The organism is Nocardia sp. NPDC055029 (assembly GCF_053608525.1).
In genome coordinates, this window is the sequence record NZ_JBSGVQ010000015.1 from 80,164 (window position 1) to 136,083 (window position 55,920).

The following is a 55,920-nucleotide window of genomic DNA, read 5'->3' on the forward strand; positions in this document are numbered from 1 at the left end:
GCCCGCCAGCGCCGGGGGCGCCGCTAGAACCGCGGTGCCGCCGGCGGGGTCGGTGGGGCCCCCCCCCCCCGCGCCAATTACTGCCCCCCCGGCCCGCACGGCGGTCACCTCGGAATGCGACAGGATCAGAGTCAACGCAGGAGCTCCTCGAAAGCGGGGGCGGGTCAGGACGTTCGGGCGAAGGCGACGGTGAGGTCGCGCGGTGAGCGGCTGTTGCCGACCAGGCCGCTGACGGCGACGATCGCGATCAGATAGGGCAGCATCACCAGCAGCGCGAACGGCACGTCGACACCCAGCGCGGGCAGCGCGAACTGCAGTGCCTGGGCGATACCGAAGAACACCGACGCCCAGATCACGCCGAGCGCGCGCCAGCGGCCCGCGATCACCGCGACCACGGCGAGATAGCCGATGCCGCCGGTCATGTTGTCGCTGAACGAATGCACCTCCGACAGCGCCAGTTGCGCACCGCCAAGGCCCGCGGCGAACGCGGCGAGCAGCACACAGCCGTAGCGGACGATCCGCACGGACAGCCCGGTGCGGTCGGCGGCGACGGCGTCCTCGCCGATCGCGTCGATCACCAGGCCCAGCTTGGTTCGCCGGGAGAACGCGACGGCCAGGACGGCCACGACGACGATGCACAGGTAGCCGAGCGCGGTCTGCCCGAACAGAGCGGGCCCGACGACCGGGATGCGGTGCAGCAGGGGAATGCTCAACGCGTCGAAACCGGGGGCACCGTGGCCCTTGCCGTCGGCCAGCAGCAGCCGCGCGCCATAGGTGGTGGCACCGAGGGCCAGCGCATTGCTCGCGATGCCGACGACGATCTGGTCGGCCCGCAAGCTGACACTCCAGATCGCTTGCAGCGCACCGAAGATCAGCGCGGCGCCCACAGCGGCGATCGCGCCGAGGACCGGTGAACCGGTGGTGACAGCCCCGAGCACGCCCGCGAAAGCGCCGGTCAGCATCATCGCCTCGAGGCTCAGATTGAGCACACCCGCGCGTTCGCTGACCAGTTCGCCGCTCGCGGCGACGAGGATGGGCAGGGTGAAACCGATACCGCTGGTGGCGATGTCGGTGACCGTGTCGAGGCTCATCGCGGTGCTCCTGCCAGGTCGGCAGTATCGATCGGGGAAACAGCCTGCGGGGCAGCGGGTTCGGGCTTGCGCGCCGACCGGGTCCACAGGGCGGCGCCCGCGATGAACACGATCATCAGCGACTCGACGACGCTGACGGTCGACGCGGGCACATTCGCGGCCAGCTGCAGGTTGATCCCGCCGGAGACGAGGAATCCGAGCAGCAGCGAGACCGCGACGACCGCGGCCAGCGAGCCACGGGCAAGCAGCCCGACGACCAGGCCGGAGAACCCGTATCCGGAGGAGAAGCCCTCCGCGAGGACGAAAGGCGCGGTGGCGACGAGCAATCCGCCCGCCATGCCGGAGAACGCGCCCGCACCCGACAGGCTGAGGAATCGCAGCCGCTGCACGGGCAGGCCGAGCCGGGCCGCCGCGTCGGGATTGAGGCCGACCGCGCGCAGCCGGGTACCGAGCGCGGTGTGGCGGACCAGGATCGCGGTGCCGAGCGCGGCCACGACCGCGATCCACAGCGCGATGGTCGCGGGGGAGCGTTCGATGCCGAGCAGTGGCAGCTGCGCCGCGGGGGTGAGCTGTTCGGACTGCGGCAGGGTTTCCGACGAGGTCACCGGTTGCCGCAGCAGCGCGGGTTCGTGCACCACGAGCAGCACCATGGCGAGGCCGACGAAATTGAGCAGCAGCGTGGTGATGATCTCGCTGGTGCCACGCCGGACCCGCAGGTAGGCGGCGATCGCGGCCCAGAGCCAGCCCGCGGCCGCCGCGCCGATCAGTACCGCGGGCAGGGTGATCGCGGCGGGAGCGCCGGTCAGCGTGGTGCCGATGGCGGTGGCGGCGATACCGCCCGCGCAGATCTGGCCCTCACCACCCACATTCACCAGGCCGGCCCGGTGCGCGATGGTGAAACCGACGGCCACCAGCATCAAGGTGGCCGCGACATTGAGCGAAGCGCCGACGGCATAGCCGCTGCCGAACATGCCTTCCCACAGCGCGGTCATCGTCGCGCCGGGCGCCGCACCCGCGAAGGCGGCCAGGATGAGCCCGACCACGCCGGCGGCGATCATCGCCGCGGCCGCGACGACAACGGGCTGATGTGCCCAGCGGCGCAGCCGGATTCGGTACCAGCCCGCCGTTCTGCTCTCGGTGACAGCGGTCATGCCGACACTCCCATCATCAGTTCGCTGATCTGTTGTGCCGCGGTGGGATCGGCTGTCTCGACGGGGCCGGTGAGCGTGCCGCGATAGGCGACCAGCACCCGATCGCACAGGGCGAGCAGTTCGGGCACCTCGCTGGACACCACGAGCACACCGCAGCCGTCGGCGGCGGCGCTGCGCAGCCGGGTCAGCACGAAATCGACAGCGCCGATATCCAATCCGCGCGTCGGCTGGGCGGCGACCAGGCAGCGCAGGTTCGTGGTGGACAGCTCCCGGGCGAGCACCACCTTCTGCTGGTTGCCGCCCGAGAGCGCGCCCATGCGCACCCACGGCCCGGCGGCGCGCACGTCGAACCGCTCGAGTTCGGCCTGCGCGGCGCGACCCATGGCGCGTTTGTCGAGCAGCCCGAAGCGGCGGAACCTGCCGAGCTGCCCGAGGAAGAGGTTCTCGGCGATGGTCATGTCGGCGACCATCGCGTCGCGGTGGCGATCCTCGGGCACGACAGCGAGGCCCAGACCGGTGCGCGTGGCGGGACGCGCGGCGGTGATGTCGGTGCCGTCGAGGGTGACGGTGCCCGCCGCCGCCGGTGCGCTGCCGGCCAGGACGGCGACGAGTTCGCTCTGACCGTTGCCTTCGACTCCGGCGATGCCGACGATCTCGCCGGGCCGCACGCGTAGCCGCACCTCGTCGAGTGCGGTGCTGCCGTCGGCCCGATGGGCGGTGAGGCCGTCGACGGACAGCACCGGCATCGCCGTCTCCGGTGTCGGTGCGATTTTCGTTGCGGGCCTTGCGGTATCGACGCCGAGGGTCGCGGCCACCGTCGGATCGAGGTCGGCGGCGGTGCGGCCGACCATGGCGGTCAGCAGCTGCGTGATGCCGGTGTTCGACATCCGCCCGCCACCGGCGACCGTGCCGCGCCGCAGCACGGTCGCGGCGTCGGCGACCCGGGCGACCTCGCCGAGCTTGTGCGTCACCAGCACCACCGTTTTCCCGTCGGCGGCGACAGCGCGGCAGGTGTCGATCAGCGCGTCGATCTCGGCGGGATCGAGCACGCCGGTCGGCTCGTCGAGCAGGATCAGCGACGGATCGCGCAGCAGCGCCTTGACGATCTCGACCTTCTGCCGCGCACCGACCGGCATCGTCGCGACCCGCTGGTCGAGGTCTATCCGCAGCCGGTAGCGCTGGGCGATCTCGTCGAGCCGGTCGGTCAGCGCGGCACGGCGCATCCGCACGCCCCGCTGGGTGAGCAGCAGATTCTCCGCGACGGTCATGGTGGTGACCAGGCTGAAGTGCTGGTGCACCATGGCCACGCCCGCGGCCATCGCGGCGGCGGGGGAGTCGGGCCGGAACTCGGTGCCGCCCAGCGTCATCCGGCCCGTGTCGGGCCGGTAGCCACCGAAGACCAGGTTGCACAGCGTCGACTTGCCCGCGCCGTTCTCGCCGAGAACGCAATGGACGGTGCCGGATTCGACGGTGACGTCGACATCGCGCAGGGCCCGCACGTCACCGAAGCTCTTACCCAGTCCCTGCAGGGTCAATGCGGGAGTGCTCATGGCGGTCAGTACGGCTCGACCGCGCCGGTGGACAGGGCTGTCTTGGCCTTGGCGAGTGCGTCGGCGACCGCGGCGTCCTTGCTGCACAGCACGAAATCGGTGCCGTGGTTGGGCGAGGTGAGGCCGAAGCGCACGTTCTCGGACTTCCACGAGTTGTCGAGCGCGGCGTTGACGGCGTACTCGACCTCGGCGCCGATGTCGGTGTGCACGTAGCCCAGGTAGACGGGGTTGGTGCAATCGCCGGGGATCGGTCCGCCGACCATGGCCGCGCCTGCCTGGGTCGCGGCCTGTTCCATACCCGCTTTGCCCAGGTTCACGATCTGGCCGAGCGCGCCGGCGCCGGCGCCGTAGTCGGCCAGGGCGGCCTGCTTGGCTTTGGCCGGGTCGTTGAAGTCGCCGACATACTGCGGGGTCAGCACCTTCACGTCGGGTTTGGCGAAGCGGGCGCCGTTGCCGAAGGCATTGGCGGCGTTGACGATCGCGGGCAGCTCGACGCCGCCGACGAACGCGACCGCGCCGGTCTTCGCGCCCGCCGCCGATACCGCGCCGCTGAGGAACTCGGCCTCGGCTTGCTGCGGGTCGTAGTAGGCGAGGTTGGCCATGGGCTTGGCATCGGCAGGGCCGCCGATCTCGACGAACTTCACGTTCGGGAACTGCGGGGCGACCTTGCGCACGTCGGCGTCGGTCTGGCCGCCGAGCGAGATCACCAGATCGTTGGTCGAGGCGAACCGGACCAGGGCCTGCTGGTAGTCGCTGGCGGCGACCTGTTCGATCTTGCTCAGTTCCACCTTGTCGCCGAGCTTGTCGGCGATGCGCTGGTAGCCCAGATACCCCGACTGCATGAAGCCGGTGTCGGAGAGCGAGCCGGGGAAGAACACGCCGACCTTCAGTGTGCCGCCCGACGTGGTGGTGCCGGAGGATCCGCAGGCCGACAGCAGGGCGGCGGCGGCCAGGGCGGCCGAGCCGAAGGCGATCGCGCGCCGAGTGGACTTGTGCACGGGGTACTCCTTGATCGAACGAACCGCCCACTTAGCGGTATACCGTTAAGTGTCAGCCTGGGGCCCTTGGATGACGGGCGGATTACCGAAACGTAAGAAACGGTCGCTCGCGGCGGGCGGTACTACCGTGGTGGGAGTGCAAGCGCGGAAGGATGGTGCGGTGTCGGCGGAACCGGCGAAGAAGTCGCTGCGGGACCGGGCCTACGAGGAGCTCCGCGACCGGATCATCGACCTGCGGCTGAGCCCAGGGCAGCGGCTGGTCGAACGCGATCTCGCGACCGAGCTGGAGATCTCCCGGATCCCGCTGCGCGAGGCGCTGCAGATGCTCGAGCGCGAGGGGTTGGTCGTGATCGTGCCGCGTCAGGGTGCGATCGTCGCCCCGTTCACCGCCGCCGACGTGCGCGACCTGTTCGACGTCCGCGAGAGCCTGGAAGTCCTCGCTGCCCGCCTGGCCGCCGAACGCGCCGAACCCACCGACCTCGCCGCCCTGCGCGAGCAACTCGACGCCGCCCGCCGGGCCACCGCCGCGGGCGACCAGGCCGCGATCGCCGCCGCGAATGCCGGCTTCCACACCCGCATCGTCGAGGTCTCCGGCAATCCGCTCCTGCAATCCCTGCTGCGCCCCTTGGAATCCCGCGTCCGCTGGCTGTTCCACCTCACCAAGGAGCGTGACCCCGGCACCCAGTGCGCGGAACACGAAGCCCTCTACGCCGCCATCGCCGCAGGCGACCCCGACGCCGCCGCCGAGATCGCCTACCGGCACGTGGCCTCCGGCCGCGAGCCCAGCCTCGCCCTCTCGGCCCAGTGGTCGATGCCCGACATCGACCCGATCTCGGCCACCCGCACCCGCCAGCGCACCTCCCAGCGTGACAAGACCGCCTGACCTGTCAGCGCGTGACCGGCCGCAGGCGCCATCGGGCCGGGCGGATCCAGTTGTCCGGATTCGGATCGCTCACGAATGGTGTTCCGCCGCTCGGGCTGCCGAACGTAAGGCGGTGCGGGCGGCGGCGATCGCGGGGTGGGCGTCCGTGCCGTTGCGGTAGGCGAGGTGGGTGTGGCGGCGGGTCGACAAGGGTGTGAGGGTGACATCGTCGGGTGGGGAGTGCAGAGCGAGGGCGGGGACGATCGCGGTGCCCGCGTCGGCCGCGACCAAGGCCAGGACCGTGTCGAAGTCGTCGGCGTGGTGGCGGATGCGGGGCGTGAAACCCGCTGCCTGGCAGGCGCGAAGGGTGACGGCATGGCAGAGGGTGCCGGGTGTGCCTGCGATCCAGGGGGATTCGCGACGGGAGCGTAGAGGTTCGCCGTCGGGGACGGAGTTTCGGGTGGCGAGGTAGACGGTTTCGGTGTGCAGGGGCTCGGTGTGGATGGCGGGGTCGGGGGTGGCGGGCACCAGGTCGTAGTCGTGGGTGAGGGCGATGTCGAGGGCGCCCGCGCGCAGGGCGTCGGGGACGTCGGCGGGGTCGATCTCGGTGACCGTGAGTTCGAGGCGGGGATGGTCGGTGCTCAGGGCGACCAGGGCGGGGGACAGGAGCGTGCGGGCGGCGGTGGGGAAGGCGCCGATCCGCAGGGTTCCGACGAGTTCGTCTCGGGCGACTGCCAATTCGGCATCGGCGTGTTCGAGGGCGGCGAGGATCGTTTCGGTGTGGCCGACGAGCAGATGCGCGGCCGGTGTGAGAGTGACGCGGCGGCCCGTGCGTTCCAGGAGGGGAACACCCGCCTCGCGTTCGAGCGCGGTGAGCTGTTGCGACACGGCCGAGGGCGTGTAGCTGAGCGCGTCGGCGACCGCGGCGATGGTGCCGCGGTGGGCGAGTTCGCGCAGGAGGCGGAGCTTGCGGACATCCAGCATCAGTTCAGCTTACGTTCGACATCACGAATGTGAACTGGACCTGATGTGTCGGCGGCCCGACGATAGGAACCATGACATCGCTGCAGGGTTTGTTCGTCCCCATGATCACGCCGTTCACCGCCGACGGCGCCCTCGCGCCCGCTGCCCTGGAACGGCACGCGCACAGCGTCCTCGACGCGGGCGCGACCGGACTCGTCGCCTTGGGCACCACCGCCGAGCCCTCGGCGCTGACCACCGACGAACGGGACCGCGTCCTCGACCTCTGCGCCGACGTGTGCGCCGAACGGAACGCGCCGCTGATCGTCTGCGCGGGCGGCAACGCGACCGCGGAATCGGTCAGGGCGGTCGGCGAATTGCGGCATCCGATCGCGGGTGTGCTCGCGGTGGTGCCGTACTACGTGCGCCCGAGTGAGGAGGGTGTCGTCGCGCACTTCACCGCGCTGGCGGCGGCCAGCCCGGCCCCGCTCTATGTCTACGACGTGCCCTACCGCACCGCGCGCCCGCTCGGCGGGGAGACGCTGGTGCGGCTCGCGAACATTCCGAACATCGCCGGATTCAAGCACTCCGTGGGCGGTGTCGACGCGGCCAGTGTCGAACTGATGGCTCGCGCCGGATCCAGCACGACGGTGCTGTGCGGCGACGACCGGTTCGCCTCGGCCCTGCTCGCGCTCGGCGCGCGGGGCGGCATCCTCGCCGCGGCCAATATCGCGCCCGCGGACTACGCGGAGTTGATCGCCGCCTGGCTTGCCGGTGACGCGACGCGGGGCCGCGAGATCGGCCATCGCCTCGACGCGCTCGGTGCCGCACTGTTCGCCGAACCCAACCCGACGGTCGTCAAAGCGGTGCTGGCCGAACGCGGGCAGATCCCCAGTGCGGCGGTCCGGTTGCCGCTTCTGCCCGCTTCGCCCGATTCGACGGCGGCGGCGCTGCGGGCCGCCGACGCCGCGGCCGCCGCTCCCGTGTGACACGAGATCACGAACAATAAATTTCGCTGGTCTTCAGGGGCGAAAGATGCCAGGCTCAAGCGGTGACGAAACCTCCGGATATCGGCGCCGCTGCCGATCCCACCTCCGACAAACTGGATGCCGCTGTACTCAAAGTGGCAGGCGTAGTCGTCCTCGGCGCGGTGATGTCGATCCTCGACATCACCGTGGTCACCGTCGCGATTCCGACATTCATGGCGGACTTCCAGGCCTCCGTCGAGGTCGTCGCCTGGACCATGACCGGCTACACCCTGGCGTTGGCCTCGGTCATCCCGATGACGGGGTGGGCGGCCGACCGCTTCGGCACCAAACGCCTCTATATGGCGGCGCTGACCTTCTTCATCATCGGGTCGGTGCTGTGTTCGATGGCGTGGAGTATCGAGTCGCTGGTGGCGTTCCGCGTCATCCAGGGCATCGGCGGCGGCATGCTCATGCCGCTGGGTATGACGATCATGACCCACGCCGCCGGCCCGCAGCGGATCGGCCGTGTGATGGCGGTGCTCGGTGTGCCGATGCTGCTCGGCCCGATCTGCGGCCCCATCCTCGGCGGCTGGCTCATCGACTCCTTCAGCTGGCACTGGATCTTCCTGATCAACCTGCCGCTGGGTGTGGTCGCCCTGATCCTGGCCTACATCGTGTTCGCGCCCGACAAGCCCAAGCCCTCGGAATCGTTCGACTTCCTCGGCATGCTGCTTGCCTCGCCGGGTCTGGCGCTGTTCCTGTTCGGTGTCTCCTCCATCCCGGAGAAGGGCACGGTGCTCGCCGCGCGCGTGCTCATCCCGGCGATCATCGGCGCTGTGCTGCTGGTGGCATTCGTGTTCCACGCGTTGCGCACCGAGCATCCGCTGATCGACCTGCGCCTGTTCCGCAACCCGTCGCTGCGCTACTCGGTGCTGACCATGTCGCTGTTCGCGACGGCGTTCTTCGGCGCGGGCTTCCTGCTGCCGAACTACCTGCAGCAGGTGCGCGGTGAGACGGCCTTCGATTCCGGCCTGCTCATGGCGCCACAGGGGATCGGCGCCATGCTGACGATGCCGATCGCCGGCTTCCTGGTCGACAAGATCGGGCCGGGCAAGATCGTCATGTTCGGCATCACCTTCATCACCATCGGCCTGGCGGGCTTCACCCAGCTGCACGCCGACACGTCCTACCTGATGATCGGCGCCGCGCTGTTCGTGATGGGTCTGGGCATGGGCTGCACCATGATGCCGGTGATGACCGCCGCCATCCAGACGCTCTCGCACGCCCAGGTCGCGCGCGGTTCGACGCTGATGAACATCATCAACCAGACCGCGGCCTCGATCGGCACGGCGACGATGTCGGTCGTGCTGGCCGCCCAGCTCAACGACCACCCCGAGGCCAAGATCGGTATCGCCTCGAACGCCCGACCGGACATCGCCGCACAGGTGCCGCCGTCGGTGATCGAGCAAGGTCTGGAACTGGCCGCCGACGCGTTCAGCAATACCTACTGGGTCACCGTGATTCTCGCGGCGCTGACGCTGATCCCGGCGTTCTTCCTGCCGCGGAGCAAACCCGAGGCTCCGGTCGACGCCGAAGCAGCGGCACTGGTCTGACGCCGCACACGCGCGAAAGCCCGGACGGAACCTGGTGTTCCGCCCGGGCTTTCGCGTAGCGACTCAGCCGTAGAGCTTGACGAAGGCTTCGAGCGACCGTTCGATATCGCCGCGCAGTGCCTTTGCGACCGCCGAACCGATCGGGCCGAACAGCGGTGCACCGCCCAGATCGATGTCGACACCGACCTTGGACCCACTGCCCGCCGGTTCGACCAGCATCGCGAGCCCGAACTTGGTGCCGCCGATGCCTGTACCGGTCAGCGCCAGGCGACGCGGCGGTTCGGCGGTGCGCACGGTCCAGGTGACCTTGTTGCGAAAGCCCTTCACACGGGCGATGCCGACGAGGACCGTGCCGGGGGTGAGATCCTCGGGCAGGGTGCCGCGCCACGCCTCGTGAATGGTCAGCCAGTCGCCGAGCGCGGGCAGGTCGGAAGCGTGGGCCCACGCCTGGTCCGGTGGGACAGGGACATCGACGGAGAGCTTCAGTTTCGCCACCAGGGGATGGTATCCGGTACCCGAGGTTCCGCCTCGACCGGATCGGGGCATAGCAAACCAGAATAGATCACCCGCCCAGGAGCGCGGGTGGGAATTCTGATGGCGGACAGGACGATCCACATCGCAATCGATCATGGTGCTGCTACTGTGTGCGGGTCGCCGGCAGCGAGGCTTGCCTGGCGAATGCCTCCCGGGCCGGCCGGTGAGGGCCCACCGGCCAGGGCGTGGTGTGGTCGACGACGACGAAAGATCTGATGAACTCAGGAATCGCGGTGCTGTTACTCGTCATCGGAGCGCCGCTGTTGCTGCTCGCGCTGGCCGTGACGGTCTTTGCCATGCGCAACGAGCGCCAGCAGCGACTGCGCGCCGACGCCGCCATCCGTGAGCGCGTCGCGTGCGAGAACGCGCTGATCCAGCTGGCGCAGACGACACTGCCCTCGATCACCGACGCGGTGCGCAGGCACGAGATCCCCGCGGTGGCTGTCGATCTGCCCGTGGAACTGCAGAATTCGCAGGTCGGCCAGGTGCTGCAGGTGATCGCCACCGGTCACGCCGAGGATCTGCGCATGGTCTCCGAGGAGACCAGGGCGATGGTCGAACGCTACGGCGAGCAGCGTCGGCTCAACGAGGTCGTGGCGGCCAAAGAGGAGGCGCAGACCGAGCTGTCGGCGTCCTCGCGGGCCGCCACCAGCGCGGCGGTGCGCTCGTTCGGCACCTCGGTGGTCAGCCTCGGCACCGACCTGGGCCAGGTCGTGAGTGCCGCGCTGCGTGAGCATCGCGACGACGCCATCTACGAGACGCTGACCCGGATCGACCACACCGTGCAGCAGATGATCCGGCAGGCGCAGTCCTATGTGATCGTCTCCGGTGGCCTGCCCGGCCGTCGCTGGCCGCAGCAGTCGCTCACCGACGTGGCGGGTGGCGCCACCGGGCGCGTCCGGGAATTCCTGCGCGTGCGGTCGGGGCAGTCCGATCGGGTCGTGATCAGCCGCGCGGTGGAACCGCTCGTGCACACGCTGGCCACGCTGCTCGACAACGCGCTGCGCTATTCGCCGCCGTCGTCGTTCGTCGAGGTCGGCTTCCAGGAGGGGCACCACGGTGTCACCGTCATCGTCGATGACGCGGGCATGCGGATGAGCCCGGAGCAGCTCGAGGACGCGCGGCAGGTGCTCAGTGGCGAACGCGCGGTCGACATCCATGATCTCGGACCGGCGCCGAAGGTCGGCTTCCCCGGCATCGCGGCGCTGGCGCGGCGCTACGGGTTCTCCGTCCATGTCGACGGGCCGAACATCTTCGGCGGCATGCGTGCGATGGTCTACGTTCCGTCGGCACTGCTGGTGAGTGGTGCCGCACCGCGCCTGCCCGAGCCCGAACTCGTCGCCCCCGCCCACGTCCCGGTGCCAGTGCCGGTGCTGGTCGAGGCCGACGGGCCCCGCGCCGAAGTGCACGAGATCACCAGTGGGGGATTGCCCAAGCGCCGCCGTAGGCCGGTCGCGCCGGATTCGGCGGGAGTGCCCACCGAATCGGGCAATGCTCGCCCCGACCTCGCCGCTGCCTGGCACAGCGGTTCCCGCAGCGGTCGCCTCGCTGCGGCCGAGCGAACGACGGAAGGAACAGCCGATGAGCACACCGGTAGCCGATAGCACGAACCGACTAGCGTGGCTGCTCGAGGATCTGGAGATCCCCGGCGTCCGCTTCGCGGTGCTGCTGTCCGATGACGGACTGCGGATCGCCCACTCCCGTGGCGTGGCCAAGGACGACGCCGAACGGTTCGCCGCGGCCGCCTCCGGCCTGCGCTCGCTCGGCAAGGCGCTCGGCGAATTCTGTGGCGGATCGTCGAACGCGGTGCGCCAGAACATGACCGAGTACGACGATGGCATGATCATGATCACCGCGGCCGGTGTCGGTGCGCTGCTAGGCGTCGCCACCACCGCCGACGTCGACGTCGCGCTGGTGGCGCACCGGATGAACGAACTGGCCTCGCGCGTCGGCCACGAGATCGGCAGCGCGCCGCGGCACGGTGGCAGGTAATGAGTCGCGGCAGGCGCGATCCCGATCTGGTCAGGTCGTATGTGCGCACCGGCGGACGGGTGCGGGCCGCGCATGAACTGGACCTGGTGACCCTGGTCCGCGCGCTCGCCGACGCGCGGCCTGATCATCGGCCCGACGAGCGCCGGGTCCTCGCGCTCACCAGTCGCCGCGGCGCGCTGTCCATCGCCGAACTGTCGGCGTATCTGGATCTGCCCGCGTCGGTCGTGAAGATCATCGTGTCCGATCTGCTCGACAGCGGCTATCTACAGTGCCCGACTCCGGCCGAAGTGAAGCCGGAACTAGCGTTGATCAAGGAGGTGCTGCATGGTCTCCGTGCCATCGCGGGGTGAGGTCGACTACGTCGCGGAGACCGTGACGCGGTCGGTGAAGATCCTGGTCGCAGGCAATTTCGGCGTCGGCAAGACGACGTTCGTGTGCGGCGTCTCCGAGATCAGGCCGCTGCGCACCGAGGAAACGATCACCGAGGCGAGCATCGGCGTCGACGATATGGCGGGGCTCGGCACCAAGGTGCAGACCACCGTCGCACTGGATTTCGGCCGCATCACCCTGAACCCGCAACTGGCGCTGTATCTTTTCGGCACTCCCGGCCAGGAACGCTTCGCCCCGCTGTGGGAGGAGCTGGCCCGTGGCGCGCTGGGCGCCCTCGTGCTGGTCGACACCCGGCGCATCGAGAAGGCCGACGACGTGCTTTCGGCGCTGGAACAGCGCGGTGTGCCCTACGCGGTGGCGGTCAACGAGTTCGAGGGCTTCCGGCGTTACCCGCTCGAGGAAGTGCGTGAGGCGCTCGACCTGGCGCCGGACACCCCGGTCGTCGCCGTCGACGCGCGCCGCCGCGACCACGGCATGCGTGCGCTGATCACGTTGGCGGAGTATCTGTTCCGCAGGCAGGAAGCGAACGCGTCATGACGGTGGACCTCTCGGCCGACGAGCGGGTGCCGATGTACGCTCCCGAGTTCGCCGCCGATCCCCAGGCGGCCTACCGGGAGATGCGGCGCCGGTTCGGCTCGGTGGTGCCGGTCGAGCTGTCGCCGGGAATCCGGGCGACGCTGGTGATCGGGTATCACACGGCGGTGCGGATCCTCAACGATCCCGAGCACTTCCCGGCCGATCCGCGGATGTGGCAGCGCAATATCCCGCAGGACTGCCCGGTGCTGCCGATGCTGCAGTTCCGCCCGGCCGCGCTGCGCACCACCGGCGCCGAGCACACCAGGTACCGGCAGGCCAATGTCGCCGGCATCGCCGGTGTGGACCTGTACGCGATGCACGCCACCATCGAGCAGTTCGCGATCCCGCTGATCAACAGCTTCTGCGTGACCGGCTCGGCGGACCTGTTGAGCCAGTACGCGTTTCCGCTGGTGTTCCAGGCGCTGAACTCGATGCTGGGCTGCACACCGGAGATCGGGGCGCAGGTCGCCACCGGCATGGCGCAGATCTTCGAGGGCGACGACGCCGAAGCGGGCAACAACCTGCTCGCCTCCGCGCTGACCGACCTGGTCGCGCTGCGGCAGCGCGAGCCGGGCGACGACGTCGCCACCCGGCTGCTGCACCACCCGGCCGCCCTGACCGACGAGGAGATGGTGCACCAGCTGCTGGTGCTCTACGGCGCAGGCATCGAGCCGATGCTGAATCTGGTGGTGAACACGCTGCGGTTGATGCTCACCGACGATCGTTTCGCGGGCAATGTGCTCGGTGGCAGCCTGTCGACCCGCGACGCGCTCGACGAGGTGCTCTTCACCGACCCGCCGCTGGCCAACTTCTGCATGACCTATCCGCGTCAGCCGATCCTGATCGACGAGATGTGGCTGCCCGCCAACGAACCGGTCGTGATCAGCATGTCGGCCTGCAACAACGATCCGGCCATCGCCGGTCGTGATGTGGTCGACAACCGGGCGCATCTGGCGTGGAGTGCCGGCCCGCACGGCTGCCCCGCCAAGTCGGTGGCGTATCTGATCGTGCAGGACGCGATCGACCAATTGCTCGACGCGCTCCCGGAGCTGAAGCTGGCCGTGCCCGCCGAGGAACTGGTGTGGCGGCCCGGTCCGTTCCACCGCTCGCTGGCCGCGCTGCCGGTCGAGTTCCCGAAGACGCCGCCGCTGCCGATGCCCTGATCCGCGCTCAGCGGACGCGCAGGGCCGGACCGACGAACCGTTCGACCAGCTGACGTTCGGCCGCGGCATCGGGCAGTGGCCAGGTGAGCAGCGAGAGGACGACCCGCACGATCCAGGCCGCGGCCGCGTCGTCGGGGGCGATGCGGGTCAGAGCGGTCGCGATGCGGCCGAGTTCCGGTGCGTCGGCGAGGAATTCGTCGGTGTCGGCGGAGCGGTGCCGGATCAGCCATTGCCGCAGGATCGGATCGGCGCGGAGGGCGGCGACCGCGGCCAGGATCGCCTCGACCGGGCGACGGCCCGCCGGCACCTGATCGACGGCGGCTTCGACGCGGGCGACGACGGTGCTCGCGGCCCTGACCATGACCGCGCGGACCAGACGCGGCTTCCCGCCCACGTAGCGGTACATCGTCGCGCGCGAGCAGCCCGCGGCCGCGGCGATGTCCTCGGCGGTGACGTCGTCGATGCCGCGTTCGAGGAACAGCGTGAGGGCGGCGCGTTCGATCCGGTCGATCGCGACGGTGCGGCGGTCGCCGCCTGCCAGCCAGTCGGCGGTCATCGGGAGCTCCTTCACTGTCTCAGGCTGAGACGTTCTCTCGAATCTGTCTACCTGAGTATGTGCTGGAAGAGCATGGTTTCACGAGATTCAGTGCGGTGTGCCGGGTGTGCCGACAAGTCTCGAGGTGAGACGGCCGTTGAACTTCTGTTCGCCCGGGGACACGGTGAGGGCCGACAACCTGACCAGGAAAGGCGGCGGCGATGACCACGGATCTCGGGGCGATCGATCTCTTCGATGCGGCGGTGCTCGACGACCCCTACCCCCTGTATCGGACGCTGCGTGAGCACGCGCCGGTCCATCGGGTGCCGGGCACCGACTTCTTCCTCGTCGCGTCGTGGGCCGCCGTCACCGAGGCCACCGCGCGCACGGCGGAGTTCTCCTCGCATCTGACCGGGGTGCTCGTCGCCCAGCCGGGCGCGGCGCCGATCACCTTCGACCTCGACTCGACCGGACAGGCTGTGCACGTGCTGGCCACCGCCGACGGGTCCGTGCACTCCGCGCATCGCAGTGTCGTCGGTCCGGCGCTGGCCAAGCGGGTCCGCACCCTGGGGCCCGTGGTCACCGCGCTCACCGAGCAGCTGTGGGCGGAGGAACTGGTCGGTGACCGGATCGACTGGGCCACCGGCATCGCCGACCGGCTGCCGCTCGCGCTGATCGCCGAACTCGTCGGGCTGCCACGTGCCGATGTGCCGCGACTGCTGTCGTGGGCGTACGACTCCACCGAGATGCTGGGCGGCATCGTCGCCGACGGCAGGATGACAGCCCTCGTCACCTCAGCCGCCGAACTGGCCCACTACGCCTACCAGGCGGTGGCCACGGCGAAAGAGCGTGCTGCCCGGCAGGATTCGCCGGAGGCACTGATCGATGTGCTCGCCGCGGCCCTGGCTGCGGGGCGCATCGACGAGCAGCAGGCGGTGCTGATCGTGGTGCAGTTGATCGGTGCGGGCGGCGAGTCGACCGCGGGTCTGATCGCCTCGGCGGCCCGCCTGCTGGCGACCGACCCCGATCTGCAGTCACGGCTGCGGGATCGACCGGAGCTGGTCCCGGTGTTCCTGGACGAAGCGTTGCGGGTGGAGTCGCCGTTTCGCGGCCACCACCGGCACGTCGTCGCCGATACCGAACTTGCCGGTGTCGAACTGCCCGCGGGCAGTCACCTGCTGTTGCTGTGGGGCGCGGCCAACCGCGATCCGGCGATGTTCGGTGACCCCGACGTCGTCGACCTGGAGCGGCCGCGCGGACGGGTACACGCGGCCTTCGGCGCGGGCGCACACTTCTGCATCGGATCGGCCTTGGCCCGCCTCGAAGCCACAGCGGCGATCACCCTGCTGCTCGAGCGCACCGAACGGTTCACCCTCGTCGAGGACGCACCGCCGCGATGGGTGCCGAGCCTGTTCGTCCGGCGGCACGCGAGCCTGCCCCTGGACGTCGTCCGGCGCTGATCGACCGAGGCTCGGCGAGCAGCAAACGTTTCGTGTGTTCTCCCACCATCGCTCCCACGATGGGGTGAGGATTGAGCACGACTCGCCGGCCTCGCGTTCGGCCGGCCCCGCAGCACAAGGACGTGAGATATGAGTGACAGGAAAATTGCCTTCGCCTTCGCGGCCACCGGGACGGCGTTGCTGGCCATGACGATCGGCTCACCGTCCGCCTCCGCGGCGGTCTCGCAATTGACGGTCGACCCCGGACTCAGCGTCGGGATGGCAACCAACTACGGCACCGGCTGCACCCACCATCTGGTGGCCCGGCTCAGCGTCGACATGGAACCTGTCTCCTTCTACGACAACGGCGCCCTGCTGGCCGTTGTCGTCCCACTCGACGGCACCGCCAGCATCGACTGGGTGCCCTCGAGCGGCGGTCCGCACAGCCTGGCGGCATTGCAGGGCGGCGTCGGCCGCGGCGCCGATGTGAGCGTCGGCAGGGGCTTCCGGTTCGGCGAGTCCTGCGTGGTCACCGGCGGCTGATCCGAACACGACGGTGGCCCGGTCCGTGCGGACCGGGCCACCGCCGTCGGTGCCTACTTCTTCGACGAGGCGAGCTTCTTGTCCTCGCCCTTCTTCGCCGACTTCTTCTTCGAGTGCGACTTCGGTTCGGCGCCATTGGTACCGGCGCCACCGGTCGGTGCGACCGCGGTGACGACCAGATCGTCGTCCGCGGTGTCGACTTTCACCGTCGCTCCCGGTTCCAGACCGCCGTCGAGCAGCAGCCGCGAGATCCGGTTGTCGAGTTCCTTCTGCACCGTGCGGCGCAACGGCCGGGCGCCGAACTCGGGCTGGAAACCCCGATCGCCCAGCCAATCCACCGCCGACTCACTGATGTCGAGCTCGATGTCCTGGGCGGCGAGCATGCGCCGGGTCTTGTCCAGGATCAGGTTCACGATCCGTTCCAGCTGCGACTTGTCGAGCCGGTGGAACACCACCGTCTCGTCGATGCGGTTGAGGAACTCCGGCCGGAAATGCTGCTGCAGCCGTTCCATCAGCTGCGGCGTGATCGCATCCAGATCGCCCTCCGGGGCCTTCAAGATCAGGTCCGAGCCGATGTTGGAGGTCATGATGACGATCGTGTTCTTGAAATCGACGGTGCGGCCCTTGGAATCGGTGACCCGGCCGTCGTCGAGCAACTGCAACAGCACGTTGAACACATCCGGATGCGCCTTCTCGACCTCGTCGAACAGGATCACCGAGTACGGCTGCCTGCGCACCTTGTCGGTGAGCTGCGCCGCGTCGTCGTAGCCGACATATCCGGGCGGAGCGCCGACGAGGCGGGAAACCGTGTGCTTCTCCTGGAACTCGCTCATGTCGAAGCGGATGAGCCGGTCCTCGTCGCCGAAGACGGCCTCGGCCAACGCTTTCGCGAGTTCGGTCTTGCCGACACCGGTCGGCCCGAGGAACAGGAACGACCCGATCGGCCGGTTCGGATCCTTGAGTCCGGCCCTGGCGCGGCGCACCGCCTCGGCGACCGCGACGATCGCCTCGTCCTGCCCGATCACCCGCTTGTGCAGTACGTCCTCGAGCTCGAGCAGGCGCTGCTTCTCCTCGGCGGTGAGATCCGCGACGGGGATACCGGTCTGCCGGGAGATCACCTCGGCGATGTCGACGACCCCGACCTCGGGCTCGCCTGCCCGCACGCCGGATTCCTCGAGCTCTTCCTCTTTGTCCGCGATATCGGCCTTGATCGCGGTGGCCTTCTCGTAGTCCTCGTTGTCGACCGCGGCGTCCTTCTCCCGGTACAGCCGCGCGATCTCCTCGTCCTTGGCCCTCGCCTCCGCATCGGGCGTGCCCGAACGCAGCCGCACCCTGGCACCGGCCTGGTCGATCAGATCGATCGCCTTGTCGGGCATGAACCGATCGGTGATGTAGCGATCGGAGAGCTGGGCCGCCGCGATCAGCGCCTCGTCGGAGTAGCGCACCTGATGGTGCTCCTCGTAGACGTCGGCCAGACCGCGCAGGATCTCGATGGTGTCCTCTACCGAGGGCTCCGACACCATCACCGGCTGGAACCGGCGCTCCAGCGCGGCGTCCTTCTCGATGTATTTGCGGTACTCGTCGATCGTGGTCGCGCCGACGACATGCAGTTCGCCGCGGGCGAGCGCGGGCTTGAGCAGGTTGCCCGCGTCCATCGAGCCCTCGCCGCCGCCCCCGGCGCCGACGATGGTGTGCAGCTCGTCGATGAAGACGATCAGTTCGTCCTTGTGCGCGCGGACCTCGTCGAGGATCTTGGTCAGCCGCTCCTCGAACTCGCCGCGGTACTTGCTGCCCGCGACCAGCGTGCCGACGTCGAGCGCGATGACGCGGCGGTCGGCGAGGGTGGAGGGCACGTCGTTGTTGACGATCCGCTGCGCCAGCCCCTCCACGATCGCGGTCTTGCCGACACCGGGGTCACCGATCAGCACGGGATTGTTCTTGCGCCGCCGCGACAGGATCTCGATCGTCTGCTCGATCTCCTCCGCCCGCCCGACGACCGGGTCGACGAGCCCTTCGCGGGCCTCCGCGGTGAGATCGCGGCCGTATTCGTCCAGGGTGGGGGTGTCGGTCTGCTGGCGGCGCTTGGCAGGGGCGCCGGTGGTCGCGGGGCCGGACGTGTTGCCGCTCTGGGTGGCGGCGATGCCTGCCATGAGCGCCTGGGCCGCCACGGAGTCGGGGAGCGAGGCGATACCGAGCAGGACGTGCTCGGGGCCGATGTAGCTGCTGCCGGACTGCGCGGCCTGCCGTTGGGCGGCGCGCAGCGCCAGCTTGGTGCCTGGGCTGAGGGTGATGTCGGCGAGGTCGTCTTCGCTGGGCGAACCGGTGTCGAGGTATTCCTGCATCTGCTCGGCAACCTGGTCGGGGTCGAGGCTGAGCTCGGCCACGATGCTGCGGCCCGGTTCGGATTCGGTGGCGGCGTAGAGCAGATGCTCGGGCGTGATCTCGGGATTGCCCCACTCCTGGGCGGCCTCGCGGGCCGAGCCGATCAGCAACTTGGCGTTGTCGGTCATGAGTCTGCCCAGGTCGATGCGTTGCACGGGTGGCTTGGCCGACATTCCTGAGCCGAAGAATCGCTGGAAGATGTCATCGAAAGAGTTCATCGAACTACCTGGCCAGCTCGCTGTCATGTCCACACCTCTTCGCTCGTCGCGCCGCTCTCGCGGCGACTCATGCAGATCGGGTCGGTACTGCCAGCAATACTTCGGCATCCCCGGGTGGGGTGCAAGCGATTGGGGAGTTTCACATCTGCAACGTCATGAGGTGTGGCGCGCAAACCAAAGTCCGGCCGAAGCGGTCCCATACCACCGGTTTTGTCTGATTCTTGATCGAGGAGCGGCACGGACGGGTAGCGTGACGACCCGCGCCACGGTATCGGCCGCGGCGCCCATATTTGCCCGCCGACCGAGCTGGTCGAACAGGCCGACGGGAAGAGCACGGAGTTTGGTCAACGACGTCATCGATGTCACCGCGGATTTCACGATCGCGCGTCAATCACTGTGGGATGTGCTGCTGGATCCGCAGAGCTATCCGCGGATGTTCACCGGCATCGGCAGTTGCGAACGGGTCGAGCGACCCGACGGGTCGGTGGTGTGGCAGGTGCGCGTCGGGTCGGCCGCCGCGGGGATCGAGACGCACGAGTTCGTTCTCGTGATCGGGCGCTGGTACGAGAGTTTCGAATTGCGCAGCCCGGCCCTGGGCAGCTTCGCCTCGGTCCGGTTGCGCGGCGACGAGCGGCGCACGCGGCTCGACATCACCCTGTTCGCCGCGGCCAGAGTGCACCCGCTGCTCGGTGAACGCGGCAACTCCACGGTCACCGACTGGGTGAAGGCGGGTCTGCGCCGCACCGCCGACGTCATCGCGGGCACCAGATCCTCGGTGGTGGTCAACGCCGAACGCTCGATGATCCGGCGCAATGCCGGGGTGGCACGCAGCATCGCGGCCACCGGGCTGATGCGGCCCGAACCCATCTCGATGGTGAAACAGCTTCGCTCCCTGTCGAAGTGGGGCTTCAATCTGGCGGGCGGGTATGCCGCGGGCGCGGCGCACGCGCCGGATCGGCTCGCGCTGATCGACCGGCGGGGCACCCGCACGTTCGCCGAGGTCGACACCAGGTCCACCGCGCTGGCGGGGGCGATGCACGCGCTGGGTCTGCGCGCGGGTGACGCCATCGGCCTGCTGTCGCGCAATCACGCGGGCATGGTCGAGACCATGGTCGCCGCGGGCAAACTCGGCGTCGACGTGGCGCTGCTCAATGCCGGACTGTCCGGGCGGCGGATCGAGGAGATCGTGCAGCGGCACCGGCTCAGCGCGGTCTTCGTCGACGGGCCGCTGGAAACGCTGATCCGCTACCTGCACAGCGACGTTCCGCGATACACCACCGACGACCTGCCGCCGGACCCGGATCGCACGACGGTCGACGGCCTGATCGCGTGGGGAAGCAACGACTTTCCGGTGCCCGCGCATCCCGGCAGGCTGATCGTGCTCACCTCGGGGACCAGCGGTTCGCCCAAGGGTGCCCGCCGTCCGCACGCCAAGGGTTTCGGCACGATCGCCGCGCTGCTCTCGCGGATTCCGCTGCGGGTCGAAGAGGTCATGCTGATCCCGGCGCCGCTGTTCCACACCTGGGGCCTGGCCGGATTGCAGCTGAGCACCGCGCTGCGTGCCACCGTGGTGCTCACCGACGGCTTCGACGCCCTCGACTGCCTGCGGGCGATCGCCCAGCACCGGATCACCACCTTGATCGTGGTCCCGACCATGGTCGAACGCCTGCTCGACGTGCCGGGTGACGTGCGCGCGAGCTTCGACCTGTCGAGCCTGCGGCACGTCGTCAGCTGCGGCGCCCCACTGGCCGGAGCCACCGTGCTGCGCTTCCTCGACACCTTCGGTGACGTGCTCTACAACGTGTACGGCTCGACCGAGGTCTCCTGGGCCAGCGTCGCCACCCCCGCCGACCTGCGGGTCTCGCCGACCACCGCGGGCCGCCCGCCGCTGGGCACCCGCGTCGCGGTGCTCGGCCCCGACCTGCGTCCGGTGCCGGTCGGCGCGACCGGCCACATCTTCGTCGCCAATCACATGCTCTTCGACGGCTACGTCAACGCGGCCCCGCCGGAGGAGGCCGACGGCATGCTCGACACCGGCGACCTCGGCTATCTCGACGCCGCCGGCCGGCTGTTCGTGGCGGGCCGCGACGACGAGATGATCATCTCCGGCGGCGAGAACGTCTTCCCTCGACCCGTCGAGGAAGCCCTGGCGAACCTGCCGCAGATCACCGAGGTCGCCGTCGTCGGCGTCCCCGACCGGGAATTCGGTCAGCGGCTCGCCGCGTTCGTGGTGAAACGCGAAGGGGCGGGCCTGGATTCGGACATGGTGCGCACCTACATCCGCAACCGGCTCAGCCGCTTCTCGGTCCCGCGCGACGTGACGTTCCTCAACGCGCTGCCGCGCGGGGAGACCGGCAAGATCCTCAAGCGGGTGCTGGTGCGACCGGAGTCAGCGCTGAGCGAGTAGCAGCCGCAACGCCCGCTCGATCGCCGCGGAGGCCTGGTCGCCGGACAGCCCGCGCCGGTCCTGCAGATGGTGGCGCATCGGCCAGGCGAGTGTGCCGTCGATCAGGTCGAGCAACTCGTCGTCGAGGGTGCCGTCGGGCCGGGTGAGTTCGGGGGCGAACAGCGCGGCGAGGACGGCGCGGATGCGTTCGTCGGTGCGGCGCATGCGCGCGTCGATCGCGGCGACCGACCTCGACTCCTGCAGACCGGGCAGGCGCGGGGTGCGCTGGAGTTCGAAGATCGCACCGCTCTGCCGCACCGCGATCGCGATCCGTTCGGCGAGCGCCAGGCCGGGATCGGGGCTCACCAGGCACGCCTCCACCGTGGCGGACTGGTACTCGGTCGCGGCGGCGAGCAGGGCATCGCGGTCGGCGAAGTGGACGAAGATGCTGCGCTCGGAAGTACCTGCCCGAGCGGCGATCTCGCGGGTCGTCGGCGCGAAATCGCCCTCGGTGATCGCGGCGAGCAGTCCGACGATGATGGCTTCGCGCGTCTTCGCCGGATCGCGGCGCCGCCGCGGCGGACGCGCCCCTGGCTCGTCCGCCGCTTCGACCTCGTGCCCAGACCTCATCGGCCCATCACAGCACAGACCGCCCGTCGCCTGCCTACTCGCTCGGCTGCGCCGCCGTGCGGTTCATCACCGAATGCGTGCGTGAGTAGCCGAAGTAGACGACCAGACCCACCACCAGCCAGGCCAGGAACCGCAACCACGTCTCCCACGGCAGCGAGTAGATCAGGTAGGCCGAGAACCCGATGCCGATCAGCGGGATGACCGGCATGAACGGCAGCCGGAACGAGCGCGGCGCGTCGGGCCTGGTGCGCCGCAACACGATCACCGCCACGCACACCACGATGAAGGCCATCAGGATGCCGATATTGGTGAGTTCGGCGACGGTGTTGATCGGCAGTACGCCGGCCAGGATCGCCGCGCCGACACCGACGATCCAGGTCACCCTGGTCGGCACCTTGCGGGTGGGGTGGGTCTTGGCGAACCACTGCGGCAGCAGCCCGTCGCGGCTCATCGCGAACCACACCCTGGTGACGCCGAGCATGAAGGTGAGCACCACGGTGACGATGCCGACGATGGCGCCGATGGCGATGATATTGGCGACGCCCGGCATCCCGACCGACTCGAACGCGGTGGAGAAGCCGCTGGTCGGGCTGATCTCGGTGTATTTCTGCATGCCGGTGAGCACCAGCGTGGCCAGCACGTAGAGCACCATCGCGATGGCCAGCGAGTAGATGATCGCCTTGGGCAGGTGCTTGCGCCCGTCGATCGATTCCTCGGCCGCGGTACTCATCGCGTCGTAGCCGAACACCGCGAAGAACACCGTCGCCGCGCCCGTCCACACCGCGCCGACGCCGAACGGGAAGTACGGGTCGTAGTTGGCGCTGTCGATGTGGAACACCCCGAGCACCACGATGAGCACCACCAGGGCGACCTTGATCCCGACCGCGACCGTCTCGAACCGGCCGACACTGTCGATCCCGCGCGAGAGCACCCACGCGGTGCCGAGGCAGAACAGCACCGCGAACAGATCGACGACCCGCCCGTCGCCGGTGTCCGGCGCGCCGAGCATCCATTCCGGCAGGGTCAGCCCGATCTGGTCGAGCAGGAACCCGAAGTATCCGGACACGCCGATGGCGACCACCGCCGCGACCGCGATGTATTCAAGCAGCAGATCCCAGCCGATGAACCAGCCCGCCAGCTCACCGAGCGAGACGTAGCCGTAGGTGTAGGCCGAGCCCGCCTTGGGCACCATGCCGGCGAACTCGGCGTAACACAGCGCCGCCGCCGCGCTGGCCACACCGGCGATCAGGAACGAGATCAGCACGGCGGGCCCGGTCACCGAATGGGCGACCGACCCGGCCAGGGTGAAGATGCCCGCACCGATGATGCCGCCGACGCCGATGGCGGTGAGCTGCCACAGGCCGAGCGATTTGGCGAGCCGCTCGTCGCTCGGAATCTCGTCCTCGACCTCGACGAGGGGTTTGCGACGCAGCATCTGGGCGCGCAACTCTGCGAAAGACATTCGCGTTCCTTCCGTCGGCGCACATCGCCACATCGCGATGCACGGACCCGAGTACACCGCCACGCCGCGACCGTGGGCGCCGAGAGTGAATATTGTTCAGCCGTAGAGCCTGAATGGATAGCCGGTCGTTACCCGCGCCCGCTGGCGAGCGCGCGCAGGAAGAACCCGAGATTGGCAGGCCGTTCGGCCAGTCTGCGCATGAAATACCCGTACCACTGGTCACCGTAGGGGACGTACACGCGAACATGGTTGCCCGCGTCGGCGAGTCGCTGCTGTTCGTCGGCGCGGATGCCGTAGAGCATCTGGTACTCGTATTCCTCGGTTTTGCGCTGCGCCGACTGCACCGCGACCCCGGCCGCCGCGATCACCGCCGGGTCGTGCGAGGCGATCATCGGATAGCCCGAGCCCGCGGTCAGGATCGCCAGGCAGCGCAGATACGACGCGTCGACCTCGGCCCGGTCACGGAAGGCCACCGACTCGGGTTCGTCGTAGGCGCCCTTGCACAACCGGATTCGCGACCCAGGGCCCGCCAGCGCCCGGCAGTCGTCCTCGGTGCGGCGCAGATAGGCCTGCAGCACCGCGCCCAGCCAGGGAAAGTCGGCGCGCAGATCGCGCACGATGGCCAGGGTCGAGTCGGTGGTGGTGTGGTTCTCGGCGTCGACGGTGACCCAGATGCCCGCGGCCTCGGCGGCGGTGCAGATCTGGTGCGCGTGCTCGCGGGCGATCGCGTGCCCGTCGCGCGGCAGTGCCTGGCCCAGCGCCGAGAGCTTGACCGAAACCTCCAGTGGCCGAACAGCTCCCGTCGCGACATCGGCCTGGGGGAGTCGGCCGAGCGCGGCGATGAGCGCGCGATAATGCTCGACGGTGGCTTGCGCGCCGGCCAGGTCGGTGGTGTCCTCGCCGAGATAGTCGATGCTGACGAAACGGCCGGAGCGCAGCAGGGTTTCGGTCGCCCGCACCGCGTCGTCCTCGGTGGTGCCCGCGACGAAGCGGGCCACCACATCCCGGCTGACCGGCAGCCGGGTGATGGTCCGTTCCAGCCGCGGCGAGCGCGCGGCGGCGAGCATGGTCGAGCGCAACAGCGCCGACATCAGCGGGCCTCGCTCTCGGGCGCCTGGTGCGGATAGCGGTGGTCGGTCGGCGGGGTGAAGGTCTCCTTGATGGTGCGAGCCGAGGTCCAGCGCAACAGATTCTGCGCGGAGCCGGCCTTGTCGTTGGTGCCCGACGCGCGTCCGCCGCCGAAGGGCTGCTGGCCGACGACCGCGCCGGACGGTTTGTCGTTGATGTAGAAGTTGCCCGCGGCGAAGGTGAGCCGCTCGGTCGCCACGGTGATCGCGGCGCGGTCCTCGGCGATGATCGAGCCGGTCAGGCCGTAGGCGCTGCCGCGGTCGACCAGCTCCATGGCATCGGTGAAACCGGCCGGGGTGCTGTCGTCGTAGACGTGCACCGCCAGGATCGGGCCGAAGTACTCGGTGTGGAAGATCTCGTCGGCGGGATCGTCACCGACGACGACGGTCGGCTCGACGAACCAGCCGACGCTGTCGTCGGCATGGCCGCCCGCGACCACGGTCAGTCCCGGTGTCGCCTTGGCCCGCTCCAGTGCCGCGAAATTGCGGTCGAACGCGCGCCGATCGATCAGTGCCCCACCGAAATTCGCGAAATCGGTGACATCGCCGTAGCGCAGCGCCGCAGTCTGCTCGATCAGGTCCTCCGACATCGCCGCCCACACCGAGCGCGGGACGAACGCGCGCGAGGCGGCCGAGCACTTCTGCCCCTGATAGTCGAACGCGCCGCGCAGCAGCGCGGTGGTGAGCACCGCCGGATCCGCCGAAGGATGCGCGAGCACGAAGTCCTTGCCGCCGGTCTCGCCGACCAGCCGCGGATAGGTGCGATACCGGTCGAGCCGCTGCGCCACCTCGCGCCACAGGTGCTGGAAGGTCGCGGTCGATCCGGTGAAGTGGACCCCGGCCAGCCGTGGATCGGCGAGCACGGCATCCGAGATCTCCGGTCCCGGTCCGTGCACCAGGTTGATCACCCCTGGCGGCAGACCGGCGGCCTCGAGCAGTCGCATGGTCAGGTAGGCGGCCACGGCCTGGGTTCTGGCCGGCTTCCACACCACCGTGTTGCCCATCAGCGCGGGCGCGGTGGGCAGATTGCCCGCGATGGCGGTGAAGTTGAACGGCGTGACCGCGTAGACGAACCCCTCCAGCGATCGGTACTGCATCCGGTTCCACACGCCGGGCGCCGAAATCGGCTGCTCGGCAAGAATCTGGCGTGCGAAGGAGACATTGAACCGCCAGAAATCGACGAGCTCGCAGGGCGCGTCGATCTCGGCCTGATACGCGGACTTGGACTGACCGAGCATCGTCGCGGCCGACAGCTTCTCCCGCCACGGACCGGCGAGCAGGTCGGCGGCCCGCAGGAAGATCGCGGCCCGATCGTCGAACGACATCGCCCGCCAGGCCGGGGCGGCGGCCGTGGCGGCCTCGACCGCGGCGGTGGCTTCGGCGGCGCGCGCATTGTGCAGGGTGCCGAGCACGGCGGCGTGCCGGTGCGGCTGGACCACGTCGAAGCGCGGACCGTCGCCACGCAGGTGGCGGCCGCCGATCACGTGGTGGATCTCGGTGGGTGTCGCGGACAGGTCGGTGAGCGCGGTCTGCAGGCGTGCGCGCTCCGGAGTTCCCGGGGCGAAGGTGCCGACCGGTTCGTTGACCGGCGGCGGAGTGGTCGCGATGGCGTCCATGAAGGCGGCTCCTGCGTCGTGGTGTGGTGCGGGATGTGACGTAGTCAACACCGACGCGCAGCGGTCATAATCGTCTGATCGGATGAAGAACCATCCCGGTCTCTGTCCGATCAGCCAAAGAATCGGAGGTGCGCGATGCCGGACGGGGCCACCACGCTCGGCGAACTGCTCGCCGCGCTCGACCACACCGTCGCCACTCTCGTCGACGCACCGGCGGGAGAGTCGGTGCCGGTCCGCTCGGTCGCTCTCGCCGAGCCCGCCGATCTGCCCGAGCACCTCGAGACCGAGGGCCCGCTGCCGGAGGTGTATCTGCTCGTCGGAGTCGACGCCGGCGCCACCGAGCGGTGGCTGCGCGAGGTTGCCTCCCGCGATCCCGGCCGGCGGCCCCGCGTGCTGATGACCAAGAGCGCCAACGACTCGCCCGCGGTGCGCGCCGTGGCCGCCGCCGCCGGCATCGCGCTGGTGCACCTGCATCGGCAGGCCCGCTGGGATCAGGTGTTCCCGCTGGTGCGCCGGATGCTGGCCCGCTCGCCCGGCCAGCGTGCCGCCGCCGACGAACACGACCTGCTTGCCCCCGACACCGACCTGTTCGGCTTGGCGCAGGTGGTCGCCAGGGAGACCGGCGGAATGGTGTCCATCGAGGACCCGCAGTCGCATGTCCTCGCCTACTCCGCCTCCGACGGCTCCGCCGACCAGCTGCGCATCCGGTCCATCCTCGGCAGGCAGGGCCCTGGCGACTATCTGCGGATCCTGCGCGAGTGGGGCGTATTCGACCGGGTGCGGGCCGGCGACGAGGTCGTCGACGTGCCCGAACATCCCGAACTCGATATCCGCCGCCGCCTCGTGGTCGGCATCCGGCGCGGCACACCCGCGCGCATGCTCGGCACCATCTGGCTGCAGCAGGGCGATCAGCCGCTGCGACCCGACGCGGCGCAGGTGCTGCGCGGCGCCTCGGCGGTCGCCGCGCGGATCATCGCCCGCGGCCTGGACGCGCCGTCGACCGAGGCACTGCTGGTGCGCAGGCTGTTCGGCGCGCACGGCGACGGGGTCGACGTGCCGTCGGTGGCGGCCGCGCTGAACCTGCCCACCACCGGTCCGGCCGCGGTGATCGGCATCGCGGCGATCGGGTCCGTCGCCGAGCTGGCGGCATCGAGCGGCCTGATCCGATTGCACGCCAGCGCCTTCCGGGACGATTCGGTGACCGAGGCGATCGGCGACCGGGTCTATATCCTGCTGCCGTCGTACCACTCCGAACGCAGCGTCGGCTCCTGGGTACGTCGTCTCGTCGCGCAACTGGAGCAGGCGCGAGGTCTGGTGGTGCGGGCCGCGATCGCCGCACCCGTGGCCGGGCTGACCGCGGTCGCCGGCGCCCGCGCCGAGGTCGACCGCGTCCTGGACAGCCCGGCCGCCGCATCGGCGGGGAGCAGGGTGAGCACGCTGGCCGAAGCGCGGACCGCGGTCCTGCTGGCCGAGATCCTCGAACTCATCCGCGACCGACCGCACCTGCACGATCCGCGCCTGGCCGCACTCGACGACTACGACCGTGTCCATTCCGCCGAGCTGCGCGTTTCGGCGCAGGCGTACCTGCGGGCGCACGGCGAGGTGAGCGCGGCGGCATCCGCCCTGCGTGTGCATCCGAATACGCTGCGATATCGGTTGCGCCGGGTGGAGGCGGTGCTCGGCATCGATCTGACCGATCCGGCCGATCGGCTGCTCCTGGAGATCCAGCTGGCCGCTGTGCCGATTGCTCAGCCGTAACTCAGCTATTGCAGTTATGCTGCAATAGCGACGCCCGGTCGCACCGCCCACGCGGCGGGGAAGTCATCGCCTGAGTGAGGTTGTAGTGGTGGACGGAACGAACGCGGACCGATTCTCGGTGTCGCGGCGCGGCGTGCTCGGCGTCGGAGCCGGGGCGGCCGCGGCACTGGCTGTCGGCATGACCGTCAGCAGCTGCGGTGACGAAGCGGCCGGGATCACGCCGTCGAAGACACAGACCGATCCAACCAAGGCGATCGCGGACGCCAACCGTGCCCTGGCCGACACCTTGCCTTTCGGCGACACCGCGGACTTCGCCGACGCCGACCGCGGCTGGATCGCTTCCCTCGAACCGGGCACGGTCACCGACCTATCGGGAAAAGTGGTGTGGGACACCGACTCCTACGACTTTCTCGCCGGATCCTGTCCGCAGTCGGTGAATCCGAGCCTGTGGCGCCAGGCCCAGCTCACCGTGAAGCAGGGCCTCTACGAGATCGCGCCGGGTTTCTACCAGATCCGTGGCCTCGACATATCGAACATGACACTGATCGAAGGCGACACCGGCGTGATCGTCATCGACCCGCTCGTCTCCGCCGAGACCGCGGCCGCTGGCCTCGCCCTCTACCGCGAGCATCGCGGCGATCGGCCGGTCACCGGCCTGATCTACTCACACTCCCACGTCGATCACTTCGGCGGCAGCTACGGGGTCATCACCCCGCAAGACGTCGCCGCAGGCCGGTGCCCGGTGATCGCGCCGTCGGGGTTCCTCGAGCACGCCGTCGCCGAGAACGTCTATACCGGCACCGCGATGGCGCGCCGCGCCGCCTACATGTACGGCGCCGCGCTGCCCCGCGGCCCGAAGGGGCAGGTGGGCGCCGGTCTCGGACAGACCACGTCGACCGGAACGATCAGTCTTGTTCCGCCCACCCTCGACGTCACCCGCACCGATCAGGAGGAGATCGTCGACGGTGTGCGGATGGTCTTCCAGCTGACCCCGGGCACCGAAGCGCCGTCGGAGATGAACTTCTACTTCCCCGACCGCCGCATCCTCTGCATGGCCGAGAACGCGACGCACACCATGCACAACATCGTGACCCTGCGCGGTGCGCTGGTTCGCGATCCGCACGTGTGGGCGAAGTACCTCACCGACTCGATCAATCACTACGGCCGCCGGGCGGATCTGGTGTTCTCCTCCCATCACTGGCCGATCTGGGGCACCGACCGGATCGTCGAATTCCTCTCGCTCCAGCGCGACATGTACGCCTATCTCAACGATCAGACGCTGCGGCTGCTGAACCAGGGCTTCGTCGGCGCGGAGATCGCCGAGATGATCACAATGCCGCCCGCGCTCACGACGTCATGGTCCACCCACGGCTACTACGGTTCGGTCAGCCACAATGTGAAGGCGGTCTATCAGCGGTACATGGGCTGGTTCGACGGTAATCCGGCACATCTGTGGGAGCATCCGCCGGTGGACAACGCCCGCCGCCACGTCGAGGCGATGGGTGGCGCCGCCGCGGTGCTCCAGCACGCGCAGCGCGCCTACGACGCCGCCGACTTCCGCTGGGTGGTGCAACTGGTCAACTACGTCATCTTCGCCGACCCCGCCAACGACACCGCGAAAGCCTTGCAGGCCAGTGCTTTCGAACAGCTGGCCTATGGTTCGGAGAATGCCACCTGGCGCAACTTCTACCTCAGCGGCGCCCACGAGCTGCGGCACGGTTCCTTCGGCACCCCGACCGCCGCGAACTCCGCCTCGCTGGCCGCGGCCTTGAGCGTGGAGCAGGTGTTCGACGCGATGTCGCTGCGCATCGACGGACCGAAGGCCTGGGAGGTCCGGATGACCACCGACTGGCGGATCAGCGACGAGGGTGATCGGATTCACCGCGTCGAGCTGCGCAACGGTGTGCTGGTGCACTACGACCGGTTCCCCGGCGACCAGCTCCCCGCCGCGGACGCGACCGTCACTCTCACCCGGCCGACACTGATCCGAGGCATGGTCGGTGGGGGAGACCTGAAGAAGGCCGTCCTGAGTGGTGAGATCAAGATCGACGGTGACGCCACCGTGCTCGCCAAACTGCCCGGCCTGATCGACAAGCCGGACCCGAACTTCGCGATCGTGACGCCGTAAGCGCTATCGCTTGGCGTAGTCGGCGACACCCTGCCAGTCGAGCATCACGCAGGCTTCGTCGCCAACCACCCAGGCGTCGTGGCCGGGCGGCACCACCATGAAATCGCCGGTGCCGAATTCCTGCTGTTCGCCGTCGTCCATGACCACCATCAGTTTCCCGGACAGGACGTAGCCCATGTGCGGCGCCTGGCAGCTGTCGGTCTGGGCGATCGGCTTGACGTGCTCGGACCAGCGCCAGCCGGGTTCGAACACCGCTCGGCCCACCGGGCCACTGTCGACATTGACCAGATCGAGCCTGCCTTTGTCCTGCTCGAAGGGCCGGGTCTCCTCTGGGGAATCGAAATTCTTGCGGATCATGGCGGACATGACGTTCTCCTGGTCGTCTGGAGGGGCCGACATGTCGCGGTCCACCAGGGGCGCGTCAGCGCGCTCGGCCCGCGACGGCAGCCACCGCACAGCTAATGGTTCGCCGATGGGAGACCATTCGCAAGGGAAACGTCGGTTCAGCTGAGACGGCACCAACCGTCACCGGAGCAACGCCCGCCCGTGGTACTCCGGCAATTCCTGTGCGGGACACCTGACGGGTGAGTTATCCCGGCGCCGGGGTCGGCGAAGCGGAGCCCCCGCCGCGCGCGGCAGTGCACGTGGTCGCGGCCCGAGCCACGGCCCTGCTCTGTCTGGCCGCGGTCGCCCTCGAATGTGTCGCCGACATCCTGCCCGACGAGCCGATCACCTGGATCGTGACGCCGACCAGACTGGTCACCGTGGTCGGGCTGCTGGCGGTGGTACTGACCGGCGAATCCCGGTGGCAGACGGCTTTCGACGTCCCGATCGCGGTTCTCGTCGCTTCCTCTGCCGTCGCCAATTATCTTGCGGGACAGCCGTGGTCGTCGTGGCGCGGCCTGCTGACCCTGGTAGCGGTCTACTACCTGGCGGTCGGGGTGCGGCGGGTGGTGCCCGATTCCTGGCCCGCGATCGCGTTGCTCGCGCTGGCCTGCACCACCATCGCGAGTATCGTCGCGCTCCAACAGGTCGTGCAGGAAACCCCGACCGGATTCTGCCGGGGAGCGATCGACGGCTCGAACGATATCTGCGGCGCCGACACGATGATTCGCGCGATCGGCACCTTCGCCAACCCGAATCTGCTCGCCGCCTACCTGGTGCTGCTGTTGCCGGTGGCCGCCGCGGGCGCCGCGTCGCTGGCCGACATGCGTTCGCGGCTGGTCGCGGGCGGGCTGGTCGTCCTCGGCTACCTGGCGGTGCTGCTCACCGGATCGCGCGGCGGGGTGATCGCGGCACTGGCGGGCCTGGCCGTGTACGTCTTCCTGCGACGGCTGCGGCCCGGCAGGCACGCGACCACCGAACGATGGGTGCCGTGGATTATTCCGCTCGGCGCCGCGCTGGTCGTCGGGCTGCTGCTGTTCGCGGTCGTGACCCGTGGGTCGGTCGGTGTCCGGGCCGACGTGTGGCTGGCCGCGATCCGGGTGGCCGCCGACCGGCCGCAGGGCGTCGGGCCTGCCCGCGCGGGCGCCTGGCTCGACGAGGCGGTCGACAGCCCCGAAGAATTCCAGCACGCCCACAATCTGTGGCTGAACTACGCCGTGGAGGCCGGGGCGGGCGGGCTGCTGGCGATGCTCGCGGTCACCGTCATCGGGACCTGGATCGCCGTGACGGCGAGCGCGGCCGGATCCATGACGGCGCCCGCGTCGGCCGCCGGACTGTGCGGCTTTCTGGCGGTGAGCCTGGCCGACCATCCGGCGAACACCCAGCGCATCGCGTTCGCCGCGGCGGCGGTCGCGGCCGTGCTCGTCACCGACGAGAGCCGCCGCAGGCGCACCCAGCCGGCAATCGACGCGCAGCCGTGGCGCGCGGTGTCGCTGTTCGACGAGACCATGCCTTTGCCACGCGGCATCACCGGGTCGATGCCGAAGGCACGCGCCTGGCCACCGCACCTGGTCACCGACGGCAGGCCGCTCGGCGCCCGTCGGCCTGCGCCGCGGGACACGTGGTGACCGGGACACCGCCACCCGGCGGGTGCCCCGGCCCTGAGTTCGTCGTCAGGCCCCGGTGGGCACCTCGCCCACGGCCTTCGCCGGATCGATGACACCGAAGACCTCGCCCTGCGGCGCCTGCAGAATGCCCATCCGGCCGAAGGGGCTGTCGTCGGGGCCCATGATCACCGAGGCGCCCAGGTCGGTGGCCTTGGCCAGGGTGCCGTCGGCATCGTCGACCTGGATCCAGGTGAGCCAGTAGGTCGGGGTGCCGAGCGCGGACGCGTCCATCATGCCGCCGACGCCGTCGGTCTGGCCGGGGAGCGCGAACGTGGAGTAGGTGAAGTTCTCGCCGTCACCGATCTCGGTGTAGTGCCAGCCGAATACGGTGTTGTAGAAGTCGTGCGCCTGGTCGTAGCCGGAGGTGTGCAGCTCGTTCCAGCAGTAGGCGCCGTGCTGGTTGTAGATCTCGGCGCCGTTGTGCGCCTTGGCTTCCCAGACACCGAACACGCCGCCGGTGGGATCGGAGCCGATGAACATGCGGCCCACATCGAGGACGTCGAAGGGCGGCATGAACACCTGTCCGCCTGCCTTGGCGACCTTTTCGGCGATCTCGTCGGCGCGCTCGGCCGCGAAGTAGGTGGTCCACGCCGAGGGCATCGGCATGCCCTCGGGTTTCGGGCCGATGCCCGCGGCGGGCTTGCCGTCGAGCATGGCCATCAGGTAGCCGCCCGCGTCGGCGGGTCCGTCCTGGATGTCCCAGCCGAACAGGGCACTGTAGAAGTCACGGGCGGCGGTGGGATCGTCGACCTGACAGTCGATCCAGCAGGGCGTGCCCTGCGGCCAAGCTTCGTCACGTGTCGGCATTGTCGAACGTCCTCCTCGGCGATGGATGGAAGCCGGCCGGAACCGCGCCGGCATGTGCCCAGTCAACCACCAGCCACCGACACCCGCGAGCGTCCACACGCAACCCGGCAGCCCGCTGAACTGGAACAATGCGTGTTCACTGCGACAGTCCGAGCTGGCCGAGGCTCGGCAATTCGGGTCGTTTCCGCTGTTACAGTTTCCGCGCCGATCGTGCGGTGGCTAGGTCAACGGGAAACGAACCGGTCGGGAGCGACACTATGGCGGTAAGAGGTTCCGAACGCGGGCTCGTCCGGATGCTGGTGACGATCCTCGCGCTGATAGTCGTGCTCGGATGTGGTGGCGGACCGGCGGCGGGACAACCCGCCGACGCGCCCGCCGCGCGCTGGACGGCACTACACGACGGGCCGGGCGCCTACCCGGAGGTCCGGGTGGAGCGCGGCGTCGAGATCACCATGAGCGACGGAGTCGTCCTGAAGGCCGACGTCTACCGGCCCGCCGACGCGGCGGGGGTGATCGAGCAGAAGCCGCTGCCGACGATCGTCAGTCTCACGCCGTACTCGAAACTCATGACCGGCCTGATCGAACAGGCCGCGGCGATCCCCGGCCTGCAGGCCACCGCCGTCGACATCGTGCGCAGGCTGAACCTGTCGGCCACCCCGATCAGCGGTTTCGGCGATCTGATGCAGGCGCTCGACGGCGGCATGATCCAGACGATGCTCGGCGTCGACCGCAAACTCATCGGCGGTGGGTACACCGTCGTCGTCGCCGATGTGCGCGGAACCGGTCTGTCCCAGGGCAAATGGAACACCCTCGGCGCCCGCGAGCAGCTCGACACCCGCGAGGTGATCGAGTGGGCGGCGCAGCAGCCGTGGTCGAACGGGCGCATCGGCATGAGCGGCGGCTCCTACTCCGGCATCAACCAGTTGCGCGCCGCGGAGGACGCGCCCGCCGCACTGCAGGCGATCTTCCCGGTGGAGCCGGGGAGCGACCTGATGCGGGATGTGGTCGCGCCAGGCGGCGGTGTCGGCACCACCTTCCTGCCGATGTGGCTGAACTCGGTGAACCAGCTCAAGTTCGTCCCCGATGTCGCCTCGATGGCCGACGGCACGTTCGACTGGACCTGGTTCCGCGACCGGCTCGCCGACCCGACGACCAACTTCGACCTGCTCGCCCAGGCACTGCTCACCCCGTCGCTGTCGAACATGCCGCCCGCGCTCGACGGCGCGCTCGACGACACCTCGGCCTTCCGCGAGGCGATCATGGGGCATCCGGAAAAGGTGACAGTGCCGACCTTCGTCTACGGCGGCTGGCACGACATCTTCGCCAACAGCGCGACCAAACTCTACGAGCAGATCCCCCTGCCCGCGGGGCACAAGCAACTCGTCGTCGGCGACACCTATCACGCCAATCCCGGTGCGGGAACCGGTGTTCCGGGCGCGCCGCCGCGGCTGGACGTGCTGCAGCGCGCGTGGTTCGACAAGTGGCTCAAGGACATCGACAGTGGCGTCGACGACTTCGGCCCGGTCACCGTGAAGCAGCAGGGCGGCAGCTGGATCACGCTGCCGGAGTTCCCGATGCCCGGCGTCACGCATCGTCGCGTCTACCTGTCCGCCGCGCCCAGTGGCAGCACCGAGGACAGCCTGCACGACGGCTCGCTCAGCGCCGCCGGGCCCGCAGGCTCCGAAAATCTCACCGTGGCACCAGGTCTGAGCAACATGTGTTCGCGGGACGCGGCGCAGGGGTCGGCCGGGATGGCGGCGGCGCTGGACACCTGCGCGAAGGATTCCCGGATCGCCGAGCGCAACGCGCTCACCTTCACGAGTGCACCGCTGACCGAGCAGACGGTGATCTCGGGCCCGATCAATGTGCGGCTCAACACCGTGCACGATTCCACCGACGGTTTCTGGAACGTCACCGTCAACGATGTCGCGCCCGACGGCACCTCGACTGTGCTGACCACCGGTCAGCTGACGACGTCCATGCGGGCTATCGACGAACGGCGCAGCGCGCGCTCGGTCAACGGCGACCTCACTGCCCCGTTCAACCCGCTCACCCTCGACCACCTGCTGCCCGTGGTGCCCGGCACGCCGACCGCGATCGATGTCGCCATCATCCCGACCCAGGCGGTGCTGGCGCCGGGACACCGGCTGCGCATCGATGTCTACGCGGGCAACGCACCCAAGGCGCTGCCGTTCCGGCCGATGCTGAACGCGACCGGACTCGAACCCCAGCACCTTCGTCTCGACCCGGCCGATCCGAGCTTCGTCAACCTGCCCACCGACCGCCCGATTCCCTGACCGGCATCGGATCCAGGCCCGATTCGGCGTTTCCGGGACTCACCGCCCGCGCGGTATGTGAGCCTGGAGACCCGTGGTTCGGACGAGGAGGTCGATGTGGTGCAACCCGTCATCGTGGTGATGGGCGTCTCCGGGTGCGGCAAGACGACCGTCGGCGCGCTGACGGCCGCGCGGCTCGACGTGCCCTATGCCGAAGGCGACGACTTCCATCCGATCGAGAACATCGAGAAGATGGCGGCAGGCATCCCGCTCACCGACGAGGACCGGTGGCCGTGGCTCGACACGGTCGCCACCTGGCTCGGTGAGCACCAGGAGTCCGGCGGAGTCGCCGCGTGCTCGGCGCTGCGGCGCTCCTACCGTGACCGGCTGCGCCAGGGCGCGCCGAACGCGTACTTCGTGCATCTGGCCGGCACCAGGGCAGAGCTGCTGCGCCGGATGACCGGCAGGCTCGGCCACTTCATGCCGACGATCCTGCTCGACTCCCAGCTGCAGACGCTGGAACCGCTGGAACCCGACGAGGCGGGCGTGACCCTCAACGCGCTCGCGCCGCCGACCGTGCTGGTGACCGAGGCGATCGACGCCTGGCGGGCCACTCACCGCTGAAGCAGCGGATGCAGCTGCTCGACCGGCGCCAGCAGCAGCCCGCCGCCGACGACCAACGCCGCCAGGCACAGCGCGGTGAACAACAGCACCCACAGCAGCGCGGGCAGATGGGTCAGCCGGGCCAGCTGATCGGCATCGGAATCGGTGCGCCCCGGCTGCCTGCGGCGGCTGCGCTGCAGTTCGATCACCGGCCGGACCGCGGCGGCCAGCAGGAACCACGCCGCCAGATACGCGAAACCCGCCTGCAGGAGATCGGTGCCGAACCAGGACACGCCGAACACCAGGGCGCCGAGCACGGCGACGGTGAGCAGGCCGTAGATATTGCGGACCTTGACCAGCACCGCGGCCAGCATGAGCAGCGTCGCCCACAGCATCAGCGTCACCCGGCCGGTTCCGAGCAGCGCCGCGTACCCGAGCCCCAGCGCCGCCGGTGCCGGATAGCCGGCGGCCGCGGTGAGGATCATGCCGAGACCGGTCGGCTTACCGCTGGACACGGTGAGCCCCGAGGTGTCGGTGTGCAGGGTGATCGCGTGCAGCCTGCGCCCGGTGAGCAGGGCCACCAGCGCGTGCCCGCCCTCGTGGACCACGGTCACCGCCGCCCGGGTGAGCCGCCACAGCGGCCGGTAGCCGACCAGCACGAGTGCCACCGCGGCGGTGACGAGCACCAGCCACCATTCGGGCGCGGGTTGGGTGGCGAGGAGACGGTCGAGCAGCGAGCTGGCGGATCCGGTGTTCACCGCCGCACTTTAGCTGTCCACGGCGCCGGGCGTGCGCTCGCGCGAGACCTGGGACGGCAGCGGATGATCGGGTTCCAGGGCGGGCAGGCCGTCGATGCTGACGGAGTTGTCGCCCGCGATGCGGCGGGCGAAGTCCGCGTCGGTGCGGCGCGTGTGCGCCTGGTCGAGGATCGAGCGTTCCTCGACGAGCTCGAGGTAGGGGACCGACCAGCCGCACGAATCGGCGACGCGGTCAACCGAGACCGCGACGACCGCGCGGATGCCGGTGTGCCCGGTGCCGAAATGCTCACGCAGCGTGGCGAATTCGGCCGAGTCGGGACGGACGACGCGGCCGGTGCCGAACAGGCGCAGGATGCGGGCGGTCCGGGTGAACGAGCAGAACATCACGGTGATCCGGCCGTTGTCGCGCAGGTGCGCGATCGTCTCCGAGCCGCTGCCGAACAGGTCGAGGTAGGCGACCGTATGGTCGTCGATCACGGCGAAGGTGTCGCGATACCCCTTCGGAGAGACGTTGACGTGGCCGCCTTCCGACGGCGCGGTGCCGACGAAGAACATCGGCTGTTCGGCGATGAAGGTCCGCAACTTGTCGTCGATCCGGTCGAACACCTTGCCCATTGCGCGCTCCCTCGTCCCGCCAGTCGGCGGGCTTCCCACCCCTACTGTATCGATCAGTCGGTGTTCGGTTCATGCTGAGGGTTACCGCAGACGCGGACCGGGCGGTGTCCGACGATGACGGTATGACGCAGACCGCACCCAGCCCCGTCCACCCCGTCCAGCAGCGCTACGCCGACCCGTCGACGGAGGTCCCCGCGCAGTGGAATCCAGTGTTGCAGGTGCTGCACGACCACAAGTCGGTGCGCCGCTACCTGCCCGATCCGGTCTCGCCGGAGACGATCCGGCTGCTGGTGTCGGCCGCGCAGTCCGCGGCGTCCTCGTCGAATCTGCAGGTGTGGAGCGTGATCGAGGTCCGCGATCCGGCGCGCAAGGCCCGGCTGGCCGAGGTGGCGGGCGGCCAGCAGCACATCGTGCAGGCGCCGGTGCTGCTGGTGTGGACGGCCGATTTCGCCCGGCTGCGGCAACTCGCCGACGATCACGGCGCCCCGCTCGACGGCGCCGACTATCTCGAATCCAGCTATGTCGGTTTCGTCGACGCGGCCCTGGCGGCACAGAACGCGGTGATCGCCGCCGAATCCCTCGGGCTCGGCACCGTCTATATCGGCGCGCTGCGCAACAACCCGGAACGGGTGGCCGCCGAACTCCACCTGCCCGAGCACGTCTTCGCGGTCTTCGGCCTCGTCGTCGGACATCCCGACCCGGCGGAGGGCACGCGGGTGAAGCCGCGACTGCCGCAGGCGGCCGTGCTGCACCAGGAAACCTACGATCTTCCTGGTCAGCGCGAGCCCGTCGCCGCCTACGAGGAGCGGATCGGCGAGATCTACTCCGAGCAGGGGCTGCCGTTCTCCTGGACCGAACGGGTCCTGGCCAGGCTGGCGTCGAAGGCCTCGCTCAACGGGCGCGACCGGTTGCGGGAGTCCTTGGCGGCCAGGGGATTCCGGCTGCGCTGAGCGGGCTCAGCCGTCGATCGCGGCGCGGGTCAGCTCGAGCGAGCGGATGCGGGCGTCGATGTCGTAGACCAGCGTGTTGAGCATGAGCTCGTCGGGCGCGGCGGCGGCGAGCAGCTCGGCGGCCTGCGCGCGCACGGTATCCGGCGAGCCCTGCAACTGACCGGCCTTGCGCTGCGCGGCGAAGCGTCGTTCGGCGTCGCTGCCGGGGAAGGCGGCGGCCTGTTCCGGCGTCGCCAGCGCCTGCGGCCGACCGGCCCGCAGCTGTGCGAAGGCGAGGTCGCGCGGCGCGGCGAGCCGGTCGGCCTCGGCGTCGGTGTCGGCGCAGATCGCCGAGGCGGCCACGATCGTGTACGGCGCGCTCAGCGTCTCCGACGGCCGGAAGTTGTCGCGGTAGAGCGCGAGCGCGGCGGCGGTGTTGTCCGGGGCGATGTGGTGGGCGAACGCGAACGGCAGCCCGAGCACCGCGGCCACCTGGGCGCTGTAGCCGCTCGAGCCGAGCAGCCACACCTGCGGTTCGGCGTCACGGCCTGGACTGGCCACGATGCCGTCGGGATCGGCGCCACGGAAGAACCCGATCAGCGCGGTCAGCTCGCGGGGGAACGAATCACCGTTGAGGCCCTCGGCGTTGCGCCGCAGCGCCCGCGCGGTCACCGGATCGGTGCCGGGCGCACGCCCGATGCCCAGATCGATCCGCCCCGGATGCAGCGACTCCAGCGTGCCGAACTGCTCGGCGACCACCAGCGGCGGATGATTCGGCAGCATCACCCCGCCCGACCCGACCCGGATCCGCGAGGTCGAGGCCGCCAGATGCGCCAGCACCACCGCGGGCGCCGCGCTCGCGATGCCGGGCATATTGTGGTGCTCGGCGACCCAGAACCGGCGAAAGCCCAGCTCCTCGGCGTGCTGGGCCAGCCGCGTCGTCGCGTGCAGCGCGTCGCCCGCGGTCGCGTCGGCTTGCACCGGCGCCAGATCCAGAACCGACAGCGTGACCGCGCTCATGAGCCTCCTCGACAGTGAACAACCCCCGTGAGGGCCAACCAGCGCCGAGGTGCGGGTATTTCCGCCTGCCGGAGGTGGTGACCCTGACCACGATTGCCGGACGGTAGCGTGCAGCACTGATCGACGCGACGGAAGGACACGATCCATGTCAGCTGACGGCACCGGCCTATCCACCGAAGCCGTATCGGCGCCGGCCCCGACAGCCGAATCGGAGGGGTACTCGCGCGGCCTGAGCCCGCGCACCATCCAGATGATCGCCATCGGCGGCGCGATCGGCACCGGCCTGTTCTACGGCGCAGGCGCCGCGATCGAGCAGGCGGGACCGTCGCTGATCCTGGCCTACCTGGCCGCGGGCCTGGCCATCTTCGTCATCATGCGCGCGCTCGGTGAGCTGCTGACCTACCGGCCCGTGTCGGGCAGCTTCGCCGAGTACGCGCACGAATTCCTCGGCCGCTTCGCCGGTTTCGCGACCGGCTGGTCGTACTGGGCGGTGTGGGTCTCCACCTGCATGGCCGAGATCACCGTCGCGGGCAAGTACGTGCAGTACTGGTTCGACATCCCGCAGTGGGTGACCGCGCTGGTGGTGCTGGCGGTGCTGTTCGCCGCGAACCTGATCTCGGTGCGGATCTTCGGTGAGGGCGAGTTCTGGTTCTCCGCCATCAAGGTGACCGCCATCCTGGCGATGATCATGATCGGCATCGGCGTGCTCGTATTCGGCTTCGGCCACGCCGCCGATCCGACGGTGACCAACCTGTGGGCCGACGGCGGCGTGTTCCCGCACGGTTTCGGCCAGACCCTGCTGGTGCTGCAGATCGTCGTGTTCGCCTACGTCGGTGTGGAGCTGGTCGGCGTGACGGCGGGGGAGGCCCGCGATCCGAAGGCCACCCTGCGCAAGGCGATCAACACCCTGCCGTTCCGCATCGGCCTGTTCTATGTCGGCGCGCTCGTGGTCATCATGTCGGTGGCGAGCTGGCGCAGCTTCCACGCAGGCCGCAGCCCGTTCGTCGAGGTGTTCGAGCAGATCGGCATCCCCGCCGCCGCGGGCATCATCAACTTCGTGCTGCTCACCGCGGCGCTGTCGTCGTGCAACTCGGGCATCTACTCCACCGGGCGGATGCTGCGCAGTCTGGCGCTGCGCGACGAGGCGCCCGCCGGGTTCGCGGCGCTGAGCAAGCAGTCGGTGCCGTTCACCGGCATCTGCGCCTCGGCGGGCGCGATGGTGATCGGTGTCGTGGTGAACGTGATCTCGCCGGACAAGGCCTTCACCTACATCACCTCGGTCAGCACCGTGGGCATCATCGTCGTCTGGGGCGTGATCCTGGTGTGCCACCTGAAGTATCGCGCCAAAGTACAGGCCGGCGAGCTGCCCGCCAGCGACTACCGGCTGCCCGGCGCGCCCGTGACGAACTGGGCCGCACTGGGTTTCCTCGGCCTGGTCGTCGTGCTGCTGCTGTGGACCGACGGTGGCCGCACCGCGCTGGTCGTCGGTGCGGTGTGGGCCGCGCTGGTGTGCGCGGGCTACTACGCCTTCGGCCGACGCGGGCTCGTGCACACCGGGTAGCCGCCACACTCCCGTTTGCTGGAAAGCCGCTGGCAGACAGGCGTTTTCTGTCATACCTCACCGGTATCGTCGAAGGGTCACACAAACGAGCCCGGCGCGAGTGTGGCCGGGCGGTGCGAGAACGGGGGCACGGGATGAGTGACATCGACCGTGGCGATCTGCTGCCACCGAGCAGGCATGGAACCACCTGGCGCGAATCGGAATACCGGATACTGGCCGACGACTTGCGGGCCGGGGCCGATCTGGCGCGCACCGCGCGGACGGTGGGACGCACCGAATCCGCGGTGCGCGCCGCCCTCCGCAATTTCGTGCCACCGGAGGAACGGGTGTCGACGGCCGAGCGCGAACGATGGATTCGCGGACGCCTGGTCGCCGAACCGGAATGGGATTGGTGGGCGGTGGTGGTCGACCACCACCTCCGCCACCGCAGCGGACTGTGGTTCACCCGGCACGAGCACTGCGCCCGGATCGGCTGGCGCAGGCGAACCCCGATGACGGCGCTGGCCCAGGAACTGGGCACCTCGGAGCTGTCGGTCGCCGAGCTGCTGCGCGCGCTCGGGCTGGTCGAGAGCATCGAGGAGGCCGCCGATCAGCTGGGCGCGACACCGGGACTGGCACTGGCCAAACGGGTCTCGGCCCGCCGTGACGACGCGGTCGGCGCCCGCTGGATCCTGGTGATCGACGGCGCGGCGGGTACAACGCGATCACGCAATGCCCCGGTCCGCCGTCAGGTCTCGCTGCACGAGACCCGCGCGGCCGCCGAGGCGGAACGCGACCGGGTGCTGGCCTGGCACGCCCGGGTCGGTGCGGGCGAACCGGAATCGCCGGTGTGGTGGACCATCGCCGAACGTAGCCTCGGCGCGGCCACCGGGCACACCCGCTGCGGCACCTTCGACCCCACCGCCGCGTTCGGTGGCCCGGTCCGCGCCGAGGCGCTCACGGTGGGCGACGTCATCCGGGTCGCCGTCCCCGACGGCGGCTTCCTGCAGGACCGGATCACCGCGATCGTGCAGGCGGGTGTGGGCGCCCCGATCGTCGTCGACCTGGCGCCGGTGGCGAATTCGCGGGTGCGTCGCGTCGTGGAGTTCGCCCCGGGCGAGGTCGTCGACGTGGTGCGCGGACTGGAGGAACGCGCCAGCTGACCGCTCAGTGCTGGGGTGATCCGCGCAGTACCGCGCGGATCACCTCGGTGCGCAGCGGATAGTCGAACTCGCCCTCGGCGGTCTCCGGTGTCGCGCGCAGGTAGTCCCGGATCCTGCCGAGCAGGGCGGCGCGCTGCTCCGGGGAAATGACCACGGTGTGCGAATGCGTACCGAGGGTGAGGACCAGGGAATCAGCCGTCCGCCGATGCGTATGTGGGAACTGCGCCTGCTCGAACGTCGTGAACAGCGGATGCTCGGGGAACTCCTCGTCCGCCGCGCGCGGCGGGAAGGACGCATCCGATCGCACGGCGCGCTGGAGCCCGGCCACCCACGCCACGCGATTGTCCTCGGTGTTCCAGAACGCGGCGAACACGCCACCTGGCCGCAGCACCCGGGCGATCTCGGGGAACGCGCGCGCCTGGTCGAACCAGTGGAACGCCTGCCCCGCGACCACGGCGTCGACCGATCTGTCCGGCAGCGGAATCGCTTCTGCCGTACCGGGCAGCGCGGTCACCGACGGATACCGGCGATTGAGCTCGGCACGCATCGCCTCGTCGGGTTCGACGGCGACCACCTCGGCGCCGACCGCCAAGAGCCCGTCGGTGAGCTTGCCGGTACCGGCACCCAGATCCAGCACGGCGGAAAATTCCTTCGCGCCGAGCGGCTCCAGCGCCCACCGGATGGCTGCCGCCGCATAGTCCGGCCGGTGCTCGGCATAGACGGCCGCTTGCGCACCGAATGAATTCGCCCGTCGTGCTCGGCGAGCAGCCTGAGCAGTCGAATCCCCGGTTCCCCACACGCCTCGACGATACCGGAGCCTCGACCTCGCGACCATCTCCGAATACCGAATGTGGTTGCGTGGCAGGATGATCCGTGTCAGTCCGTCGTCTGCTTGTGGTCGGTCGGTGTCTGCGCGCCCGGCATCGTGACCGCTGCGGCGAACAGTGCGACCGCCATGACGAGCAGGGTGGCGAACACCAGGTGGATCGCGTGGGCGAGCTCGCCGGGATCGGGCCGGTCGACGCCGCCGACCTGGGCATTGACGATCGCGCCGAACATCGCGACGCCGACCGCGCTGCCGATGGACCGGGCGAACATGGTCGCCGAGGTCACCACGCCACGCTCCGACCACGCCGCACTGGTCTGTGCCGCGATCAGGGTGGGATTGGCGACCAGGCCCATGCCCGCGCCGATGAGGAAGCAGGTCCCGGCGATCTGCCACGGGCCCGCCTGCGCGCCGATCGGCAGCAGGGCGGCACAGCCGACGACCGCGATCGCGCTGCCGATCAGCGCGGTCGTGCGAAAGCCAAACCGCAGATACAGCGTGCCCGCCTGGGAGGCGGTGATCGGCCAGCCGATCGTCAGCGCGCCGACGGTCAGCCCGGCGACCGTCGCGCTGGTGCCGAGGACACCCTGGGCGAAAGTCGGCACATAGGAGGTGAGGCCGAGGACGACCGCGCCGATGAGCATCGACACCGCGCTCGCCGCGACGACCACCCGGCGGGTGAAGATCCACAGCGGCAGAATCGGATTCGCGGCCCGGCGCTCGGCGAACCCGAACACGATCAGCACGACCACGCTGCCCGCCAACAGGCCAAGGCTCATGGGGGAGTTCCATGCCCAGGACTGGCCGCCTTCGAGCAGCGCGAGGATCAATGCGCCCGCACCGAGAGTGAGCAGCGCCGCGCCGAGATAGTCGACCGACTGGCGCGGACCGCGCGGTGCGGTCTCGGTGAAGTTGCGCAGGAGCATGATTGCGGCGATCGAGGCCAACGGCAGATTCACCAGGAAGATCCAGCGCCAGCTCGCGAAATCGGCGAAGGCGCCGCCGAGCAGCGGGCCGAGTACCGCGGACCCGGCCCACACACCGGCCAGATAGCCCTGCACCTTCGCGCGCTCGGGCAGGGTGTAGAGGTCACTGGCGATGACCATCGTCATCGGCTGCACCGCACCCGCGCCGATGCCCTGGATCGCCCGGAACACGATCAGCGCCACCATGCTCGTCGCCAGCCCGCACAGCAGCGAGCCGAGCGCGAACACCGCGATCCCGAACAGGATCACCGGCTTACGGCCGACCGTGTCGGCGATCTTGCCGTAGATCGGCACCGTCACGGCCTGGGTGAGCAGATAGATCGAGAACAACCACGGGAACAGCGCGAAACCGCCGAGGTCGGTGGTGATGGTCAGCACGCCGGTCGCGATAATCGTCGAATCGAGCGCGATCAGACTCGTCGACATCATCAGCGAGGCCAGAATCGCGCCGCGTTCGGAACGCAGCCCGACCGCGGGACGTGCGGTATCGGTCGCCACCGTCGCTTCCTGCACGAGGTCAGTCCGCGGCGGCGGCGAAGGTCGCCGCGATATCGGCGGCGGTCACCTTGGCGAGTTCGACGAAGAACGGCACCCGCTCGTCGATCATGAGCGTGACCGGACCGCGCAGACCGAGCGCGAAACGGCAGCGGCCCTGCGCGTCGAGGATCGGCATGCCGATGGTGCGGTAGCCGGGATCGAGTTCGCGATCGTTGAACGCGTAGCCCCGCGCCCGCGTCGCGACCAGTTCCGTGCGTAACTCCGCGGCGCTCGACACCGACCGCTCCGTGCCCTCTTCATAAGGGAGGGAATGCAATTCGTCGTCGGTGACGTCGGACCAGGCCAGCAGCGCCTTGCCGAGCGCGCTCGCGTGCAGTGGCAGTCGCACGCCCTGCAGTTCGTGACCGTCGCTCTCGCGCCACCGGCTGGTGCCGAGCAGCACGGCGTGGATGCCGTGGCGGGTGGCTACCGAGCCGGTGGCTCCGGTGGTCGCCGCGAGCTGTTCGAGGTAGGGCTCGGCGAGGTAGATCTTGTGCTGGCGGTAGGCGATCTGCCCGTATTCGGCCAGGGCGCCGCCCATCCGGTAGCGACTCGACTCGGCGTCCTTCTCCAGGAATCCGGCTTGGACGAGAGCGCTCAGGAGACGGTGGGTGGTGCTGACCGCCAGCCCCTGGGCCCGCGCGACCTCCGAGACACCCCGTTCCTCGCCGCCGCGAAAGCAATCGAGTACCGACAGGGCCCGGGTCACGGTCTGCACGCTGGAGGTCTCCACGTAGCCGACGGTAACACAGGCACTCGACGGAAATCGTCACGAGCTTTCCGATATGCGGAATGGAATCCGGCGCCGCGCCCCAGGATTCGCCATAGATCGCCCGGTTACTCCCTGTCAAGCTTTCCGATCCATGGAAAGACATACCTCGTTCGGCGCCATCGTCGCTCCTACGCTGCGAAGGCATCACCCGCCCTTCCCCGAACAGGAGCCCCGATGTCCCGCAGGCTGCCGGCCTTCTCGCGGATCGCCCTCGCGATCGCCCCCGTCGTCGCCCTCGTCGCGGCGTGTGGCTCCGGCTCCACGCCCGAGCAGGGTGCCCAGGCCTCGTTCGTGCTCAAGGTGACCGACCCGGGCAATACCGGACCGCTCGCGGTCGGCAAGCGCGACGGCACCTTCGACACGGCGCTGGCTCCGCTCGGCGCGAAGATCCAATGGGTCAGCACCACACCCGGTTTCAGCTCCAACCTGAAGCTGTTCAACACCAAGGAGCTCGACGTCTCGGGCGCCGCGTTCAGTCCCGTCGTCGGTGCGCTGTCCAAGGACGTCGGCGTGAAGATCGTCGCCGTGGCCGATCCGGCAGGCCAGGACCAGAGCGGGATCGTGGTCACCCCCGAGTCCGGGGTGACCTCGGTGGCGGGGCTGGTTGGCAAGCGCATCGCGGTGAATCCCGCGGGTAAGGGCGAGTACATCACCCTGAAAGCGCTGGCGCAGGCGGGTATTCCGGCCGACAAGGTAACCAGGGTGCCTTTGCAGCAGAAGGACGCCGCCTCGGCGTTCGCCACCGGCAAGGTCGACGCCTGGGCCTCGTTCCTGGTGCCGTATCAGGAAGCCAAGGCGGCGGGGGCGCGCGAGATCGCCACCGAGAAGTCGATCGGCTCCAACGACAACACCGTGGTCGTGTTCCGTACCGAGGTTCTCGAACAGCGCCCGGATGTCGCCGCGAAGTATCTGGAAGTGCTGCAAGGACTTACGGCGAAGCAGAAGGCCGCGCCGGTCGATTTCGAGAACGTCTTCGAGAAGACCGGGCCGCGCGCGCTCACCGGTGATCGCCTCGCCGATGCCGTCCGGGTCGGTGGTGAGGTCACCGTGCCGCGCCTGCCCGCCGACTCCGACGCCGCCGACCTCGCCGATGTCGTGAACACCTTCGCCGACAACGGCGTCATCACCCGCCGGATCACCGCCGCCGACATCTTCTACGACCTGCGGTCCAAGCTCAGCCCGGAGCAGCTGGCCGCGCTGAAGGAAAACTGACATGACCACCCTCGAACTGGCTCCGCCGCGGGCCCGGGTGACCGGTCAGCGGCCCCGGTGGCTCTCGCTGGGCCTGCGGGCCGCGCTCCCCGCCGCCATCGTGCTGGCCTGGTGGGCGGGGTCGGCGAGCGGCGTGATCTCGCAGCGCGTGATCGCGGGCCCCGGTGCCGTCTGGTCGGCGTTCCTGGAACTGCTCGACAGCGGTCAGCTGGTCGATTTCGCCCTCGCCTCGTTCGGACGGGCCGCCGCCGGCGTCGCGATCGGCGTCTCCGTCGGGCTGGTGCTCGGCCTGCTGTCGGGCCTGTCGAGCCTGGGCGAGGAACTGGTCGACTCGACGATGCAGATCGTGCGCGCCGTGCCGTTCCTCGCGCTGGTGCCGCTGTTCATCTCCTGGTTCGGCATCGACGAGCTGTACAAGGTGCTGCTGATCGCGGTGGCGACCACCGCGCCCATGTACGCCTACACCTATCTCGGGGTGCGCAACGTCGACCGCAAGGTGGTCGAGGCGGCCCGCAGTTTCGGGCTCACCGGCACCCGGCTCGTCGCCGAGGTGATCGTGCCCGCGGCGCTGCCCGGCATCCTGATGGCGCTGCGGGTGTGCCTGTCGATCAGCATCACCGGCCTGATCGCCGCCGAACAGGTGGGCACCCAGCAGGGCGTCGGCTATCTGGTGACGCTGGCCCAGGAATACAACCGCACCGACTACATGGTGCTGTGCGTGGTGCTCTACGCGCTGCTCGGTCTGGTGTTCGACGCACTCGTGCGGCTCGCGGAACGCTACGCGATGCCATGGCGAAAGCAGGTGGCGATCCGATGACCACGACAACAGCCGCGCCCGTACGGCAGGCGGCACCGGTGGCGGTCTCGATCACCGGACTGCGAAAAGCTTTCGGCGACAAGACCGTTCTCGACGGCGTCGATCTGACCATCCGCCGCGGCGAGTTCGTGGTGCTGCTCGGTCCGAGCGGTACCGGCAAGACCACGCTGCTGCGCCTGCTCACCGGCCTCGAGGTGCCCGATGCCGGTGAAGTGCTGGTACCAGCCCGCCGCACGACCGTCTACCAGGAGCCCCGGCTGATCCCGTCCAAGCGGGTGCTGGCCAATGTGATCGTCGGCCTGCGCCGCACCAAGACGCAGCGGGAAGCCGGTCTGCGGGCGCTGAGTGAAGTGCACCTCGACGGCAAGGCCGGGCAGTGGCCCGCCACCCTGTCCGGTGGTGAGGCCCAGCGCGCCGCCCTGGCCAGGGCACTGGTCAGGGAACCGGAACTGCTGCTGCTCGACGAGCCGTTCGCGGCGCTGGACGCACTGACCCGGCTCCAGATGCAGGACTTGGTCGGCGATCTCGTCGCCCGGCACCGGCCCGCCGTCCTCATGGTCACCCACGATGTCGACGAGGCGATCCGGCTCGCCGACCGGGTGATCATCCTCGACCACGGCCGCTTCGCCGTCGACGAGGTCATCGACCTGCCCCGGCCGCGCGATCACGCGGCACCCGAAACCCTCGGTTACCGAACGCAATTCCTCGCCCAGCTCGGCGTCGGACCACACACCAGGAGCCTGTCATGACCGAAACCCTGTGGTACACCCGCTGCCCCGTGCCGACCGCGAGCGGCCTCGCGCACAGCCTCGGCTGGCTCGGCGAGACCGCGGCGAACGCGGGCCTCGAGTTCGGCGTCCTGCAGGACGCGGGCCCCGAACTCGCGGGCCACCACTTCCTGCACGACCTGTCCGGCCTGATCCGCGAGGGCGGCAATGTGCCCGCGCTGGCAGCCCGCGCGCAGGGTTCGCCGACCCGGCTGATCGGCCTCACCTGGATCGACGAATCGCAGGCGATCCTGGTCGGCCCCGACTCGCCGGTCGCCGACGCCGCCGGTCTGGCCGGGCTGCGGATCGGCGTGCCCGCCTGGGCGCAGGACCAGGCCCGTAGCTTCCCGCGGGCGATGGCGCTGCACGGCTTCGCCAACGCGCTGCGCCCGGCCGGGCTGACCCTCGCCGACGTCCGGGTCACCGAACTCGAGGTCGAGCGGGATCCGCAGGTACGCACCGAGATCCAGACGGCGCGACGGTCCACCACCTGGGGTGTGGAGGAGTTGCTGGCGGGCACGGTCGACGCCATCTACGTCAAGGGTGCGCGTGCCAAGGAGGTGGCGAAGGAGAACGGACTGCGTGTCGCGGTCGACCTGGACGCCTCGGCCACCAAGCGCCTGCGCGTGAACAACGGCACCCCGCGTCCGATCACCGTGCACGCGGATCTGCTGGAATCGCGACCCGAGGTGGTCGTCGGTTTCCTCGCGCAGAGCCTGCGTGCCGCCGACTGGGCCGCCGGTGACCTCGACGGTGTCCGCGCGGTGCTGCAACGCGAAACACTGTCCGGCCCCGAGGGTGTCGTCGCCGCCTACGGCGCGGAGTTCCATCGTGGTCTGCATCCGTCGCTGACCGAGGAACGCGTCGAACTGCTCGGCGTACAGAAGCAGTTCCTCTACGCGCACGGCTTCCTGGCCGCGGACTTCGATCTCGAATCCTGGGTCGCCCCTGAGCCGTTGGCTCGCGCGCAGGAACTCGTCGCCGCCGAGCGGGTGCCCGCATGACCGAGTTCCTCTGGAAACTGCCCAGCCGCGGTGACGGCAGGCGCGCCCGGCCCGAACTCCGCGGACGTGGCGGCTTCGGCCCGCAGGCGCCGCGCACCGAGGCCACCGATGTGCGGCCCGGCCGATTCGGCCCGTTCGACGATCTCGCCCAGATCGTCGGCGCGGCAGAACTGAACGGCTTCGACGGCGTGCTCGCACCGTACGACCCGCACGGCGAGGAATCCTGGATCGTCGCGGCCGCCGCCCTGCGCGCCACCCGATACGCGCAGGTCACCATCGAATTCCAGCCCGCGTTCGGGACACCGGTGTACGCGGCGAAGATCTCGGCCACCCTGCAGCGGCATTCGGCCGGTCGGCTGAACTGGCGACTCGCCGTCGACACCGATGCCGAGGAGGCCCGTGCTCGCGGCGACCTCGTCGACGGCGCCGAACGCTACCGGCGCGCCGCCGAATTCCTCACCGTCGCACGGGGTGTCTGGAACGAAACCGAGGTCGGTGCAGCCGGATTCGCGGGCACCGGATTCGAGTATGCCGGGCAGTACTACGACGTCATCGACGGCGGCTTCCGTGGCATCCTGTCCGGTCTGCCCTTCCCGGCGGTCCACCTGAGTGGCACCTCGGAAGCGGCACTCGACCTGTCCGCCGCGCACGGCGACGTCCACGTCTTCGCCGAGGAGCCGGACGGAATCTCGCGTGCCGCAGCCGAACTGGGGGAGCGGGCCGCCGCGGCGGGGCGCCGGGTGCGCGTCGCGCTCGACCTGCCGGTCATCGCCAGGAAGACCGAGGACGAGGCATGGGCCAGGGTCCACCGACAGTGGGACGAGCTGGGTCGCACTGATTCCGCAGCCGAGCACGCTTTCGGCGACGGCCGCTGGGCAGGCTTCGACGCGCTCGGCTACGACCAGCGCATCGGCCTGGTCGGCAGCTACGAGCAGGTGGCCCGCCAGCTCGCGGTCTACGAGATCGCCGGCGTGCAGACCTTCGTGCTCTCCGGCCACCCGCACATCGAGGAGATCCACCGCGCGGGCGAACACCTGCTGTTCCTCGCCGACCCGGCAGGCCGCACCCTCACCACCGCGCAGGAGCTCACCGCATGACCATCGACGTCTACTGGCGCATCGGCATGGAAGGCGACCACGCCTCCCTGCGCACCCCGCGCCGCTACAACCGCGGCAATGCGGGCGGCTACGGTCCCGGCAATATCGCGCCCGCCATCCGTGGTGGCGCATTGGACGAGTACAGCTACCTCGACCATGTCGCCGCGGTCGCCAAGGCCTCCGAATCGGCGGGCTTCCTCGGCGGCCTGCTCCCGTCGTTCCCGGTGACCGACGACCCGTGGGCCGTCGCCGCCGCGCTGGCCGCCGAGACCACCACCTACCGCTTCATGGTCGCCTTCCAGCCCGGCTTCCTGCACCCGGTGCAGGCGGCCAGGATGTCGGCGAGCCTGCAGCGCGCCACCGGCGGCAGGCTGGTCTACAACATCATCAGCGGTGGCGGGGGACCTGCCCAATTGTGGTGGGGCGACAAGGTTTCCCACGACGACCGCTATGCCCGCACCAGCGAATTCCTCGACGTCCTGCGTGGTGTATGGGACGGCGAACCGTTCGACCACGACGGCCGCTTCTTCCGCACCGAAGGCGCGGCGCTGCCGCCCGGCTTGGCCGGTCAGCCCTTCCCCGAGGTGTACTTCTCGGGGTCCTCCGGTGCCGCGGTGGCCGCGGCGGGCCGCCACGCCGACTACTACCTGTCCTGGCTCGAACCCTTCGCGGATCTGCGCGCGAAGTTCGACGGTGTCCGCCGCAATGCCGAAAGCATCGGCCGCACACCGAAGTTCGCGGTGCGCATCGACATCGTCGCCCGGCACACCGAGGAAGCGGCCTGGGCCGAGATCGAGAAGGGCTGGGCCTTCGTCGACCGCGACGCCGCCAACCGGGCCGCCAAGGGCGACTCGGTAGGCGCCGCCAGGATCACCGGCTGGGTGCCCGAAACCATCACCGGCTATCGCGATCTGGAGGTCCAGCCCAATGTCTGGTGCGGGTTCAGCCTGATCCGTGGCGGCCCCGCCTTCGGCCTCGTCGGCAGCTACGAGCAGGTCGCGCAGCGGCTCGACGAACTGATCGATCTCGGCGTCGACGCCTTCATCCTCGCGGGCAACCCGCACCTGGAAGAGGCCTACCGGGTCGGCGAGGAAGTGCTGCCCCTGCTCGGCCGATCCCGGCTCACCACCCCGTCCACCGACACCGTCCTCGCGACGGCCCGATAACCGCAGGAGTTCGACAATGACCACCACCGAAACCCGTTTGCCGGAGGCCGTCACGGCCTTCGTCGAGGCGGCGACCCGCGACGCCGAGACCGCGTTCCGGGTGTTCCGCGAGACCGGCACCGTCATCGGCAACGGCACCGTCAACTTCGTCGAACGAGTGCCCGGCGAGGAGATCGCCGTCGCCCTCAACGAGCCGGGCCCGTGGGCCGCCGAGCGCACCGTCGAACCCGTCGTCGCCACCTTCGACGGAGAAGTGCTGTCCGGCAAGGGATCCGCCGGTTTCGTCACCGGCTACGCCAAGGTGTTCCGCGCGCATCCGGAGATCACCTCCGTCGTGCACATCCACACTCCGTGGCTGGGTGGCTGGGCGCAGACCCACCGCACCCTCCCGATCCGCTATGCCGCCTCGCAGCGCCTGACCCTGTCCCGGGAGATCCCGCCGCACATCGACCGCACCATCGGCGCGGGCGATTTCATCCTGAGCAAGCTCGAGACCGACCCGCACCTGGTCGCGATCTTCGAGGCCAACGGCGGCGCCAATGTGCTCGGCCGGGCCGGTCTGCTGGAGCTGGCGAAGTTCGTCGTCCTGCTCGAGGAGGGCGCGCAGTATCAGGCGATTGCCGAAACTCTCGGCGGCTCGGTCGAATTCGATCCGTCCAACCTCGCGGTGCAGTGGAGCCGCAGCGGTCTGGCCGACGAGGCCCGCCGCCTCGGCCTGATCGGCGACGCGCGATGAGCCTGCGCGTCGGGTACTTCCCGCACAACAACTCGCTGTTCGTGCTGCGCCACCGCGGCATCCTCGAGCGGCAGCTGCCCGACGTCGAATGGGTCGACCTGCGCGCCCTGCCGCAGGCCGAGCGCGTCGACCCGAAAACCGGGCTGCCCGGCGAGCATTCGGACTGGCTGTTCACCGACGGCGGCTACGACATCATCGGCACCGGCTTCACCCCGCCGCTGACCGCACTGGCCAACCAGCGCGACATCGTCTACCTCGGCATCTCCGGCCCGCGGGTGGAGAACGGCAGGCTGGTGGCAACGGCCGCGAGCGGCATCACCTCCGCCGCCGACCTGAAAGGCAAGCGCGTCGGCATCGCGCACGGCTCGTGGCAGACCACGCTGCTGCTGTTCGCGCTCGACCAGGTGGAGCTGACCTGGTCCGATGTCGAACCGGTCGACGTCGACGTGCGCGGTGGCGGCGCCGCCCTGCTGGCCGGTGAACTCGACGCCTGGATCGGCACCTACCCCGGCTTGCGGGAGGTCGAGGCAGCGACCGAGCTGACCACGCTGGTCGACACCGCCTCGGTATTCAGCCACCCGTCGCTGTGGTTCACCCGTCGCGACCTCGCCGAAGGCCACCGCGCGGTGGTCGAGGCGGTACTGGCCGCCCTGCAGGAGTCCGACGCGTGGATCGCCGCCAACCCGCGCGCGGCGGCGCAGTACTTCGTCGACGACGCCGAGTCCCGCGGCGTACCCGCCGATCTGGACGCCTGGGAAGCCGCGCTGCGCGGTCGTCCGTTCGGCGTGCACCCGGTGAGCGAGGAATTCCTCGACGAACAGCAGCGTGCCGCCGACCTGCTCGCCGCCAACGGCCTGCTGCCGCGCGCCGTCGACGTGCGGTCCGCGGTCCTGCCGTGGATCGGGTCGGCCGTCCCCGGGAACGCCGCCGTCTGAGCGCGAGCAGGCGTTGCCCCGGTACCGAATCGGTACCGGGGCAGCGCGCGTCATCGGTTCCGTCCCGAGCCCGCGACCCACACGGGCCCGGTGAGCAGCCAGATCACAGTGATCACGCCCAGACTGCCGAACACGCCCATGAGCTGCTCGCGCTGCTCGGCGTCGGCCACCGTGTAGCTCAGCAGGAGGGTGAGCACGCCCGCGATGGCGGCCGCGCCGAGCCAGCGCGCGAAGTCGGCCCACTCCTTGCGGGCTCGTTCCGGACCGTCCTTGGGCACCTTCACCGGCGCTGGTCCGCCCGCGAAGCGATAGGCGAACCGCGCGTCGAGCCACTCGACCATCCGATGCCCGAACATCACCGTGCAGCCCAGGTAGATTCCGGCCAGGCGGTGCGCGAAACCCACCTCCCCGCCCCGGTGCAGATCGATGGCCACCGCGACCACCAGCACCACATCCAGCACCGGAACCAGAGCCAGCGTCACCAGGCCGGCGCGCCGCAGCCGCGCCACGTAGCGCAACAGCAACCCGCCCACCACCAGCACCCAGAAACCGACCTCGCACGCGGCGATCGTCAGCAATACGGGGTTGTTCAGTTCGTCCATTTCCCTACTGTGCCGGGCGCACCGGTGCGCGGTCGTCCCGCTGACGGCGCGCGGGTGGTCCGTCTTTCGGGGGACCCGGGGCGCGGCCGCGGTGTGCTGAAATGGGGCATGCCCCCGTCCCGCACGCCCCTGGACCGGCTCGCGGACGCCTTCGACAGCGCGACCTCGGCCGCCGTCGGCGTATTCCTGGTCGGGTTGTTGCTGTGGGCCGCGGGCGGCTGGTCGATCGTCATCGACCGCGATCTGTATCCATCGCCGGTGAAACTGGCGCTGCTGTGCGCGGCATTCGCGATCCAGCTGACCGCGCAACGCAGGCCCGCCCTCGCCTTCGGGCTGATGGTCGCCCTGCTGGCCGGTGACTTCGTGCTCGGACCGTCGCTGCCCCTGTGGATCGCCATGACCGACGTGATCTTCCTGGCCGTCAGCACCGGATCCGACCGGCTCGGCGTGGTGGTCGGCTGGTTCGCGGTAGTGGTGACCGCCGGCGGTGCACTGCTGGCGATGGCGGTTTTCGGGCTCAGCGCGGCGCTGTACGTCGGCCTGATCGGCGTCGCGCTCACCTGGTCACCGCTGGGCTACGCGCGGGCCGTGCGCGCCTCTCGCCGGATGGTCGGCGTGGAACGCAACGCGGCCCGCGCCGAACTCGCGGCCCGCGACGCCGAGCGCTCCGCCGCCCTCGGCGACGAACGCCGACGGGTGGCCAGGGATCTGCACGACACGGTGGCCGGTCACCTGTCCGCCGTCGCCATCCTCGCGGAGGTGGCGCAGAAGAACCCCGGCGACACCGCCGTCCTGCAGTCGATCCGCGCGGGCAGCCTGGCCGCGCTCGACGAGATGCGCGCGACGATCGACCTGCTCACCGCGCCCGGCGACACCGCCGTCACGGCCCGGCTCTCCTCCCTGGACGGGCTGATCGACGCCGCCCACGCCGCGGGCGGCGCGGTGACCCTGCGACGGCAGGACGGCTTGGCACTGCCCACCGCCGTCGAGGCGGTGATCACCCGCATCCTCGGCGAGACGATCGCGAACGCGACCAAACACGCACCGGGTGCGCCGCTGGCGATCGACGTGCGCCGCGACGCCACCCGGGTGGTGGTGACCGCCTCGAATCCGATCGAGCCAGGACGACCGGAAGGCCAGGGAAACGGACTGCGCAACATGATCTTTCGCGCCGAATCGATGGACGGCACGCTCACCGCGGGCGCCGAAGACGGCAGCTGGTGCGTGCGGGCACGGATTCCGCTGGGGGACCGATGACGGTGACAGTCGTGGTGGCCGACGATCACGCCACCATCCGGGCGGGCATCACCATGCTGCTCGAATCATCCGGGCAGATCAGGGTCGTCGGCGAGGCGGGCGACGGTGTCGCCGCGCTCCGGCAAACCCGTGCGCTGCGTCCCGACGTGGTGCTCATGGACGTGCGGATGCCGCGCGTCGACGGGCTGGAGGCCACCGCCGCGGTGGTCGCCGAAACGACCGCGAAGGTGTTGGTACTCACCACCTTCGCCATCGACGACTACGTCCTCGGCGCGCTCGCCGCGGGCGCGAGCGGCTTCCTGCTCAAATCCGTCGGTGGCGACGAGCTGGTTCGCGCCGTGCTGGCCGTGGCCGACGGTGACGCGGTGCTCGACCCGAAGGTGACCCGCGCGGTGATCGCCGCGCTGCCCAGGGCGACGGCCCTCGCCCCGCCACCCGATCTGTCCGCCCTCACCGACCGCGAACGGCAGGTGCTCGCGGGTCTGGGCGCCGGGCTGTCCAACCAGCAGATCGGCACCCGCTTGCACATCGGCGAAGCCACGGTGAAGACCCACGTCTCCCGGGTGCTGACCAAGCTCGGCGTGCAGTCACGTGTGCAAGCGGCGGTGATCGCCACCCAGGTGGGTCTCGAACTGCACTGACCGCTCGACGACGATGCCCCGCGACCGGTGTCGGTCACGGGGCATCGTCATCGCGGGGCACAGATCAGTGTGCGGGGTGCGGGTCCGACCGATCGCGACGGATCCGGCGAGATTCAAGCCAATACGTCAGGAAAACGGTGGCGTAAGAGGCCACCACTACTGCTGCGGTCACCAGAAGAAACGCGAAGATCAACGGAATCAGTAAAGCCATTTGCCCCTCCTCGCGGTACGGTATATGCGGCGCGCTGCGCGCGCTCAGCGATGAAGGTGGTGGTCAGCGCCTCGTCGCGCCGATTCTGGACTAGCCCCGCGCTTTCGATAGTAGGGGCAGGGCGCGACGGCGGCACGGCCCGACGGGTGTGACGGCGGTCATGTTCGTCGCGGAGTGTCAGCTGCGTCATCGAAGCGGCCTGAGGTTGAATGTTCAATAGATCTGGGTTCTACCGCGTCACGAGTTCTCGACATCGGCTTCACCACGAACATCCGACGAAGGAGCACGATCGTGAGCATGATCCTGGCTGTGTTGGACGGCGCCGTTCTCGCGCAGGTAGGCAATCCCACACCGGAAGCCCCGCCGATGGCGGAGAAGGTCTTGCAGTTGGGCCGGTATTTCACCTGGATGATCCTGCTGTCCGGCGTCACCGCCATCACCTACGGCGGCGGACGATTCGCCTGGGAGAAGTGGAACGGCGGCGGTCTGCAGTCGCCGAAGATGATCGCCAGTGCCATGG

At 69.6% G+C, this 55,920-nt stretch carries 51 protein-coding genes (1 of these 51 only partly in view); 30 read left to right on the forward strand and 21 right to left on the reverse strand.

Going from position 1 to position 55,920, the window contains the following annotated elements:
- Positions 1-164: 164 nt before the first annotated feature.
- From ACWF9G_RS15895 to ACWF9G_RS15910, 4 genes are read right to left on the reverse strand one after another with little or no spacing between them, the layout of a single operon-like run.
- The gene (locus ACWF9G_RS15895; protein ID WP_452516036.1) at positions 165-1,091 is read right to left on the reverse strand and encodes an ABC transporter permease; all 927 of its coding nucleotides are present in this window, start codon (positions 1,089-1,091) and stop codon (positions 165-167) included.
- Positions 1,088-2,242: an ABC transporter permease gene (locus ACWF9G_RS15900; RefSeq protein WP_452516038.1), complete on the reverse strand. Its 1,155-nt coding sequence runs from the start codon at positions 2,240-2,242 to the stop codon at positions 1,088-1,090. Before ACWF9G_RS15900 ends, ACWF9G_RS15895 begins: the two co-directional genes overlap by 4 nt.
- Complete coding sequence (locus tag ACWF9G_RS15905; RefSeq protein WP_452516039.1) at positions 2,239-3,792, reverse strand: ABC transporter ATP-binding protein; 1,554 nt, start codon at positions 3,790-3,792, stop codon at positions 2,239-2,241. Before ACWF9G_RS15905 ends, ACWF9G_RS15900 begins: the two co-directional genes overlap by 4 nt.
- Positions 3,793-3,797: 5 nt before the next feature.
- Positions 3,798-4,790 carry a BMP family protein gene (locus tag ACWF9G_RS15910; protein WP_452516040.1) on the reverse strand — a complete coding sequence of 331 codons (993 nt, stop codon included), beginning with the start codon at positions 4,788-4,790 and terminating at the stop codon, positions 3,798-3,800.
- A gap of 160 nt (positions 4,791-4,950) precedes the next feature.
- Between ACWF9G_RS15910 and ACWF9G_RS15915 the strand changes: the two genes are divergently transcribed.
- Entirely contained in the window at positions 4,951-5,673 is a 723-nt protein-coding gene (locus ACWF9G_RS15915) for a GntR family transcriptional regulator (RefSeq protein WP_452516042.1), read from the forward strand.
- A gap of 69 nt (positions 5,674-5,742) precedes the next feature.
- Here ACWF9G_RS15915 and ACWF9G_RS15920 read toward each other — a convergent pair whose 3' ends face one another.
- On the reverse strand, positions 5,743-6,636 hold the full coding sequence (locus ACWF9G_RS15920) for a LysR family transcriptional regulator (RefSeq protein WP_452516043.1): 894 nt from the start codon (positions 6,634-6,636) through the stop codon (positions 5,743-5,745).
- Positions 6,637-6,707: 71 nt separating this feature from the next.
- Here ACWF9G_RS15920 and dapA point away from each other — a divergent pair, with 71 nt between their 5' ends.
- Positions 6,708-7,601, forward strand: a complete 894-nt coding sequence (gene dapA / locus ACWF9G_RS15925) for a 4-hydroxy-tetrahydrodipicolinate synthase (protein WP_452516044.1) — start codon at positions 6,708-6,710, stop codon at positions 7,599-7,601.
- Positions 7,602-7,663: 62 nt separating this feature from the next.
- Positions 7,664-9,193, forward strand: coding sequence for a DHA2 family efflux MFS transporter permease subunit (locus tag ACWF9G_RS15930; RefSeq protein ID WP_452516046.1), 1,530 nt, complete (start codon positions 7,664-7,666; stop codon positions 9,191-9,193).
- A gap of 63 nt (positions 9,194-9,256) precedes the next feature.
- On the opposite strand, the gene ACWF9G_RS15935 is transcribed toward ACWF9G_RS15930, so the two are convergent.
- On the reverse strand, positions 9,257-9,688 hold the full coding sequence (locus tag ACWF9G_RS15935; RefSeq protein ID WP_379310968.1) for a type II toxin-antitoxin system Rv0910 family toxin: 432 nt from the start codon (positions 9,686-9,688) through the stop codon (positions 9,257-9,259).
- 254 nt (positions 9,689-9,942) lie between these two features.
- On the opposite strand from ACWF9G_RS15935, the gene ACWF9G_RS15940 reads away from it, so the two are divergent.
- From ACWF9G_RS15940 to ACWF9G_RS15960, 5 genes are read left to right on the forward strand one after another with little or no spacing between them, the layout of a single operon-like run.
- The gene (locus tag ACWF9G_RS15940) at positions 9,943-11,331 is read left to right on the forward strand and encodes an ATP-binding protein (protein WP_379310967.1); all 1,389 of its coding nucleotides are present in this window, start codon (positions 9,943-9,945) and stop codon (positions 11,329-11,331) included.
- The gene (locus tag ACWF9G_RS15945; RefSeq protein WP_379310966.1) at positions 11,309-11,719 is read left to right on the forward strand and encodes a roadblock/LC7 domain-containing protein; all 411 of its coding nucleotides are present in this window, start codon (positions 11,309-11,311) and stop codon (positions 11,717-11,719) included. Before ACWF9G_RS15940 ends, ACWF9G_RS15945 begins: the two co-directional genes overlap by 23 nt.
- Complete coding sequence (locus tag ACWF9G_RS15950; protein WP_379310964.1) at positions 11,719-12,069, forward strand: DUF742 domain-containing protein; 351 nt, start codon at positions 11,719-11,721, stop codon at positions 12,067-12,069. Before ACWF9G_RS15945 ends, ACWF9G_RS15950 begins: the two co-directional genes overlap by 1 nt.
- Positions 12,044-12,646, forward strand: coding sequence for a GTP-binding protein (locus ACWF9G_RS15955; protein ID WP_189033371.1), 603 nt, complete (start codon positions 12,044-12,046; stop codon positions 12,644-12,646). Before ACWF9G_RS15950 ends, ACWF9G_RS15955 begins: the two co-directional genes overlap by 26 nt.
- Positions 12,643-13,848 carry a cytochrome P450 gene (locus tag ACWF9G_RS15960; protein ID WP_452516047.1) on the forward strand — a complete coding sequence of 402 codons (1,206 nt, stop codon included), beginning with the start codon at positions 12,643-12,645 and terminating at the stop codon, positions 13,846-13,848. The genes ACWF9G_RS15955 and ACWF9G_RS15960 overlap by 4 nt, the downstream gene beginning before the upstream one ends.
- A gap of 7 nt (positions 13,849-13,855) precedes the next feature.
- Here the strand turns inward: ACWF9G_RS15960 and ACWF9G_RS15965 are convergent, their stop codons facing one another.
- Entirely contained in the window at positions 13,856-14,404 is a 549-nt protein-coding gene (locus ACWF9G_RS15965) for a TetR/AcrR family transcriptional regulator (protein WP_452516048.1), read from the reverse strand.
- A gap of 200 nt (positions 14,405-14,604) precedes the next feature.
- Between ACWF9G_RS15965 and ACWF9G_RS15970 the strand changes: the two genes are divergently transcribed.
- Both ACWF9G_RS15970 and ACWF9G_RS15975 read left to right on the forward strand, forming a co-directional pair.
- Complete coding sequence (locus tag ACWF9G_RS15970; RefSeq protein ID WP_452516050.1) at positions 14,605-15,843, forward strand: cytochrome P450; 1,239 nt, start codon at positions 14,605-14,607, stop codon at positions 15,841-15,843.
- 129 nt (positions 15,844-15,972) lie between these two features.
- Positions 15,973-16,365, forward strand: a complete 393-nt coding sequence (locus ACWF9G_RS15975) for a hypothetical protein (RefSeq protein WP_452516051.1) — start codon at positions 15,973-15,975, stop codon at positions 16,363-16,365.
- A gap of 53 nt (positions 16,366-16,418) precedes the next feature.
- Here the strand turns inward: ACWF9G_RS15975 and ACWF9G_RS15980 are convergent, their stop codons facing one another.
- Positions 16,419-18,992 carry an ATP-dependent Clp protease ATP-binding subunit gene (locus tag ACWF9G_RS15980; RefSeq protein ID WP_452516052.1) on the reverse strand — a complete coding sequence of 858 codons (2,574 nt, stop codon included), beginning with the start codon at positions 18,990-18,992 and terminating at the stop codon, positions 16,419-16,421.
- Positions 18,993-19,305: 313 nt separating this feature from the next.
- Here ACWF9G_RS15980 and ACWF9G_RS15985 point away from each other — a divergent pair, with 313 nt between their 5' ends.
- The gene (locus ACWF9G_RS15985) at positions 19,306-21,372 is read left to right on the forward strand and encodes an AMP-binding protein (protein ID WP_452516053.1); all 2,067 of its coding nucleotides are present in this window, start codon (positions 19,306-19,308) and stop codon (positions 21,370-21,372) included.
- Here ACWF9G_RS15985 and ACWF9G_RS15990 read toward each other — a convergent pair.
- The 4 genes from ACWF9G_RS15990 to pruA all read right to left on the reverse strand — a co-directional run bounded on the left by ACWF9G_RS15990 (position 21,355) and on the right by pruA (position 26,186).
- Positions 21,355-21,981 (reverse strand): TetR/AcrR family transcriptional regulator, encoded by a 627-nt coding sequence (locus tag ACWF9G_RS15990; protein ID WP_452516055.1) that lies wholly within the window; start codon positions 21,979-21,981, stop codon positions 21,355-21,357. The two genes, ACWF9G_RS15985 and ACWF9G_RS15990, sit on opposite strands and share 18 nt — an antisense overlap.
- A 34-nt stretch (positions 21,982-22,015) precedes the next feature.
- Positions 22,016-23,443, reverse strand: coding sequence for an amino acid permease (locus ACWF9G_RS15995; RefSeq protein WP_379308845.1), 1,428 nt, complete (start codon positions 23,441-23,443; stop codon positions 22,016-22,018).
- Positions 23,444-23,571: 128 nt separating this feature from the next.
- A complete protein-coding gene (locus ACWF9G_RS16000) occupies positions 23,572-24,534 on the reverse strand; it encodes a proline dehydrogenase family protein (RefSeq protein WP_452516057.1) in 963 nt (320 codons plus the stop codon).
- Positions 24,534-26,186: an L-glutamate gamma-semialdehyde dehydrogenase gene (gene pruA / locus ACWF9G_RS16005; RefSeq protein ID WP_452516059.1), complete on the reverse strand. Its 1,653-nt coding sequence runs from the start codon at positions 26,184-26,186 to the stop codon at positions 24,534-24,536. The genes ACWF9G_RS16000 and pruA overlap by 1 nt, the downstream gene beginning before the upstream one ends.
- A gap of 135 nt (positions 26,187-26,321) precedes the next feature.
- Between pruA and ACWF9G_RS16010 the strand changes: the two genes are divergently transcribed.
- Positions 26,322-27,944, forward strand: a complete 1,623-nt coding sequence (locus ACWF9G_RS16010; RefSeq protein WP_379308848.1) for a PucR family transcriptional regulator — start codon at positions 26,322-26,324, stop codon at positions 27,942-27,944.
- A 178-nt stretch (positions 27,945-28,122) separates the two neighbouring features.
- Positions 28,123-30,072: an alkyl/aryl-sulfatase gene (locus tag ACWF9G_RS16015; RefSeq protein ID WP_452516102.1), complete on the forward strand. Its 1,950-nt coding sequence runs from the start codon at positions 28,123-28,125 to the stop codon at positions 30,070-30,072.
- A gap of 3 nt (positions 30,073-30,075) precedes the next feature.
- On the opposite strand, the gene ACWF9G_RS16020 is transcribed toward ACWF9G_RS16015, so the two are convergent.
- A complete protein-coding gene (locus tag ACWF9G_RS16020) occupies positions 30,076-30,438 on the reverse strand; it encodes a cupin domain-containing protein (RefSeq protein ID WP_379308849.1) in 363 nt (120 codons plus the stop codon).
- Positions 30,439-30,656: 218 nt separating this feature from the next.
- Here ACWF9G_RS16020 and ACWF9G_RS16025 point away from each other — a divergent pair, with 218 nt between their 5' ends.
- Positions 30,657-32,084: an O-antigen ligase family protein gene (locus ACWF9G_RS16025; protein WP_452516061.1), complete on the forward strand. Its 1,428-nt coding sequence runs from the start codon at positions 30,657-30,659 to the stop codon at positions 32,082-32,084.
- A gap of 45 nt (positions 32,085-32,129) precedes the next feature.
- On the opposite strand, the gene ACWF9G_RS16030 is transcribed toward ACWF9G_RS16025, so the two are convergent.
- Positions 32,130-32,930 carry a VOC family protein gene (locus ACWF9G_RS16030; RefSeq protein ID WP_452516063.1) on the reverse strand — a complete coding sequence of 267 codons (801 nt, stop codon included), beginning with the start codon at positions 32,928-32,930 and terminating at the stop codon, positions 32,130-32,132.
- 257 nt (positions 32,931-33,187) lie between these two features.
- Here ACWF9G_RS16030 and ACWF9G_RS16035 point away from each other — a divergent pair, with 257 nt between their 5' ends.
- Positions 33,188-35,227 carry a CocE/NonD family hydrolase gene (locus ACWF9G_RS16035; protein WP_452516064.1) on the forward strand — a complete coding sequence of 680 codons (2,040 nt, stop codon included), beginning with the start codon at positions 33,188-33,190 and terminating at the stop codon, positions 35,225-35,227.
- A 120-nt stretch (positions 35,228-35,347) separates the two neighbouring features.
- A complete protein-coding gene (locus ACWF9G_RS16040) occupies positions 35,348-35,830 on the forward strand; it encodes a gluconokinase (RefSeq protein WP_452516104.1) in 483 nt (160 codons plus the stop codon).
- On the opposite strand, the gene ACWF9G_RS16045 is transcribed toward ACWF9G_RS16040, so the two are convergent.
- Both ACWF9G_RS16045 and ACWF9G_RS16050 read right to left on the reverse strand, forming a co-directional pair.
- Positions 35,821-36,567 carry a M50 family metallopeptidase gene (locus ACWF9G_RS16045; protein ID WP_452516066.1) on the reverse strand — a complete coding sequence of 249 codons (747 nt, stop codon included), beginning with the start codon at positions 36,565-36,567 and terminating at the stop codon, positions 35,821-35,823. The genes ACWF9G_RS16040 and ACWF9G_RS16045 overlap by 10 nt on opposite strands.
- Before the next feature lie 9 nt (positions 36,568-36,576).
- Positions 36,577-37,182 carry a pyridoxamine 5'-phosphate oxidase family protein gene (locus ACWF9G_RS16050; RefSeq protein WP_379308854.1) on the reverse strand — a complete coding sequence of 202 codons (606 nt, stop codon included), beginning with the start codon at positions 37,180-37,182 and terminating at the stop codon, positions 36,577-36,579.
- A gap of 122 nt (positions 37,183-37,304) precedes the next feature.
- On the opposite strand from ACWF9G_RS16050, the gene ACWF9G_RS16055 reads away from it, so the two are divergent.
- Positions 37,305-38,132, forward strand: coding sequence for an NADPH-dependent oxidoreductase (locus ACWF9G_RS16055; RefSeq protein ID WP_379308855.1), 828 nt, complete (start codon positions 37,305-37,307; stop codon positions 38,130-38,132).
- A gap of 6 nt (positions 38,133-38,138) precedes the next feature.
- On the opposite strand, the gene ACWF9G_RS16060 is transcribed toward ACWF9G_RS16055, so the two are convergent.
- Positions 38,139-39,131: an LLM class flavin-dependent oxidoreductase gene (locus ACWF9G_RS16060; RefSeq protein ID WP_379308856.1), complete on the reverse strand. Its 993-nt coding sequence runs from the start codon at positions 39,129-39,131 to the stop codon at positions 38,139-38,141.
- 145 nt (positions 39,132-39,276) lie between these two features.
- Between ACWF9G_RS16060 and ACWF9G_RS16065 the strand changes: the two genes are divergently transcribed.
- Both ACWF9G_RS16065 and ACWF9G_RS16070 read left to right on the forward strand, forming a co-directional pair.
- On the forward strand, positions 39,277-40,692 hold the full coding sequence (locus tag ACWF9G_RS16065) for an amino acid permease (protein WP_452516068.1): 1,416 nt from the start codon (positions 39,277-39,279) through the stop codon (positions 40,690-40,692).
- Between the two features lie 134 nt (positions 40,693-40,826).
- Positions 40,827-41,834 carry a hypothetical protein gene (locus tag ACWF9G_RS16070; protein ID WP_452516070.1) on the forward strand — a complete coding sequence of 336 codons (1,008 nt, stop codon included), beginning with the start codon at positions 40,827-40,829 and terminating at the stop codon, positions 41,832-41,834.
- 4 nt (positions 41,835-41,838) lie between these two features.
- Here the strand turns inward: ACWF9G_RS16070 and ACWF9G_RS16075 are convergent, their stop codons facing one another.
- Genes ACWF9G_RS16075 through ACWF9G_RS16085 form a run of 3 tightly spaced genes read right to left on the reverse strand, consistent with a single transcriptional unit; the run spans position 41,839 to position 44,916 of the window.
- Complete coding sequence (locus ACWF9G_RS16075) at positions 41,839-42,669, reverse strand: class I SAM-dependent methyltransferase (RefSeq protein ID WP_452516072.1); 831 nt, start codon at positions 42,667-42,669, stop codon at positions 41,839-41,841.
- Between the two features lie 41 nt (positions 42,670-42,710).
- Entirely contained in the window at positions 42,711-44,144 is a 1,434-nt protein-coding gene (locus tag ACWF9G_RS16080; protein ID WP_452516073.1) for an MFS transporter, read from the reverse strand.
- Positions 44,145-44,163: 19 nt separating this feature from the next.
- A complete protein-coding gene (locus ACWF9G_RS16085) occupies positions 44,164-44,916 on the reverse strand; it encodes an IclR family transcriptional regulator (RefSeq protein WP_452516074.1) in 753 nt (250 codons plus the stop codon).
- 213 nt (positions 44,917-45,129) lie between these two features.
- Here ACWF9G_RS16085 and ACWF9G_RS16090 point away from each other — a divergent pair, with 213 nt between their 5' ends.
- From ACWF9G_RS16090 to ACWF9G_RS16125, 8 genes are read left to right on the forward strand one after another with little or no spacing between them, the layout of a single operon-like run.
- Positions 45,130-46,167, forward strand: coding sequence for an NrtA/SsuA/CpmA family ABC transporter substrate-binding protein (locus tag ACWF9G_RS16090; protein ID WP_452516076.1), 1,038 nt, complete (start codon positions 45,130-45,132; stop codon positions 46,165-46,167).
- Position 46,168: 1 nt separating this feature from the next.
- Positions 46,169-46,984, forward strand: a complete 816-nt coding sequence (locus ACWF9G_RS16095) for an ABC transporter permease (protein ID WP_379308863.1) — start codon at positions 46,169-46,171, stop codon at positions 46,982-46,984.
- Positions 46,981-47,733 carry an ABC transporter ATP-binding protein gene (locus ACWF9G_RS16100; RefSeq protein ID WP_379308864.1) on the forward strand — a complete coding sequence of 251 codons (753 nt, stop codon included), beginning with the start codon at positions 46,981-46,983 and terminating at the stop codon, positions 47,731-47,733. Before ACWF9G_RS16095 ends, ACWF9G_RS16100 begins: the two co-directional genes overlap by 4 nt.
- Complete coding sequence (locus ACWF9G_RS16105) at positions 47,730-48,755, forward strand: ABC transporter substrate-binding protein (RefSeq protein ID WP_452516078.1); 1,026 nt, start codon at positions 47,730-47,732, stop codon at positions 48,753-48,755. The genes ACWF9G_RS16100 and ACWF9G_RS16105 overlap by 4 nt, the downstream gene beginning before the upstream one ends.
- Positions 48,752-49,852, forward strand: coding sequence for an LLM class flavin-dependent oxidoreductase (locus ACWF9G_RS16110; RefSeq protein WP_452516080.1), 1,101 nt, complete (start codon positions 48,752-48,754; stop codon positions 49,850-49,852). Before ACWF9G_RS16105 ends, ACWF9G_RS16110 begins: the two co-directional genes overlap by 4 nt.
- On the forward strand, positions 49,849-51,018 hold the full coding sequence (locus ACWF9G_RS16115; RefSeq protein ID WP_379308867.1) for an LLM class flavin-dependent oxidoreductase: 1,170 nt from the start codon (positions 49,849-49,851) through the stop codon (positions 51,016-51,018). The genes ACWF9G_RS16110 and ACWF9G_RS16115 overlap by 4 nt, the downstream gene beginning before the upstream one ends.
- Positions 51,019-51,034: 16 nt before the next feature.
- A complete protein-coding gene (locus ACWF9G_RS16120) occupies positions 51,035-51,754 on the forward strand; it encodes a class II aldolase/adducin family protein (RefSeq protein WP_452516081.1) in 720 nt (239 codons plus the stop codon).
- Positions 51,751-52,689, forward strand: a complete 939-nt coding sequence (locus ACWF9G_RS16125) for an ABC transporter substrate-binding protein (RefSeq protein WP_452516083.1) — start codon at positions 51,751-51,753, stop codon at positions 52,687-52,689. Before ACWF9G_RS16120 ends, ACWF9G_RS16125 begins: the two co-directional genes overlap by 4 nt.
- Positions 52,690-52,739: 50 nt before the next feature.
- Here the strand turns inward: ACWF9G_RS16125 and ACWF9G_RS16130 are convergent, their stop codons facing one another.
- Positions 52,740-53,291 (reverse strand): hypothetical protein, encoded by a 552-nt coding sequence (locus tag ACWF9G_RS16130; protein ID WP_452516084.1) that lies wholly within the window; start codon positions 53,289-53,291, stop codon positions 52,740-52,742.
- 24 nt (positions 53,292-53,315) lie between these two features.
- Here ACWF9G_RS16130 and ACWF9G_RS16135 point away from each other — a divergent pair, with 24 nt between their 5' ends.
- From ACWF9G_RS16135 to ACWF9G_RS16145, 3 genes are all read left to right on the forward strand, one after another.
- Positions 53,316-54,548, forward strand: coding sequence for a sensor histidine kinase (locus ACWF9G_RS16135; protein ID WP_452516085.1), 1,233 nt, complete (start codon positions 53,316-53,318; stop codon positions 54,546-54,548).
- Positions 54,545-55,189, forward strand: coding sequence for a response regulator (locus ACWF9G_RS16140; RefSeq protein ID WP_452516087.1), 645 nt, complete (start codon positions 54,545-54,547; stop codon positions 55,187-55,189). Before ACWF9G_RS16135 ends, ACWF9G_RS16140 begins: the two co-directional genes overlap by 4 nt.
- Before the next feature lie 508 nt (positions 55,190-55,697).
- Positions 55,698-55,920 carry the 5' portion of a hypothetical protein gene (locus ACWF9G_RS16145; protein ID WP_189033525.1) on the forward strand. It continues 59 nt past the right edge of the window, so only the first 223 of its 282 coding nucleotides appear in the window; the start codon lies at positions 55,698-55,700; its stop codon lies beyond the right edge, outside the window.

Bases quoted from the DNA above. Each gene is read 5' to 3' on its own strand.
- ACWF9G_RS16020 (WP_379308849.1), bottom strand. From the start codon at position 30,438: ATGTCCGCCATGATCCGCAAGAATTTCGATTCCCCAGAGGAGACCCGG.
- ACWF9G_RS15970 (WP_452516050.1), top strand. From the start codon at position 14,605: ATGACCACGGATCTCGGGGCGATCGATCTCTTCGATGCGGCGGTGCTC.
- ACWF9G_RS16065 (WP_452516068.1), top strand. From the start codon at position 39,277: ATGTCAGCTGACGGCACCGGCCTATCCACCGAAGCCGTATCGGCGCCG.
- ACWF9G_RS16015 (WP_452516102.1), top strand. From the start codon at position 28,123: ATGACCGTCAGCAGCTGCGGTGACGAAGCGGCCGGGATCACGCCGTCG.
- ACWF9G_RS16130 (WP_452516084.1), bottom strand. From the start codon at position 53,291: ATGGACGAACTGAACAACCCCGTATTGCTGACGATCGCCGCGTGCGAG.
- ACWF9G_RS16140 (WP_452516087.1), top strand. From the start codon at position 54,545: ATGACGGTGACAGTCGTGGTGGCCGACGATCACGCCACCATCCGGGCG.
- ACWF9G_RS16090 (WP_452516076.1), top strand. From the start codon at position 45,130: ATGTCCCGCAGGCTGCCGGCCTTCTCGCGGATCGCCCTCGCGATCGCC.
- ACWF9G_RS16115 (WP_379308867.1), top strand. From the start codon at position 49,849: ATGACCATCGACGTCTACTGGCGCATCGGCATGGAAGGCGACCACGCC.
- ACWF9G_RS16120 (WP_452516081.1), top strand. From the start codon at position 51,035: ATGACCACCACCGAAACCCGTTTGCCGGAGGCCGTCACGGCCTTCGTC.
- ACWF9G_RS15905 (WP_452516039.1), bottom strand. From the start codon at position 3,792: ATGAGCACTCCCGCATTGACCCTGCAGGGACTGGGTAAGAGCTTCGGT.
- ACWF9G_RS16040 (WP_452516104.1), top strand. From the start codon at position 35,348: ATGGGCGTCTCCGGGTGCGGCAAGACGACCGTCGGCGCGCTGACGGCC.
- ACWF9G_RS16030 (WP_452516063.1), bottom strand. From the start codon at position 32,930: ATGCCGACACGTGACGAAGCTTGGCCGCAGGGCACGCCCTGCTGGATC.
- ACWF9G_RS15900 (WP_452516038.1), bottom strand. From the start codon at position 2,242: ATGACCGCTGTCACCGAGAGCAGAACGGCGGGCTGGTACCGAATCCGG.
- ACWF9G_RS16035 (WP_452516064.1), top strand. From the start codon at position 33,188: ATGGCGGTAAGAGGTTCCGAACGCGGGCTCGTCCGGATGCTGGTGACG.
- ACWF9G_RS16060 (WP_379308856.1), bottom strand. From the start codon at position 39,131: ATGAGCGCGGTCACGCTGTCGGTTCTGGATCTGGCGCCGGTGCAAGCC.
- ACWF9G_RS15895 (WP_452516036.1), bottom strand. From the start codon at position 1,091: ATGAGCCTCGACACGGTCACCGACATCGCCACCAGCGGTATCGGTTTC.
- ACWF9G_RS16010 (WP_379308848.1), top strand. From the start codon at position 26,322: ATGCCGGACGGGGCCACCACGCTCGGCGAACTGCTCGCCGCGCTCGAC.
- ACWF9G_RS16050 (WP_379308854.1), bottom strand. From the start codon at position 37,182: ATGGGCAAGGTGTTCGACCGGATCGACGACAAGTTGCGGACCTTCATC.
- ACWF9G_RS15995 (WP_379308845.1), bottom strand. From the start codon at position 23,443: ATGTCTTTCGCAGAGTTGCGCGCCCAGATGCTGCGTCGCAAACCCCTC.
- ACWF9G_RS16000 (WP_452516057.1), bottom strand. From the start codon at position 24,534: ATGTCGGCGCTGTTGCGCTCGACCATGCTCGCCGCCGCGCGCTCGCCG.
- ACWF9G_RS15960 (WP_452516047.1), top strand. From the start codon at position 12,643: ATGACGGTGGACCTCTCGGCCGACGAGCGGGTGCCGATGTACGCTCCC.
- ACWF9G_RS16105 (WP_452516078.1), top strand. From the start codon at position 47,730: ATGACCGAAACCCTGTGGTACACCCGCTGCCCCGTGCCGACCGCGAGC.
- ACWF9G_RS16075 (WP_452516072.1), bottom strand. From the start codon at position 42,669: ATGGTCGCGAGGTCGAGGCTCCGGTATCGTCGAGGCGTGTGGGGAACC.
- dapA (WP_452516044.1), top strand. From the start codon at position 6,708: ATGACATCGCTGCAGGGTTTGTTCGTCCCCATGATCACGCCGTTCACC.
- ACWF9G_RS16055 (WP_379308855.1), top strand. From the start codon at position 37,305: ATGACGCAGACCGCACCCAGCCCCGTCCACCCCGTCCAGCAGCGCTAC.
- ACWF9G_RS16125 (WP_452516083.1), top strand. From the start codon at position 51,751: ATGAGCCTGCGCGTCGGGTACTTCCCGCACAACAACTCGCTGTTCGTG.
- ACWF9G_RS15990 (WP_452516055.1), bottom strand. From the start codon at position 21,981: ATGAGGTCTGGGCACGAGGTCGAAGCGGCGGACGAGCCAGGGGCGCGT.
- pruA (WP_452516059.1), bottom strand. From the start codon at position 26,186: ATGGACGCCATCGCGACCACTCCGCCGCCGGTCAACGAACCGGTCGGC.
- ACWF9G_RS16100 (WP_379308864.1), top strand. From the start codon at position 46,981: ATGACCACGACAACAGCCGCGCCCGTACGGCAGGCGGCACCGGTGGCG.
- ACWF9G_RS15920 (WP_452516043.1), bottom strand. From the start codon at position 6,636: ATGCTGGATGTCCGCAAGCTCCGCCTCCTGCGCGAACTCGCCCACCGC.
- ACWF9G_RS15980 (WP_452516052.1), bottom strand. From the start codon at position 18,992: ATGACAGCGAGCTGGCCAGGTAGTTCGATGAACTCTTTCGATGACATC.
- ACWF9G_RS16070 (WP_452516070.1), top strand. From the start codon at position 40,827: ATGAGTGACATCGACCGTGGCGATCTGCTGCCACCGAGCAGGCATGGA.
- ACWF9G_RS15955 (WP_189033371.1), top strand. From the start codon at position 12,044: ATGGTCTCCGTGCCATCGCGGGGTGAGGTCGACTACGTCGCGGAGACC.
- ACWF9G_RS15940 (WP_379310967.1), top strand. From the start codon at position 9,943: ATGAACTCAGGAATCGCGGTGCTGTTACTCGTCATCGGAGCGCCGCTG.
- ACWF9G_RS15950 (WP_379310964.1), top strand. From the start codon at position 11,719: ATGAGTCGCGGCAGGCGCGATCCCGATCTGGTCAGGTCGTATGTGCGC.
- ACWF9G_RS15965 (WP_452516048.1), bottom strand. From the start codon at position 14,404: ATGACCGCCGACTGGCTGGCAGGCGGCGACCGCCGCACCGTCGCGATC.
- ACWF9G_RS15945 (WP_379310966.1), top strand. From the start codon at position 11,309: ATGAGCACACCGGTAGCCGATAGCACGAACCGACTAGCGTGGCTGCTC.
- ACWF9G_RS16095 (WP_379308863.1), top strand. From the start codon at position 46,169: ATGACCACCCTCGAACTGGCTCCGCCGCGGGCCCGGGTGACCGGTCAG.
- ACWF9G_RS15975 (WP_452516051.1), top strand. From the start codon at position 15,973: ATGAGTGACAGGAAAATTGCCTTCGCCTTCGCGGCCACCGGGACGGCG.
- ACWF9G_RS16110 (WP_452516080.1), top strand. From the start codon at position 48,752: ATGACCGAGTTCCTCTGGAAACTGCCCAGCCGCGGTGACGGCAGGCGC.